Here is a 57,671-nt window from a genome sequence, read left to right as displayed (position 1 = left end):
AGGCTGCTGCCGAGCTTGCCGGCTTCTTGAGTCGATACGGCGGCCTGCACTTGAGCGGCAACGGCCATGGCCAGCGAAGCGGCCAACAGGGTTTTGACGAATTTCATGGTTACTAACTCCTGCTTATTGACTAAGCATTGGGTGAATCAAAAAGTGGTTTTCAGCGTCAGGTACAGCGCGCCACGGTCTTCTGTGGTCGCACCGCCGCCCGAGAAGGCTGAATAGCCACCGGCGTAGCACGCATAGTTTTCGTTACCGCTAAAGGCGTTCGGCGTGGAGCCGTCGCCACTTCCGGCGTTGGCAGCACCGGTGCTGTTGCCGCTGACGTTGCACTTGTCAGCCTTGCCGAAGGAGTCCACGTACTTGAGGTCGACGAAGTACTTGTTGTAAACGATGGCACCGACGCCGACGGCGTAGTTGCCGGTGTCCTTGGCACCACCACCCGATACCGGCGAGACACCGTCGAGACCGACGTTGACCGACATTGGCAGGTTCATGTCCACGCCCGGGAACACCTGGTACCAGGTCGGCGTGAAGTTGACCGCGACGCCCCAGTTGTCACGGGTCGGCGCATCGATGCCGCGGTAGCTGTCCTTGCCCTTGTAGAGCGCTTCGTTCTTGCTATCGAGCTTGAGCAGGTTGCTGTAGTACAGCTCGGTCAGCAGCACGGCCGAATCGAACACCGGGGTCTTGGGCAAGGTCATCAGGCCGTTGATTGTCCAGTGCAAGGTGTCGCCAGTGGCGCTCATGCTGTCGCCATCGTGCGGGGTGTCGTAGACCACGCCGGTGGCGGCCGTGCGTGGAGGCAACAGGCCAAGGCCTTGACCGAGCCCGAGAGGGCTGGTGGTGCTGACGATGGCCGGGATACTGGCCAACGGCATGTTGTGACGAATGTTCAGGTCGCTGCCGACGCTGACGCCGCCGATGTCCTTGGACAGGCTCAGGCCGAAAATGTCGATTTTGTCGGAGTAAGCCAGTTGATAGGTGGCGGTGTTCAGCGAGTTCAAGGTGTTGACCACGGCCGGCACCTGGCCTGCTGGGCGCGTGCCGTTAGGGTTGGCCGAGGTCAGGCCACGGGCGTCAAGCCAAGCCTGAGGCAGGATGTCCGAAGTCTGGCGGTAGTAGAGACCCAGGGTGCCATCCAGCCAGGCTGGCGACCACTTGGCCATGACGCCCCAATCGCCGTGATGGTCCGGTTCCAGGTCATTGCCGCGACGCACGTTGGTCAGTGCGTTGCAGGGTGCCAGGCCACAGCCGAGCGGACTGCCCGGGGTGATGGAGTTGGTGTTGCCCAGCAGGAACGACTGTGCGCCGAAGCCCACCAGGTCCGAACCGCCGTAGTAAGTGCCCGCCTCGGGCAGACGTGCCGCATCCCAATCCAGGAAGTACTGGGCGCCGATGGTCCACTCAGGGTTGAGGGTGAACGACATCGACACCTGGTTGCGCGGCACGAACAGTTCCTTGGCCTCGGTACCCGGCGATGCAGCCAGCTTGGCCAGGTCCAGGCCGGACTGGCCGTAGCTCATCGAGTGCACCGGGTTGAGGATGGTTTCACCCCAGAACACGTTGTGCTGGCCGGCCTTGATACTGAACATCGACTCTTCGCCCACTTCGGTGCTGTAGAACACGAAGGCATCGAGGATCTCGCCGGACGGACCGGTGTAATAGCGCTGGGCATAGTTGCTCAGGTTGGGGCTGCCGAAACCGACGTTGTCGTTGGTCACGCCCGCCAGGCGCGGGTCGTTGGCGACCAGGCCGGAGGTACCTTTATTGCCGTTGACGAACGGGTTGGAGTTGGACCCGGTGTTTTCATAGGCCTTGTCGTACCAGCTCGCGGCACTGACGCGGAAACCCATGTTTTGCTGGTAGACCACATCCATCTCGGTCAACAGGTCGACACGGTTGGTGATGTTGGTCCCGGACTTGCGGAAGTTGTAGTCGCCGTCGTTGTTATTCGGCGTGCCCAGCATCCGCTTGTCGGCGCTTTCGGTGCGTACACCGTAGTTGTACTTCACGGTGTTATCGAACCGTACGCTCCAGTCGGGGTTGCCGGTGTCGATCTCCATGGCGTACGCGGTCGGCATGGATGCCGCCACGATGGCCAGGGCCAACAGACTGCGACGCGAAGGAAGTGTGTAGCCGTGGATCTTGTTGTTATACATAGCGTTGGCTCCGCTTTTTTGTATTTGTTTTAAGCGCAGGGTTCCCCGCGTAGGCGCCTGATCAAAGCGCGCCAACGCATTGGGAGGTGAATATAGTTGTCGGGTGCCGGACCGTCGGGCCGACGCCTTTCTAGCGATCCAGGTCCAGAATGAATTCTTCTGCCTGAGGCCACGGACCGAAGCCCGACGCCGGATTGAGGTGGCCGACGGCGCCGAGGTTGACCAGCTCCGCCTCCCAGTCCCGGGCCATGCGAGTGACCGCGGCGAAGCTGGCGAGGTGATCGTCGGTACTGGCAGCGACAATGCTGCGAAAGGGTAGCGCCCCTTGGGGCATGGGGGTCCAGCCGTGGTCGCGAAGGGTTTGCGGGCTTGGGTAACCTTGGGGCCATTGAGCGGCGAGGTCTGGCGGCGCGGCCAACAGCGCACCCTTGATCGGGCGGCTGTAGCGAGCGGCCCAGTGGGCCACCATCAGTACACCGGCACTGTGGGCGACGAGGATCACCGGGCCGTCGATTTGCTCAAGCTCATGCTGGATTGCCCGGACGCGGGCAGCGCAGTCGAGTTTGTCAGTCTCAAGAGGTGGAACGCTACGTACGTTACTCAAACGGGCTTCTAGCAACGTTTGCCAATGCTCGGCAACGTGCTCGCGCAGGCCTGGTACGATCAGAACGGTTGCGGTGGTATGCAATTTGTCCACTTGAACACCTTCGGCTTCTCGGTGACTTGCTTGACTCAGTGGTCAGGCGTTTTTTGTAGTGCCGACATTAAAGAGCCGGGAGATGCCGCGCTTTTCATTTGACGACAGTGCCTTTTCTTTTGATGACAGCTTTACTAGAGCTGCCAGGTGGTCGCTACTAAGCTGTTAACGTGGCTTTGAAACCCTGTTCAATTGCTGGCGTGCTGGCTATATTCCGCCACGCTCGTTTCCATTGGATCCACTGCAGGAACGCCTCTGCATGACAAAGCTCGTTCGCGCCGCCGTCCTGACCAACTACCTGGAAGTTGCTCATTATCTGGGGTTCAATCCGCACGATTTGCTGGCCAGCGTCGGCCTGAGCAAGACCCGATTGCAAACCCCCGAACATCGAATTCCGATCGATTCGGCCGTGCGCCTGCTGGAGGACTCGTCCATTGCCAGCGGCTGCCAAAGCTTTGGCCTGAGCATGGCCGAGTCGCGTCAACTCTCGGATTTTGGTGTCGTCAGCCTGTTGTTGACTCATCAACGAACGCTGCGCGATGCCTTGCAGGTGCTGGTGCATTACCGGCACCTGATGAATGAATCGCTGGCGATCTTCATCGAAGAAGCCGGCAAGATGGTGATTATTCGCGAGGAAGTGGTCACCGACTCCCCCATGCCCTGCCGACAGGCCAATGAACTGGCCATCGGCGTGATGTTCCGACTGTGCTCCGCCCTCCTCGGTGCTCACTGGCAACCCTACAGCGTCAACTTCACCCACCAGCCGCCCGACAACCTGCAATTGCATCGTCGCCTGTTCGGCTGCAACCTGGAGTTCGGCAGCGAGTTCAACGGCATTGTCTGCCCCGATGCCAGCCTGGACATGACCAACCCCCACGCCGACCCGGCGATGGCCCGCCACGCCCAGCGCTACCTCGACTCGCTGCAAAGCCACGAAGGGCCCTCGATACTGTTCGAAGTGCGCAAGGCCATCTACCTGCTGCTGCCGATGGGGCGCGCCACCATCGAACAAATCGCCCAGACCCAGGGCATGAACGTGCGGACCCTTCAGCGACGCCTGAAGGACGACGGCTGCGCCTTCAACGACCTGATCAATGATGTGCGCCGCGACCTGGTGGTGCGGTATCTGGAGAATCCGAATTATTCGTTGGGGCGCATCGCCGACATGCTGGGATATTCAATGGCCAGTTCCTTCACCCGCTGGTTCATTTCGCAGTTCGGCATGCCGCCGGCGACCTGGCGCAGTACTCAAAAGCCCGGCACGGTTCGAGAGCGACCTGAACACTGAAGATCAAATTGTGGGAGCGAGCCTGCTCGCGAAGGCGGAGGGTCAGGCGATGTGGTTTTTGTGGGAGCGGGCTTGCTCGCGAAAGCGGTGTGTTAGGCGATTTGGTTTTTGAGGGTGTACATATCCGTTTCTGCGGTAACGGCGGCTTATGGTTTCGCCCTTACGGCGAGTCCCTTTTTCAAACGCCAAAAAGGAACCAAAAGGCTTTGCCCCAGCGTACGGCACCTCGCTGAAGCTCGGTGTTCCCTCGCTACGGTGTCCATCAGGGGGCATCGCCTACGGTTTGCTTCGCTGCACCTCCTCTCGATGTGTGCGGCTTCGCCGCACGGCGCTACGCGCCTAACCCCCTGATGAACACCTACGCTCGGCCTGCCGAAGGGGCAAAAGATCAAAAGCCAAAGCCAAAGCCAAAGCAGATCGGGGATACCTGTAGGAGCGAGCCTGCTCGCGATGAATGACAGGACACAGTTGGGTGTCAGGCTGCCACCGTTATCGTTGACGACCATCGCGAGCAAGCTCGCTCCCACAGAAAAGCAAAAGCTGGTGGGTGTACACCTGCTTTTCACCACTCATCAGGCCGAGCGTTAGCTCGCCTTCAGCTTTTGATCTTGATCCACCCGCCCCTTCGGCAGGCTGAGCGGAGGCGTTCATCCGGGGATAGGCGCGCAGCGCCGTTCGACGCAGTCGAACACATTGCATGTAGGTGCAGCGAAGCCAACCGGAGGGCAATGCCCCCGGATGAATGCTGGAGCGAAGGAACCCCGAGCCTCAGCGAGGGGCCGGACGCTGGGGCAAGACCTTTGGTTCCTTTGGGCTGGGCCGGCACTCCGGCGTTTGCCAAAGGGACTCGCCGTAAGGGCGAAACCATAAGCCGCCGTTACCGAAGAAATGGATATGTACACGGTCAGCAAAAGCCAGGTCGGCTACCAGGCCGCCTTCGCGAGCAGGCTCGCTCCCACAGGGGATGACGAGGAATAAAAAAAACGGCGACTGCTGGTACAGTCGCCGCAAAATAACCGGCGCTGTGGCACCGGTTGACAGCTGCACCACGCCTAGGAGAAGACGCAATGCAGCCCTGCCATATCAAGGGTGTGTGCTGACTTACATCCCCCAGCGCAACAACAGCAGCACCAACACCACCAGAAACACCGTCTCCCCCACCATCAACAGGATCGGCTTGATCCCCACCGCCGCCAGTTCCTTGAGCTGGGTTTTCATGCCCAAGGCACTGATGGACACCACCAGGCACCAGCGCGACAGTTCATTGACCGAACCCTGCACCACCGGGGCTATCCAGCCGGTGCTGTTGATACAAGCCAGAATCAGAAAGCCGACGGCGAACCAAGGCAACAGCGGCGGTCGTTTGCCCGTCGAGTCTGCACCTTGCATGCGGGTAATCATGGCGGCGCAAACGATCACCGGCAGCAGCATGGCCACCCGCATCAGCTTGATCACCGTGGCCGTGTCGCCCGTTTCCGTGGACATGCTGTAACCGGCGCCGACCACCTGCGCGACATCGTGGATGGTGGCGCCCAGGAAAACCCCGGCCACTTGGGGCGACAACGACAGCCAGTTGGCAATCATCGGGTACACGATCATCGCCAGGGTCGACAGCGCCGAGACGCCGATCACGGTGAACAAAGTGGCGCGTTCTTTTTGCGGATGGTTGGGCAACGCCGCTGCCAGCGCCAGCGCAGCCGAGGCACCACAAATCGCCGTGGCGCCACCGGTGAGCATGCCGAACAGACGCTGGAAGCCCAGCGCCTTGGCCGCGATCACCGAGACACTGATCGTCACCACCACCAGAATCACCACCAACGCGAAAGGTTTCCAGCCCAACGCGGCAATCTGCTCAAGGGTGATGCGCATGCCCAGCAGCGCTACACCGATACGCAATACGGTGCGCGCGGTGAATTCGATCCCCGCCTTGCAACTGCCCTCCCCGGCAAGAAAGTTCAGCGCCATGCCTAGCAGCAGCGCGAACAGCATGACCGGCGCACCGTAGTGCTCCGACAGAAAGGACGCCGCCGCCGCGACGATCAGGCTGACGATAAACCCCGGCGCCAATTCGCGCGTGCGGCTGTGGATGCGGGTCAGAGCGATGGCGCTCATGGCGCGGTCTCCTCGGTGACGATGACAATGAATGCCTGATCGCCAATGACCTCGACCGGGTAGTTGGCGACCTTGAGTTTGTTGGAATTGAGCAAATAACCGCTGGCCAGGTCGAACCGCAGTCCATGGGCACAGCACTGAATCACCCGTCCGTCGAGGCGACCGCCACACAACGAGGCACCCTGGTGCGGGCAGCTGTCGTCGATGGCGTACAGTTCACCGTCGACGTTGAACAGCGCGATGCTCTTGTCATCGAATTCGAAGAGCGCACGGCCCCCGGCCTGCGGGAGTTTTCCGGCAGGCACACGTACACGGGTGCTCATGAGGGTTGTCGCTCGCCATTGCGTTCAAGCAAGGCTTCTTGCATGACGCCAAACAGGTCTTCGGCGGGATGTGCTCCCACCACGGTCACTCGGCGGTCGAACTGAAAACACGGTACGCCACCGGTCGCGCCGGGGTCACCGACAAAAGGCTCGCCGTTGCCGAGCAGGCAATCGTCAACGAAACCTGCCTCGAAACCGCAGGATTGCGCGATGGACAACAAGGTCTCGCGGCAACCCAGATCATCACCAAGATGGAAGTACGCAGCGAACAGGCGTTCGATCAAGGCGTCACGCTGCTGGCTATTGCCCAGTACATTGACCCGCTCCAGCAGTCGATGGGCATCAGCGGTGTTGGGCATGGTGGCAATGCGGCTGAAATCGATGGTTTCGCCGACCGCCAGCGCGGCCTGTTGCACCTGGGCCTGGCGCATCCGCACGGCGTCGGCACTGCCCAGACGCTTGCGATAGAACTCGGCGAAGGGCTGGCCCTGCACCGGCAGATCGGGCAGCAACTGCACCCCGTGCCACACCGTGGTGAACTCCACCTCCGGGTACTTGCCGAGCAACAACGCCTGAGCGCGTTCCAGCTGGCGCTTGCCGATCAGGCACCAGGGGCAGATGAAATCCAGAAACACATCAATACGCAGACGACCACTCACAACTTCACCTCTAACCCTGCTTCGCTAACGGACTCAGGCACGTTCTGCCCCTTAAGCCGGGCAATATCTTTGTGGTAATGACACTTGGCATAAAAGAACACGGCCGCAGCGCCGAGGCTGACCAGCGGCACCAGTTGAAACGCGGCATGCAGGCCGATCAGGTCGGACACCTTGCCGGTGAGGAACGGCCCCGGGGCCAGTCCCAGCATGTTGTTGGCCAGGGTCAGGGTCGCAAAGGCCGTACCGTGCACCGAGTAATGGGTCAGGTTGGCAACCATGGCCCCCGCCGGTCCCGTGGTGCCGGCGGCAATCAACATGCCCAGGCAGATCAACGCCAATTGCAACGGTCCCGCCTGCAAAGCGAACGCCGCCGACAGCAGCAGGCAACTGCCCAAGCAATACGCGATGGCCAGGGCCACCTTGCGCTCCGGAATGTTGCGGCACAGGCGATCACTGAGCATGCCGCACAGGATCATGCCCGCGCCGCTGCACAGCACGATGATCGCCGCGATGCCCCCGGCCTTGTCCGTGCCCATTTCGTAGTAGCGATTCAGATAGCTCGGCATCCACACAATCACCGTGCCACCGACAAACAGTTGCAAGCCGCTGCCAATGTAAGTCGCGATCACCGACGGACTGGAAATCAGCGTCCGAAGCGGCTGTTTAACCTTGGCCTGGCCAAGGGCATTGGTCACGCGTTTCGGCGCGATGCGCGCCTCCTTGACGATAATCGGATACAGCACCGCCAACAGCAGGCCGAACAGCGCCATGCCGGCGAACGACCAGCGCCAGCCGAGCTTGGCGGCGATGGCACCGCCCAGGGCCATGCCCAGCACCGAGCCGAACATGCCACCGGCCATGAAGGCACTGGCCAGCGTTGCCCGCATATGCTTGGGAAACACCGAAATCACCACGGCGATCCCGACACTGCCGTACGCCGCTTCACCCACGCCGACCATGAACCGGGCAATGAACATCTGCTGGTAATCCTGCGCCAGCGCACAGCCCAGGGTGGCCAGGCTCCACAGCATCGCCATCAGCGCCAGGCTTTTGACCCGGCCGAAACGGTCTGCCATCAACGACAGGGGGAACGTCAGCAGGCCGACCATCAAGGCGACGATCCCGCTGAGCAAACCGAGCTGGCCGTCGCTCAGCGCCCATTCGCCCTTGAGCAATGGGAACACCGCGTTGAGTACCTGACGCGACATGTAATCGGAAATCAGCAGGCCGAACGTCAGGGCGAACACGATCCAGGCATAGCGGCGCGCCACGTTGACCGTACCTTCGTCATCGTCGGCGGCAATTGGGTGAAAGGCCATGCAGCCTCCTCGAAACTTTGTTTTTGTTGTTATCGAGCGTTATGTCATGCAACGGGGCGAGAGATCATTGATCTCCCGCCCTCGCTACCGGTCATCCGCGTTGCGGAACGCCTTTCTGCCCCGGCTTGCGGTTAGGCGCCATGCCGTTGGCCAGTAGGGTTTCTTCGATGCTGTTGTACTTCACACCGATGCGATAGATCTCACGGGCTTCTTTGCCGGTGGCGATTTCGCGACCCAGTTCGTGGGCGATGCGCACGGTTTGCTTGATCTGAGCGACCGAGCCGAAACGATCACCCTTGTGATCAATGATAGTGTCTTCGTTGCCCACACGTGGGTGCAGACCCATGGCCATGGACATGGTGTTGAACGGCATGACGTTCTTGAGCAGCGACTCGGAAGTCAGCGTGCAACCGTCCGGCGCGCGGTGGATGAAGTTGAAGAAGTTGAACGGGTTCGGACCGTCGAAACCGCCGCCGATGCCGATCCAGGTCAGGTTCAGCGGGCCCATGTACACGCCCTTGCGCACCAGACGCTCCAGAGACTCCATGGCGTGCATGCCGGTCAGCTGGAAATGCGGCTGGATGTCGTTATCCATCAGGCGCTTGAGGTGCTCGGCGACCCAGGCTGGTCCTGCCGGAACGGTCATTTCGCTGTAGGCGGCCTGATAAGCCGGGTTGGCCAGGGAAGTGCCTTCCAGGTATTCCGGATACAGCAGCTCCATGATGTTCATCTGGGTGGTGTTGATCGCCACGGTAACCTGATCCGGTTTCGGCGTCAGTTCGGCCAGCATGTGACGAGTGTCGTCGGACAGCCACTTGGCCGCTTCGCCGTCGCTTTCCGGGGCGAAGGAAATCGAACCGCCGACCTGAATGATCATGTCCGGCACCGCTTCACGCACACCGGCGATCAGCTCGTTGAACTTGGACAGGCGCTTGGAACCCTTGCCGTCCAGTTCACGCACGTGCAGGTGCAAAACAGTGGCGCCGGCTTCATAGCATTCGACCGCTTTCTGGACTTGCTCGTCCATGGTCAGCGGAATGTCTTCCGGGAAGTCTTCCGGCATCCACTCAGGACCATAAGGGGCTACGGTGATGACCACCTTATCCATGTTTTCCGGGTGCAGGGAATCGTCGAAGAATTGCATGATTTACTCCAGTTCTTATGATTGTGCGCCCAGCCGGGTCTGTTCCCGGCGGGGGGCTTTACGAGTGCGAATGCAGAGGGGTCGATCAGTAAGTCTTGTCGCCGATGATCCCGGCGCGCTCCATCTTGCGGTGGCACGCGGGGTAATCCATGACGGCGTAATGCTGGGTACTGCGGTTATCCCAGATCGCGATGCTGTTGGGCTTCCAGCGCCAGCGCACCTGATACTCAGGGATGTACGCCTGGCTGATCAGGTAGCGCAGCAACTCGCTGGCACCGGGGTTGGCGTCCTGGCCGAAGCGCACCCGCTCCGGGGTGTGGTAGTTGCTGAAGTGGGTGGTGAAGGCATTGACGAACAGCACCTTCTCGCCGGTTTCCGGGTGAGTACGCACCACCGGGTGCTCGGCATCCGGGTACATTGCCTTGAGCGCCAGGCGCTTTTCGATCGGCATGGCCGCACCGAAGCTCGCTTCGATGCTGTGTCGGGCGCGCAGGTCGGCGATCTTCAGCTTCACGTCATCGGGCAGGTTTGCGTAGGCTTCAACCATGTTCGCCCACATGGTGTCGCCACCGACCGGTGGGCACTCCACGCAGCGCAGCACACAACCCATTGGTGGTGCTTCGCGCCAGGTCGCGTCGGTGTGCCAGGCGTTTTCGTAGCGGTCCATCGGCTGGTCCGGACGCTTGTAGATTTGCACCAGCCCCGGGTGATCCGGGTCGCTGCCGGCCACCGGATGGTCCTCAAGCTCGCCAAAGCGGCGGGCGAACGCTACGTGGTCGGCGCGACTGATGTCCTGGTCGCGCAGGAACAGCACGCGATGGGTCAGCAGCTGGGCACGGATCTCGGCAAAAAGGCCGTCGTCATGAATGGCATCGGCCAGGTTCACGCCGATCAGTTCCGCGCCGATGTGGCAGGTCAATTGTTCGACTTTCACGGCTGGCTGCTCCCTTAAATGACGAAAATCGACGAGCCGGTGGTCTTGCGCGATTCAAGGTCACGATGGGCCTGAACGGCATCCTGCAACGCGTAGTGCTGATTGATCTCGATCTTGATCCGACCGCTGCCGACGTGGTCGAACAGCTCGCCGGCCAGTGCGGCTTTTTCCGCAGGATCGGCGATGTAGTCGGCCAGTGCCGGACGGGTCAGGAACAGCGAGCCTTTCATGGCCAGCATCACCGGATCGAAAGCCGGGATCGGGCCGGATGCGGTGCCCACGCAGACCATCAGGCCACGGCGCTTGAGCGAATCCAGGGAACCCATGAAGGTGTTTTTGCCGACGCTGTCGAAGACCACGTTGACGCCAACGCCATCGGTCAGCTCACGCACGCGGGAGGCCACGTCTTCATGGCTGTAATTGATCACATGGTCGCAGCCGTGTGCCTTGGCGATTTCGCCCTTGGCCTCGGTGGACACGGTGCCGATGACATTCAGCCCCAGCAATTTGGCCCATTGCGAAACGATCAGGCCGACACCACCGGCGGCGGCATGCAGCAGGATGCTGTCACCGGCCTTGAAGTCGTAAATGCGGCGCATCAGGTACGATGCCGTCAGTCCGCGCATGGTCATGGCGGCGGCCGTTTCGAAACCGATGGTTTCCGGCAGCTTGATCAGCGGCGCGGCCGGGATCAGACGTTCGGTGCTGTAGGCCCCCAGGGTGTTGAGAAAGCCGGTGTAGGTGACGCGATCACCCACTTGCACGTTGGTGACACCTTCGCCAACGGCCTGGACCACACCGGCGGCTTCAACGCCCATGCCATTGGCCAGCGGAATCGGGTAGGTACCATTACGGAAGTAAGTGTCGGCATAGTTCAGGCCGACCGCCACGTGGCGTAGGCGAACCTGACCTGGTCCGGGTTCCCCCACTTCGACGTCTTCATAGCGAAGCACATCGGGACCACCGGTTTCGTAGAAGCGGACGGCTTTGGCCATGTTTTTTTATTCTCCAGTCTCAATTATTGGCGGGCAGCATCGAATTGCGCTGATTGGACTGTAGGACGCACGCCTGAAGGTCGCTTCTCATCAGACGACAATGACTTTTCATTTCATGACACTTGCCGGCACCGGACCGCAGCAGAACCCACCCTCCCGCATCCGCAACCCCCGGTCCTTGGCCTTCGCCGCACACCCCAGCCGTCAGCCGATGTGGCAACTTTCGGGCGCTGGCTTACACTGCTTACACCCTATGCGAACGAATGTCTGTTCGACACCACGTCAATCCGGGCATCACGTAATGAACTGGGTGAAGCCAACAATGAAAACGGTCACGGCCTTTTTCACCGACATACTGGTTGCCAGCCTGTGCGTGGCAACGAGTGCCTATGCCAATGCGGCGTCGTACAAGACCAGCTTCGACTGCACCTCGGCGACGGCCACCATCGAAAAATTGATCTGCCGCGATGCGCAACTGGCGCAGATGGATCGCGAGCTGCTGCGTCTTTATCGCCTGGCGCTCACGGATGAACACTCGGTCCCGCTTCCGGACAAAGTCATGACCGACCAGAAGTTCTGGCTCGACGCGCGCAACCAATGCGCCTCCGATAAGGAGCCCAGGGCGTGCACGATCCGCAGCTATGCCGAGCGCGCCTACCAGTTGCGCAAGGGCTCGGCTATTGTCAGGACCCGGGATCCCGACAGGCTCACCGAAGGTCCCCTGAACTTTCGTTGTTCCGGATTGAATGCACCGCTGGCCGCCACGTTCTTTACTACGCAGCCGGGTGTGGTGTACCTGAAGTGGGCAAACGCTTCGGTCACCTTGACCCAGGTCTCGAGCGATACGGGCGGCCAATACACGGGCAAGGATTACCAGGGCAACTACAGCTTCTGGCAAAGCGGCAGCGATGTCCTGTTCCAGAAGCCGGGATCGGGCGCCATGAGTTGCAAGGCCGAGCCGGACGGTTGATGCTCCTCGCGCCCTGCTCCACTGCTGTCGAAAGACCGCTCAATCCGGTGGCGGCGTCCTGAACACCAGCAGCTTGCCCGTGGCGCGCTGCACCACGTTGTCTTTCTGATTGCGGGTTTCCATCAGCACGGTCACCACACCCCGATCCGGCTTGGTGGCGGATGGGTCGATGGCTTGCACCGTCGTCGTCAGCCGCAATTCATCCTCGGGATAGGTCGGTGTCGGCCAGCTCAGTTCGATGCCCAGGCCAATGATTCCATCGGCCAGCGGCACGCTGTCCACCAGCAGTTTCATGGTCAGGGCGGCAGTGTTCCAGCCACTGGCCGCCAGCCCGCCAAACAGGCTCAGGCTGGCGGCTTCGGGATCGAGATGGAAGGGTTGCGGATCGAACTGCTGAGCGAACGCCAGCATCGCATGTCGGTCGACACGCAGGGTGTCGCTTTCAAAGACCTGCCCCGCGTGCAGGTCATCAAGGTAGAGTTTTTCCCACGAATGAACGGTCATGATTCAACCCTCTCAGGCCTCGCCAATCCGTCGCTTCATGATACTGCGGGTACCGGGGTGTGGCGCGCCTTACGCCGCCGGCCGGTCCTCCACCCATTGCCAGAACAACTGATAGCCGACTGCAAGCACCACCGGGCCGATGAACAGACCAATGATGCCGCTGGTGACCATCCCGCCCAGGGCGCCGATCAGCACCACCGGCATCGGAACGTCGACACCGCGACCCAGCAGCAACGGCTTGAGTACGTTGTCCACCAGCCCGGAGATGAAGACGTACACGGCAAACACGATCGTCGCCGTGCTGGCGCCCTCGGTAGCGAACACGTAGGCAATCACCGGTAGCGTGATCAGGGTCACCGGCAATTGCATGATGCCCAGCAACAGCACCGCCAATGCCAGCAACCCGGCGCCTGGGACGCCCTTGAAGACAAAGCCCAGGCCCACCAGCAACATCTGGATGAACGCGATGCCGACCACCCCCAGTGCCACCGCGCGAATCGTTGCGGTGCACAGTGCGGCGATTTTCGGACCTCTGTCCGGGCCGCTGATGCGTGATGAGATCTGCACCGCCGAGCGGCTGCCGGCTTCACCGTAGGCCATGAAGATCCCGGCGATGATCAGCGCGAAGATAAAGGTCAGAAAGCCCATGCCGACGCCAGCCAGCTTGCCCAGCAACGTCAGGCTGACGCCTTTGATTTGCGGGATGTATTTCGCCGTCAAGCCAGGAAGGTCGGTGGCCGCCTGCAACCAGAGGGCCGACAGTTGCTTGCCGATTACCGGCCATTCGGCGACGGACTCGTTCGGCGGCGGAATGTGGAAGCCCTCGTTCTGGACGACGGTCATGGCGCTTTCGACCGAGTCGGCAATCGAAGTGCCCAACAGGTAGATCGGCACCATGAGGATCACGATGGACACCAGGATGATCAGCGTCGCGATGCGCCCCTCCTTTTGCCCCAGCGGCCCCATGAGCTTTTGCTGCAACGGGTAGAGGGTGATGGCGAGAATCAGCGACCACAACATCAGGTCACGGAAGGGACTGAAGATCTGGAAGCAGAACAACACCAGAACGGTAATTAACCCGGCGCGGATAAGCACATCAAGTAATCCGCGGGACAGGGCCTTCTCTGAGAAGGGGCTGGGTACCATTGACGTCTCCTGGTAGCTTGCTGAAAAGATGGGGAGTTGATTTGCCCAGCATAGACGCTCGTGGCTATTCAAAGGCAACAGCAAAGGAAAAAGCTGGCAGAAAATGACCAGGCCGACCTTCCCCGCCTTCGCGAGCAGGCTCGCCCTGGAAAAACTGGCGGAAGGTAGCCGGAGTCGAACCTGCCCGGGAACGGATGCCGTCCCCAACCGGGTTTGAAGCCCGGCCGCGCCACCGGGCGCGATTACCTTCCTGAACGCTTAATGATCCATGCGCTGGGCCAGCGCACTGTCCAAACGGATGTGGCGCTTGTCGCCAATGCGCCGTGTAAGGCCGAGCCGGTCGAAATACTCCAGGATCTGGATGCTGCGCTTGCGTCCCAAGCCTACTGCATCGCGAAACGCCGTCACCTGGATCACCGGGTTGGCGTCGGCCAGTTGCAAGAGCATAGCCGCCAGGCGACGAATCATCGCCTCGGTGTAAAACAGATCCCGCACCACCTGATGCAGCAGCCCCAGCCGCGCCATTTTGCGCAACAGCAGACGCACCCGGGTTTCATCATGACCCAGCTCGCGAACCCAGGGTGGGTCGAAACCGGCCGCCTCGAACAGGGGCTGCAACTGTTGCCACAGCGCGTCGTCCTCGTCACTCAGACGCACCTGATGATCAGGCAAATGCAGCCAGGGCCCGCTGGCATCGATGGCGCCGCTGGCCAGCAATTCATCGAGCAGGCTGATAAAGGTCGGACGGTCTAGGGCCGTGCCGGTGAACCGTCGCAGACGATCACGGTCCGGCCCCATTTGATCGGGTTCCAACTCATGAAACCGTGCCAGGTGTTGCAGCAGTTCGGCTTTCAAGAACTGCCAGCGACCGGCGTCGAACAGCACCGGGCCTTGCCGCGTCTCGATCAAGCGCACCTCGGCAGGTAACGCCCAGCGTGCGCGCGGATGATTGAACTGACGCTCCAGGCATTGTGGATCGAGCCCGGTGTCGCTGTTAGCCAGCAGCGCAGGCAAAAGCGCTTCGAATCGAATGTTGTTGGTCAGTGCCTGTAATTGCGTGATTCGCTCAGGACTGCGCCGGTGCCGGGTTGGCGCATACGGGTCGAGTACCCTCCCACCACCAAGGGTGCGTTGCGCGCTCGGGTCTCGCAGGATCAACGGATCGCCTTTGACCACCTGCACCGGTGCATTCAACAGGATTTGCGCCAGCATCCGTTCACCCGGCGCCAGGCTGGAGCCCTCCAGCAACGCCACCCGCCCCGTGACGTCCTGGGTGCCGACATGCACATGCACCGGTTGAAAATGCTCGAAGGCACGGGACTCACTCGCCAACAATTGCAGGTCGATGTCCACGCGTTGGGTCGGCGCATACAGCCACTCGGCCGAGAGCCACTGGCCACGGTGAAGCTGCTCCAACGCCAGGCGTTCACCGCTGAGGTTCAACGCCACGCGCTGCCCGGCGATGGCAGTTTCGGCGACCTGGTTCTGCGCGTGGAGTCCTCTCACCCGCACCGGTTTGCCATGTGGACCGAGCATCAGTGTATCCCCCACCGCCACCTGCCCCGACAGTGCGGTGCCGGTGACCACGATACCCGCGCCGGCGACGCTGAATGCCCGGTCGATCCACAGGCGAAAACCACCGTCGAGGCTGCGCTGCCGCACTTCTCGCTGAGCATCCAGCAAGGCCTGGCGCAGGGTTTCGATGCCCTCGCCGGTCACACTCGACAATGCGATCATGGGTGCATCGGCATAAGGCCCGGGCGCCAACAGGGTGCGGATCTGCTCGCGCACGGCCTGCGCCTGGGACGGTTCGACCCGGTCGCATTTACTGATGGCCACCAGAGCCCGGGGAATGCCCAGCAGTTCGACGATGGCCAGGTGTTCTCGGGTCTGCGGCATCACACCGTCATCGGCGGCGACCACCAGCAACACCAGGTCGATGCCCTGCGCCCCAGCGAGCATGTTATGGGTAAAGCGCTCATGTCCCGGTACGTCGATAAAACCGGTCTGGGTCGCCCCTGGTGTCAGTGTGGCGTAGAGATAGCCCAGGTCGATGGTCATGCCACGCTCGCGCTCTTCCCGGCGCCGGTCACCCGCCTGCCCGGTCAGAACCTCAAGCAATGCGGTCTTGCCGTGGTCGATGTGCCCCGCAGTGCCGACAATCACCCTGCCCGATCCCCTTGCTGCAATTGGTCGAGTTGCGCCAGCCACGCCGGCTCATCATCCAGTTGCCGCAAGTCGAGCCATAAGGCGTCTTCGTCAATGCGCCCGAGCACCGGTATCGGCAGTCTTCGCAACGTCTCTTCCAGCCCGTGCAGGCAGCGCCCGCGCAGACGTTTTGAGGTGTGCGGGCGAAGACAAAGAGCCGCACTCGGCAAGCGTGCCACCGGTTGGCTGCCGCTGCCGATCATGCCCAGCGCCGGCACCGCACTGACGCTCCAGGCAGCACCCAGCACCTTGGCCAATGACGGTTGCAGCCGCACCGCTTGGGCGAGGATGTCCGCCTGAGGCCGGGTCAGCAGGCGCAGGCTCGGCAGGCGTTCGGCCAAACGATCCGGGTTGCGGTACAAGCCCAGCACGGCTTCAAGCGCGGCCAGGGTCAGTTTGTCGACCCGCAGTGCGCGTTTGAGCGGATTCTTCTTGATCCGGGTGATCAGCTCCTTGCGTCCGACAATCAATCCGGCCTGCGGGCCGCCGAGCAACTTGTCGCCGCTGAAGGTGACGATGTCCGCGCCATCGAACAATGCCTGACGCACCGTGGGCTCAGCGGGCAGCCCCCAGCGAGTGAGGTCCAGCAGGCTGCCGCTGCCCAGGTCTTCAAGCAGCGGCAAGCCATGTCGATGGGCCAGTTGCGCCAACTCTGTTGTGGGCACACTGGCGGTGAAACCCTGAATGGCGTAGTTGCTGGCATGCACGCGCATCACCAGGCCACTGCGCGGGCCGATGGCGGCTTCGTAGTCACGGGCGTGGGTGCGGTTGGTGGTGCCGACTTCATGCAGCTTCACGCCGGCACGGGCCATGATGTCGGGGATGCGAAACGCGCCGCCGATTTCGATCAGTTCACCCCGGGAAATGATGCCTTCCTTGCGTGCGCCCAGGCTGTTGAGGGTGAGCAGGACCGCAGCGGCATTGTTGTTGACCACGGTCACCGCTTCGGCGCCGGTCAGCTCGCGGATCAACCCTTCGATCAGATCGTCGCGGTCGCCGCGCTTGCCGCTGTGAAGATCGAATTCCAGATTGAGCGGATAGCGCGCGGCCATTTGCACGGCCTCGATGGCTTCTTCCGGCAACAAGGCGCGGCCCAGATTGGTGTGCAACACGGTGCCGGTGAGGTTGAACACTCGGCGCACGTGGCTACGGTGCTGATTGGCCAGGCGTTCGGCTACACGGCCCGCGAGCACCTCGGGGGTGGTTTCGATGGCCCCGATCTGTCCTTGTTGAGCGCTTTCACGTACATCATCGAGCAGTTGCCGCAGGGCGGCCAACAAGGCTTCACGCCCATAGCGCTCGGCCAGTGGCTGGCACGCTGAATGGCGAAGCAGGCTGTCAATCGAAGGCAAACGCGGGGATTGGCTGGCAAGGCTTGCGGGCATTGGGCGCTCCAGAGTTGGCGGTGTCTGACCCGGCATGTCCCTGTAGGAGCGAGCATGCTCGCGATGGTCGTTAACGATAACGCGCTCTGTCTGAATGATCGCGTTGTCTGGGCTTCCATCGCGAGCATGCTCGCTCCTACAGGGGGGGCGATTGCGTCGGCGAAACTGTGGCCGTCGCGCCAGAGTGTAGACCCTGTCTTCACTCGTCTCCCGGTGCCAGCAACAGATTCGGTGCCAGCCGCTGATAACCGTCCTGGGCCAGACGCATGTCCAGCATCAGGCTGGCCAGGTCCGCCGACAGCGCTTCCGCGTGGGCGTCGTTCTCCAGATAAAGCAACTTCAGATAGGCATTGCAGCCCGGGCAGACCTCCGCCCGCAGCGGTGCCTGATTGGCGGCGTGGCGATCATCTTCAAGGCTGAGGTACTCCAGCCCTTTGCTCTGATCGCAGTACACGCATTTGACCCGCACCACGTGCCACTCGCAGGCACACAAGGAACAGACCAGATAACGCAAACCGTTGTGCTTGCCACGGTTTCGAATCACCCCGGCCATGGCCGGCGAACCGCAGGCCGGGCACTGGCTCAGACCGGGCCCTTGCGCCAGTTGCAGGTTCGGCGTGCTGAGCAGCCAATGGCTCCAGGCGGTTTGCAGCGCTGCGCCAAGGAACGGCACCAACGCCGCGGGCACTAGCGAATACTGGCCACTGACCAATGCCACCGCCCAGGCGCGACGTTGCCCGGGGCTGGCGGCGCGCAGCGTGTCCAGCGCCTCGGTGACGGCAGGCTGTTCGGGGGCGGCGTAGCGTTGCAAAAAGGCGTCAAGGTACGTCTGCCAATCATCCTCGCGGCTGAGGCTGTCGGCGGCGAACGGCGGCAGCCCGTGCTGCTGGCACAACTCGATGCGTTGGCGGTCCAGGGGGTCGCTTTGCGGTGGATCGTCCAGCACTTGCTGCTGCGCCCGGCATACTCCGGCCAGCAGGCGCAGGTAATCGGCCAACGGATGCCCTTCGGCCAATTGGTCGAGGCGCTCGGCGCGCAGGCTGAACAGGTTGTGCGGAGGCTGGTGCAGAAACGGCGGCGAGCCGGCCGCCGCTTCGATTTGTCCGGGTTCGAGAATGGTTGGCAAGTGTCAGCCCTTTTTCGTGATCGGTCGCTCGGCCGCTTTGTCGTTGGTGACTTCGCGATACCAGAGTTCATGGTGCTTCTTCGCCCACGCGCGGCTGACCCAGCCGTGCATCATGGCGCTGACCGAGCCCTTGATCCAGATGCCGGCATAGATGTGCACGATGATGCTCAGGATCAGCACGAAGCCGGCCAGCGCATGTAGCAGCATCGCCCAGCGAATGCTGGTGATGCCGAAGTACGCACTGAAATACGCGCGCCAGATCACCAGGCCACTGAACAGCAGCACCAGCATGCACAGCAGTAAAGTCCAGAACAGCAGCTTCTGCCCGGGGTTGTATTTGCCTATCGGTGGTACGCCCTCCTCTTCGTTGCGCATCACCCGGTCGATACGCCGCAGCCACAGGCGATCATTGGCGATGAAATAATTGGCGCGCCAGAAACGGAACACCAGGCCGAGGAAAAACAGGAACATCAGGACGCCCATGAACGGGTGCAGGATGCGTGTCCACGGCCCGCCGCCAAACAGGTTACTCAGCCAGAACAACGCCGGGTGAAACAACGCCAGTCCGGACAACCCGGCCATCAAGAACAGGATCGCCACCAACCAGTGATTGGTGCGCTGGTTGGCGGTGTAGCGCAGGATCTGCTTGCGGATCATGGCCGGTTCTCCCTTTTCGGGTCATAGGTGTGCACTGCCGGATCGACTTCGTGCACCGCCGGATCCGGGCCGTGCGGTAGCTCATCCTCTTCGACCACTTGCGGACCGACCCGCACGTAGTGGAAGAACCCGGCAACCACTGCCGCGCCCATGGCCAGCAGCGCCAGCGGTTTGCTCACGCCTTTCCACAGGCTCACCAGCGGGCTGATCGCCGGGTCGGCAGGCAGTCCGGCGTAGAGCTTTGGCGTGTCGGCGTGGTGCAGCACATACATCACATGGGTGCCGCCGACACCGGCCGGGTCGTACAGGCCGGCGTTATCGAAGCCGCGGCTCTTGAGGTCGACGATACGCTCGGCGGCATGCTCCTTCATGTCTTCCTTGGAGCCGAACACGATGGCGCCGGTCGGACAGGTTTTCACGCAGGCCGGCTCCAGCCCCACCGCCACCCGGTCCGAACACAGCGTGCATTTGTAGGCCTTGTGATCCTTTTGCGAAATGCGCGGAATGTTGAACGGGCAACCGGTGATGCAGTAGCCGCAGCCGATGCAGTGGTCCTGATTGAAATCGACGATGCCGTTGGCATGCTTGATAATCGCCCCGGGGCTGGGGCATGCCGCCAGGCAACCGGGCTCGGCACAGTGCATGCAGCCATCCTTGCGGATCAACCACTCCAGGTTGCCGGCGTCGGTTTCGTGCTCGGTGAAACGCATCAGGGTCCAGGTTTCAGCCGTGAGGTCTTGCGGATTGTCGTAGGTGCCGTGGTTGTGCCCGACGTCGTCGCGCAACTCGTTCCATTCCGAACAGGCGACCTGGCAGGCCTTGCAGCCGATGCATTTGGTGGTGTCGATCAGCTTGGCGACTTCCTCCAGATTGCGCACCGAAGACGGCACGGTGGTGGTGGCCGAGCGGGCAATGATGTCTTGGCTGGCCATTTAGACTTTCTCCACGTTGACCAGGAATGACTTGGATTCCGGGGTCTGGGTATTGCCATCGCCGAGGAACGGCACCAGGGTGTTGGTCAGGTAACCGTGACGCGTCAGCCCGGTAAAGCCCCAGTGCAACGGGATACCGATCTGGTGCACCACCTGATTGTTGACCTGCAACGGCCGTATCCGCTTGGTCACCACCGCCACCGCTTCAATGTGCCCGCGCTTGCTGCTGACCCGCACCCGGTCACCGGCGACGATGCCTTTCTCCTTGGCCAGCACTTCGCCGATTTCGACGAATTGCTCGGGTTGTGCGATTGCATTGAGCTTGCAGTGCTTGCTCCAGAAGTGGAAATGCTCGGTCAACCGATAGCTGGTGGCGGCATAGGGATAATCCTTGGCCACGCCAAGGGAATCCCACACCGAATCAAAGATCCGGGCCGCCGGGTTGCTGGTGGCTTTCTTGTTTTGCGGGTGCAACGGGTTGATGCCGATCGGCGTTTCGAATGGCTCGTAATGCTCGGGGAATGGTCCCTCGTTCATCTTGTCGACGGCAAAGAACCGTGCCACGCCTTCGGGGTTCATGATGAACGGATTCATTCCCGCTTCCGGCGCCACGTCGGCCTTGTAGTCCGGCACATCGGTGCCGCCCCAGGCCTTGCCGTTCCACCACACCAGGCGCTTTTTCGGATCCCACGGCTTGCCTTGCGGGTCGGCCGAGGCGCGGTTGTAGAGAATCCGCCGGTTCGCCGGCCAGGCCCAGGCCCAGCCTTGGTGCTGATGCATGCCGAACGGGTCGTTGTTGTCGCGCCGCGCCATCTGGTTACCGGTTTCGGTCCAGCTGCCGCAGAAAATCCAGCAACCGGACGCGGTGCTGCCATCGTCCTTCAGCTGACTGAACGCGGCCAGTTGCGCATTGGCCTTGATCGCCGCACCCGTGGCATCGGTGAAATCGGCGGTGGCGCTGCCGTTGATTTCCTTGGCCAGCTCCTCCGGTGAAGGCTCCTCGGGAATCTTGTACGGCCACGACAACTTGAGGATCGACTCGGCCCAGGCGCCGCCGTTGGCCTGATAGCGCTGACGCAGACGCAGGAACAACTCGCTCATGATGCGAATGTCGGTGCGCGCTTCGCCGGGGCCCTCGGCGCCCTTCCAGTGCCATTGCAACCAGCGGCTGCTGTTGACCAGCGAGCCGTCCTCTTCGGCAAAACAGGTGGTGGGCAGGCGAATCACTTCGGTCTGGATATCAGCGCTTTTCACATCGTTGTACGGTCCGACGTTACGCCAGAACTCCGAGGTCTCGGTGGACAGCGGGTCCATCACCACCAGCCACTTCAATTTGGCCAGCGCCGCTGTCACCCGGTTCTTGTCGGGCAGCGCGGCGATGGGGTTGAAGCCCTGGCACATGTAGCCGTTGACCTTGCCCTGGCCCATCAGGTCGAAGACCTTGAGGATGTCGTAGTTGGGGATGTCCAGCTTCGGCAGGTACTCGTAGGCCCAGTTGTTTTCGGCCGTGGCATTGGCGCCGTACCAGGCTTTCATCAGGCTGACGTGGAACTTGCTGTAGTTCTGCCAGTAGGACAGCTGTCCGGGACGCAGCGGTTTTTGCGTGCGTTTGACGATATAGGCGTTGTAGTCCTGTTCGGCATCACCGGGCAACGTGAGGTAGCCCGGCAATGAGTTGGACAACAGCCCCAGGTCGGTCAACCCCTGGATATTGGAGTGCCCGCGCAAGGCATTGACCCCACCGCCCGGCATGCCGACGTTGCCCAGCAACAATTGCACCATCGCCGCGCTGCGGATGATCTGCGAGCCGATCGAATGCTGGGTCCAGCCCAGGGCATAGAGAATCGTCATGGTCTTGCCCGGTTGCGAGCACGTGGCGATTTCGTCCCAGATTTTCTGCATGGCATCAACCGGCATGCCGCAAATCTGGCTTGCCAGTTCGATGGAGTAGCGGCTGTAGTGCTGCTTCATCAATTGATAGACGCAGCGAGGGTCCTGCAGGGTCGGGTCGACTTTGGCAAAACCATCCTCACCGAGTTCGTAGCCCCAGCCGGACTTGTCGGTGTAGGCACGTTTGGCCACGTCATAACCGCTAAAGATGCCGTCCTCGAAGCCATAGCCCGCTTTGACGATGAACGAGACGTCGGTGTAATTGCGCACGTATTCGTGCTGGATCTTGTCGTGGGTCAGCAGGTAATTGATCAGCCCCCCCATGAAGGCGATGTCGGTACCGGTACGAATCGGCGCGTAATAGTCGGCCACCGAGGCGGTCCGGGTGAAACGCGGATCGACCACGATCAAACGTGCCTTGTTGTGCGCCTTGGCTTCGGTCACCCATTTGAAGCCGCAAGGGTGCGCTTCTGCTGCGTTGCCGCCCATCACCAGAACCAGATTCGCATTGGCGATATCGGTCCAGGTATTGGTCATGGCACCACGGCCGTACGTCGGGGCAAGACTTGCCACCGTCGGGCCGTGTCAGACACGCGCCTGGTTATCGAACCCCAGCATGCCGAGACTGCGAATGACCTTATGGGTGATGTAACCCGCTTCGTTGGACGCCGCCGAGGCCGCGAGGAACCCCGTCGTCAGCCAACGGTTCACCGTCTGGCCCTGGGCGTTCTTCTCGATGAAGTTGGCGTCGCGGTCGGCCTTCATCAGGTCGGCGATGCGATCGAGTGCTTCATCCCATCCTATACGCGTCCACTCATCGCTGCCGGGCTTGCGTACCTGCGGGTATTGCAGGCGACCGGGGCTGTGAATGAAGTCCAAGAGGCCTGCGCCTTTGGGGCACAGGGTGCCGCGGTTGACCGGGTGGTCGGCGTCACCTTCGATGTGGATGATGCTTTGCGCGACATTCTTCGCCGTATCGCCCTGGCTGTACATGATCAACCCGCAGCCGACCGAGCAATACGGGCAGGTGTTGCGGGTTTCATGGGTGTGGGCGAGCTTGAAATGACGCACCTGTTCGGCAAAGGCAGGCGTCGGGGCCATGCCCAACGCGCCCAGGCTAGAGCCTGCAAGGCCGATACCGGCGACCTTGAAGAACTGACGACGGCTGAGGTCCATCGTGCACTCCTGATCAGGTGGTAATCCGGTGCTTTGCCGGATTTTTCTGGACAATCACGGGCGCGGCAGACGGGCTGCCGACATTTCAAACTTTAGTCAACACACTGACACTCTGTGTGAAAACCGACCGTCGGCCGTTTGTCGAAGCCTGTGGGAGCGGGCTTGCCCGCGATAGCGGTGGGTCAGCCAACATTAATTTTGACTGTGCTGCCGTCATCGCTGGCAAGCCAGCTCCCACAGTGATTGTGTTGTTTGAACTGATTGGCGCTTATCATGGCGGGCATGATTAACCCCGCCTTACGAGACCGCGCATGACTTTCGATTTTGATCAGGTGTACGACCGCCACAACACCGGCAGCACCAAATGGAGCCGCTACCCGGCCGACGTGTTGCCGATGTGGGTCGCCGACATGGATTTTGCCGCACCGCCGATGATCATCCAGGCCCTGCAAAAGCGTCTGGAGCACCCGATGGTCGGCTACAGCGTGGCCCCGGATAACCTGCGCGAAGCCATCGTGGCCGACCTGTGGAGCAAGTACGCCTGGCGCGTCGAGCCGCAGGAGCTGATCTTCCTGCCGGGGGTCGAGTCAGGCTTCAACATGGCGTTGAAGGCGCTAGTCCAGCCGCAGCAGAACGTCGTGGTACAGGTGCCCAACTATCCGCCGCTACGCCATGCGCCGGGCCATTGGGGCCTGAACAAGGTCGAGCTGGGTTTCGACGCGCAAGCGGACGGCACCTATACCACGCCGCTGGAGACCCTGAGCCAGTCGCTGCAGGGTGGCGGCGCGCTGCTGCTGAGCAATCCGCATAACCCGTTGGGCAAGGCTTTCCCACGGGCCGAACTGCAAGCCATCGCCGACATCTGTCTTGAGCACGACGCCTGGATCATCTCCGACGAGATCCATGCCGAACTGTGCTACGACGGCCGTAAACACATCCCGATGGCGACGCTGAGCCCACAGATCGCCCAGCGCACCATCACCCTGATGTCGGCCAGCAAGGCCTACAACATCGCCGGACTGAAAACCTCGTTCATGATCATTCAGGACCGGCACCTGCGCGAGCGTGTCAACCATGCCCGTTGCGGCATGGTCGACAGCGTCAACCCGCTGGGCCTTGAGGCCACCCGCGTCGCCTACAGCGAAGCCGGGCCCTGGTTGGCAGAACTGAGCGCCTATCTGCAAAGCAACCGCGATTACCTGGTCGACGCGGTGCGCACCCGCCTGCCGGGCATCACCATGAATGTGCCACAAAGCACCTATCTGGCATGGCTCGACTGCACGGCTCTGGGGCTGGACAACCCGCAGCAATTCTTTCTCGATCAGGCCAAAGTCGGGCTGAGCCCTGGCCTGGACTTCGGCGATGACTGCAAACAGTTCGTACGCCTGAACTTCGGCTGCCCACGGTCGCTGCTTGAAGAAGGAATTGCGCGGATGGAACGCAGCTTGCGTCACCTGAAGGCCTGATCCGCCATATCCCCTTGTGGGAGCGAGCCTGCTCGCGAAAGCGGTGGGTCAGCCAACACGGATGTTGAATGTGCTGGCCTCTTCGCGAGCAGGCTCGCTCCCACAGGAACAAAATGGAACCCACGGACGATTCCTACGCTCCACACCTTATGGGCCCGTACTCGGGTAACTGGAGATCGTCATGCCCGCCTCTATTGAGCCATGAGCTTCGTCGCCTGGGTCGCGGTACTGGGCGCCGTACTGCTCGCGCTGGCACTTACCTCCTCTTACCTGCGCTGGCTGCCCGTGACCACCTCGGCCGTGTGCTTGGCGTTGGGCATCGCCATTGGTCCGGCGGGCTTGGGCTGGCTCAATTTGAATCTGAACGAAGCGGCCTTCTGGATGGAACACCTTACGGAAGTCGCGGTGCTCTTTTCCCTGTTCGTTTGCGGGCTGAAATTGCGACTGCCGCTCAAGCATCGCAAATGGCGGGTGGCGTTCGGACTGGCGGGACCGGTGATGCTCCTGAGCATCATCGGGGTCTGTCTGCTGCTGCATTACGGTTTCGGGCTGGCATGGGGCCCTTCATTGCTGATCGGTGCGATTCTGGCGCCGACCGACCCGGTGCTGGCGTCACTGGTACAGGTCAACGATGCCAAGGATGATGACCCGGTACGCTTCGGGCTTTCCGGTGAGGCCGGTCTCAACGATGGCATCGCCTTCCCGTTTGTCATCCTCGGGTTACTGCTTCTGCAAGAAGGCGAAAGTGCCTCCAGTGCCTGGCTTGATGACTGGGCGCTCAATCGCCTGTTATGGGCGGTGCCTGTCGGCCTATTGATGGGTTACGGCATGGGCCGGGGTATCGGGCGCCTGACCCTGTCGATGCGCATCCGCAATGCCGACAGCACCCTCTCCCCCAACGATTACCTGACGCTTGCCCTGATTGCGCTGGCGTATGTCGCAGCCGAATCGGTTCACGGTTATGGCTTTCTCTCGGTGTTCGCCGCGGGGTTGGGCTTGCGTCGAGCCGAAGTCAAATCGACGGCACACGCCCAACCACCGGCCGAGCATCTGGTTCAGGCGGTGGTCGGTCACCAGAATGTCGAACCGGACAACGCCGTGCACGGTGATATAGAAAACCTTGAGGACAGCCAGGTCGCCGCCGGAATCATGATCGGCGACATGCTGTTCTTTGGCGGTCTGGTCGAGCGGGCCATGGAGGTTTTTCTGGTGACCCTGCTCGGCGTGGTGCTGATCGGGCACTGGGACTGGCGGGCCCTGGCGATTGCATTGGTGCTGTTCTGTGTGATTCGTCCCCTGAGTGTTGTCCTGCTGCCATGGGGCCGTTTGCTCAACGGCCGGCAACGATGGTTGATCGGCTGGTTCGGGATTCGTGGCATCGGTAGCTTTTACTATTTGTTCTACGCCATGAATCACGAGCTTCCCACAGGAGTGGCCAGCCTGTGCGCCGACCTCACGCTGTCGGTGGTAGCACTGAGCATTCTGCTGCACGGCATCAGCACCCAGCCGATGCTGGCGCGATATGAGCAACTCACTTCATTGTCGAAGCGATGACTTCAACCAGATTGATTTGCGTGAAGGGCTTGGATAATCGCGGCAGCGCCGCCGCAAAACCCTCCAGGCGGTCGGCGTATCCCGTCGCCAGGATGATTGGCAAGGCCGGCTGGAGCATGCGAATGGACTGGGCCAGTTGGGCGCCATTCATGTGTGGCATGGCCATGTCGGTGATGACCAGGTCGAAATGCTGTTCCCTTTCAAACAACTGCAATGCCTGGGCCCCGGACTCTGCAACTATCACCCGGTGTCCGAGGTCCTCCAGCAACAGGCAGGTGCTGGTGAGTACCAGGCTGTCGTCATCGACCACCAGCACGCTCAACCGCGGAACCTGCGGTGTTTCCGGCTCGGTGGCCAGCGGACCGGTAACCGCTCCCGCCTTGGCGACGGGCAGCCAAAGCTCGGCAGTCGTGCCCTTGCCTTTCTCGCTCTTGAGGACGAAGCGCCCCCCCATTTGTTCGATGAAGCCATGGACCATCGACAACCCCAGCCCCGTCCCCTTACCGACACCCTTGGTGGTGAAGAATGGGTCCATCGCCGAAGCCAGCGTGGCGTCATCCATGCCCTCCCCTGTGTCGGTGACCGTCAGGCAGACATAACGCCCTGGTGCCAGGGAAGAATGGGGCTGATCCAGGATGACCTCCGTCCGGGTGCCGAGCACGAGTTTTCCGCCGTCAGGCATTGCATCACGGGCATTGGTCGCCAGATTGAGTACCGCCAGTTCAAGTTGATTGACATCCGCCAGTACCGGTTCGGGCTCTGGCATGAAGCAGGTTTCGATTTTCACCGAAGGCCCCAGGGAGCTGCGCAGAAGACCGCTGATACCTTGCACCAGCGCCGGTATGTCAACGGATTCGGCCTTGAGTTCCTGGCGCCGGGCAAACGCCAGCATACGCTGGGTCAGGGATACACCACGCAGGGCGCCTTGGGTGGCGTTATCCAGCAAACGGGTCAGTTTCGGATCGTCTCCCAGGCGTTTGCGGACGATTTCCAGATTACCAAGGATGACAGTCAGCAAATTGTTGAAATCGTGGGCAATCCCGCCGCTGAGTTGACCGATGGCCTGCATTTTTTGCGCCTGGAACAGCGCCTCACGGGTTTGCTCAAGGGCCTGCTGTGCTTGCGCCGCCTCGGTAATGTCACGGGTAATCTTGGCGAATCCGAGCAATGTGCCAGTGTCGCCCCAGATCGGGTCCACCACCACATGGGCGAGAAACCGCGTGCCGTCCTTGCGCAGGCGCCAGCCCTTGTTTTCGAATCGCCCTTCGCGCACGGCACTGTCCAGAGTGCGTTGCGGCTCGCCGGCCTCACGGTCTTCCGGTGTGTAAAACATGGAGAAGTGCTGGCCGATGACTTCCTCGGGCCTGTAACCCTTGATGCGTTGGGCGCCCGGGTTCCAGTTGCTCACGCGCCCATCGGCGGTCAGCATGTAGATGGCGTAATCCGTGACACTCTGCACCAGCAAACGAAATTGCTGCTCGCTTTGCTTGAGGGTTTCCTCGGCCATTTTTCGATCGGTCAGGTCGCGGGTGATCTTGGCAAACCCCAGCAACGTCCCCGAAGGATCGCGTATCGGATCGATCACCACATGGCACCAGAAATGCGTGCCGTCCTTGCGCACACGCCAACCCTCGCCTTCGAAACGCCCTTCGCGAATCGCCGTGTCCAGTGCCCGTTGCGGCAACCCGGCACGACGATCCTCTTCAGTGTAAAAACGCGAGAAATGATGACCGAGGATTTCGGCTTCCTCGTAACCCTTGAAACGCCTGGCACCCGCATTCCAGCTGGAAATGATGCCGTCGGGATCGATCATGTAGATCGCATAATCGACCACCGCATCGATCAGCAGGCGAAAGCGCGTCTCTTCGCTAACGTCCACCTTGATTCGATCCTCGCTCATTGAGTTCTCGCGTCAGGAATGTTTTTCCTGAGTATGCGTCAAATTAACCATTTGGACACATCCTCCGCACAAGGGCTACCGGCTCACGTACTTGACGATATAGGCGTACAACTCGTTGTAGACGAAATCAGGGACGTTGGGCGCATGAACGGCCGCCTGGAGCAGCGCCAGATTGCACTCTTTAAGCAATTCATTGCGATCGCTCACTGCGAACACCTGATTCTCGATAATGCTGGAATAGACGTCGTACGAAAAATTGACCTTGGTTGTCGTTGTGGTGACCGTACCGTCGGCGGCTTTCGTATACGTGCTTTGGGCAACATGCGTACGCTCCTTCAATGCACCGAATCCGCGCTCGTACAGGTTGATCTGGGAGCCACTGATCGCCTTTGCCGCGGTCTGGAGTGCCACGATGATCGCTTTGGCGTGGCTCATGCTGGCATCCAGCTTCGACAGCGAGAGAAACCTTTCCATCTCCTTTGCCTGCAGGCTTTTGAGCGCTCTTTTGACGCTCGACAAGTGAGCGAACTCTTGAGTACAGCCGACGATGTGAACCTCTAACTGATAACCCATGGCTGTTGCCGTGGGTGGAAAGGACACAAGTTCGATGGAATCGAACGCTGTCTCCATGATGATGTTGTATTTACCGGTGAAGGCTTTCGCAAAGATCTTCGAGCAGACTTCGCGAACAAATGACTCCGTATGCTCATAGGCGTGCAATACGCCCAGTTTTATCATCTCGTCGTATTGGGGGTGTTTCTTTCGATATTCAGGCAGGTAAAGGCGTATGTAATTAGCATAACGCTTCGATGGCAGCAGTTGTTTTTCCAGCAGATAGGTCTTGCCTGAGGCTTCCAGCCCGGCGACAACCAGCATCTTTGGGGTTGCCTCCACGGTGATGCCGCTGAACAGCGTCGCGCTTATTTCATTGAACGCCGCCGTGACCTGATCAGGGGTGTACGTATAGTTTGGTGTTTGCGACATGTTTTGATTTCCTTATCAAACAGTTGGGTGATATTCAGCCCTTTTAATAAAGAGTGCATTCGCAAACTGTTCAATGGGTCATCTACTTCAAGTCATGTCTATGTTTCATAAAATGACGAATACCTACATCGCAGCGTGAAAAAGCGCTGGCGCAATCGACCACCAACGCGGCAGCAAATCCTTGACCTTGCTCTCGGCAAAACGATCATCAATCAGCATCACCACCCCTTCGTCCTGCTGCGTGCGAATCACCCGTCCGGCGGCCTGTACCACTTTCTGCACGCCAGGATAGAGATAGGTGTAGTCGTAGCCGGCCCCGAAAATGGCGGCCATGCGCCGTTTCATCTGTTCGTTGACCGGGTTGAATTGCGCCAGCCCCAGGGTGGCGATGAACGCACCGATCAACCGCGCACCGGGCAGGTCGATACCCTCACCGAATGCCCCGCCCAGCACCGCAAAACCGATGCCTTCGCCACCTTCAGTGAACTGATCGAGAAACTGCTGACGCTGCGCTTCGGCCATGCCACGGGACTGTGACCACAGGTTGATGCCGGGATGGCGCTCGGCCAACGACTGCATCACTTGCTGCAAATAATCGAAGCTGCTGAAAAACGCGAGGTAGTTGCCTGGGCGTTGGCTGTACTGCCCGGCGATCAACTCGACAATCGGCGCCACGGACGCCTGACGGTGGGCGAACCGCGTGGAGATCTGGTTGACGATGTGCACCTGCAACTGCCTGGGATCAAATGGCGATTCAACGTCAATGCACACGGTGTTCGCCGGCGTTCCCAGCAGATCGGCGTAGTAATGGCGCGGACTGAGTGTCGCGGAGAACAGCACGGTGCTGCGTGCAGCGCTCAGGCGTGGGCCAATGAAGCCAGCGGGCACCACATTGCGCAGGCACAGTTGCGAGCGTTGCCGTTTGCGCTGGAGGTCACGCTTGCTGATATCGAACAGAAAATGCTCATCGAAGAGTTCGGCCACCCGGCAGAATTGCAACATGTCGAAGTAAAAGCGCTGGAGTTCACTGTCCAGCCCCTGAGGGTGATCGTTGAGGTAGTCACCGATGCTGGCATTGCAGGATGACAATGCCTGGAGCAGTTTTTCCGGCGCCTTGTCGTAAGCCTGATAGGCCCCCCGTTGCGGGTCATGCAGGGCGTTCCATTCGCGATTGACCCGTTGCAAAGGCCTTTTCAACGCATCCGGGGCCGTTTTTCGTACCGCATTGAGGGTCGCTTGATCGAGGCTGGCGCTGTACATCTGGCGCCCGCGTTCCACCAGGTTGTGAGCCTCGTCCACCAGCACCGCGACGTTCCATTGGTTGGCCTGGGCCAGCCCGAACAACAAGGCGCTAAAGTCGAAGTAGTAGTTGTAATCGGCAACCACTACGTCGGTCCAACGGGCCATTTCCTGGCTCAGGTAATAAGGACATACCTCATGGTCCAGGGCGATCCGGCGCAATGCGCCTTGATCCAGCAGGTTCAATTCGCTGGCGGCCTGGCGCGCAGCTGGCAAGCGATCATAGAAGCCCCGGGCCAAAGGGCAGGATTCGCCATGACAGGCCTTGTCCGGATGCTCGCAGGCCTTGTCCCGGGCAACCATTTCCATAACACGCAAGGGCGGAGCATCGGCCCGGTCGAGGATCACCCGGGCCGCGTCCAGGGCCAGTTTTCGCCCCGGGGTTTTCGCCATGAGGAAGTACACCTTGTCCAGTTGCTGCGGTGCCAGGGCCTTGAGCATTGGGAACAGTGTGCCGACGGTCTTGCCAATTCCGGTTGGCGCCTGAGCCATCAGGCAACGACCGGTGCTGACGGCCTTGAACACCGATTCCGCCAAATGACGCTGTCCGGGTCGAAAGCCGGCATGGGGGAACGCCAATTGCCGAGCCGCCTGATCACGAGCCTCCCGATGAGCCACTTCCTGTCCGGCCCAGTGCAGGAACCGTGCGCAATGCTGTTCGAAAAATTGCTCCAACTGCGTGGCGCTGAAGGTTTCGACCAGGCAGGTTTCCTTTTCGCTGATGATGTCGAAGTACACCAGCGCAAGATTGATCTGCTCAAGCACAAGTTTTCGGCACATCAACCAGCCATAGATTTTCGCCTGGGCCCAATGCAGTTGGCGGTGATTGTCCGGTTGCTTGCTCAGGTCGCCGCGGTAGGTTTTGACTTCTTCCAGGCAGTTTTGCGCGGGGTCATAGCCATCCGCTCTGCCTTTGACTTTCAAGTTTTGGTACAGGCCTTCCAGCGCAACTTCACGCTGGTAACCCTCGCTACGCCGGGACGCCACGGTGCGATGCCCGACGATGCCCTCCAGTGCAGTCGGCGACGGTGTAAAGCGCAGGTCGAGGTCGCCGGCCTTGGCGGTGAACTCACACAGCGCACGCACCGCGATGCTGTAGCTCAAGCGTCTTGCTCCGCCCACTGCACGTAGCACACGGCAATCGGCATGTGGTGCTCGTGACAGAACTCCAGCCAGCGCAGCTGGTTATCCTGAAGACGATCACCGGGCCCTTTGACTTCGATCATGCGGTAGGTCTTTTGCTGCGGCCAAAACTGGATCAGATCCGGCATCCCCGCGCGGTTGGCCTTAATGTCGAGTAACAGTCGGTTGAACCAGTGCTTGAGGTGCTCGGCTGGCAGGCAGTCCAGCGCTTGCTCCAGCAATTCGTCGCTCAATACGTTCCAGAAGACGAAGGGAGACTGTATGCCCCATTTTTCGGCATAGCGTTCGCGGATGGTTTGCCGATAACGCCCGTCGTCAAGCTCCTCGAGGCAGTTCTGGAACATGTCAGCACGACGCTCTTGGAAATCTTCACTCAGCAGGTCCACCGGGCCACGCTGGAACGGATGGAAAAAAGCCCCCGGCAATGGCGCAAAAATCGCCGGCCAGCACAGCAGGCCGAACAGTGAATTGATCAGGGTGTTTTCGACGTAATGCACCGGCGCGGTTGCCTCCGCCAGATGCGCCTGAACGTAGAACTCCACAGGCATCAGCGGATCGGTCCTGGGTAGTTGCAAGTCCAGACGCTGCATTTCCCGCGCCGCCGCTCGTTTTGTTGGCGGCCCGCCGAGCTTGCGCCGCAGCCGGGGCAGCATGCGCAGCACTTGCTGTTGCTCGGCTGCGCTTTGAGGCGACTGTTCGGCCTCGATGGCGAGCTCCAGGGCCAGCTCGTATTCCTCACAACGTTCCAGCACCCGGATCAACCGCGCACGCGCACCGGGGTAAGCACATTGGCGGTACAAGGTCAGTGCAGTGGAGAAATCCGTCACGCGTTCGCAATGCTGGGCGATCTGGAACAACAGCTTGTCACGACGCCGTTGCAGCCAGGAATTGTCCAGCGTCAGCCCGTTGATCCGCTCGACAACCCCGGCCAGCGCCTCGCCAGCCTCGAAATCTTGCTGGCAATGGTGCAGGAACAGGCAGGCGTCGACGTCCTCGCGGCTGCGCAACCCTCGGGAATCAATGCTGAATTCGACTTTCTCGTAGGTAAAGATTCCAAGGTCAGCCAGCACAAACTCGGACCAGTCCTGGTAAAGATTGCCGAAAAACATCAAGCGCAAGCGATCGCACAGGCCCATGATGGTCAGACTGAACAAGCGCTCATCGAGCGATGGACACCAGTCCACGAAACTTCGGGTTTCGGGGAACTGCTCGCTGAGTACCGGTAGCCAATCAGCCTTTTTTCCCTTGGGCTGCTTGATGGCGCTGCCGAGGCATTGAACGATTTCTGCCTTGAGCAGTATGTCGAATAACTCCTCGACCGATAACGGCTGTTGTTCATCGACCCAACCCAGTGCCAGGAGCGGTTCGGCTGCGCGGGCGATGTCGCCGATTTCGGTGTAATGCAGTTTACTGCACCTGAAATGAAGCCCCTTGCGCATGACCATTCTGACCAGCAAAGCCCTGGATTCACGGGGCAGTTCGTTAAAGTCGCCAATGAATCGTTGCTCATCGACGCTCAGCACATCGCCATAGCGAAGCTCAAGCCAATCAAGCACTTGCATGAAGTTGTTCAGGTAATAGAACGGATCGTCGAGGGGGTTTTCAGTCACGGGAAAATGGGCCATGGCGAGCAAATACTGGTTATGCGTACAGATACCAGTAACGCCCTGTCCGCTGCAATCGGAAAAGGATAAGCGGAGGGCTGCTCCTGATTATATTTTTCGATACGTCGAACTTTCTGCCCCTGCGTGACACCAACCGCGATAGAGGGTTCGTCGAATGCGACGACTGCAGCGATTTTTTGAAGTGGTAGAGGTGGCGATGAACATCAAGACTCTGGGTTTCCCCCTGGCAGCAGCGGCTTTCATGATGCTCACCGGCTGTTCAACGCCAACGGTGGTGACCCTGCAGAACGGCACCCAGTATCTGACCAAGGACATGCCGAAAACCAAGACCAAGGACGGCTTCTTCGAATTCGAGGATATTTCCGGGGCGAAGGTCAAAGTCAGGGCCGATGAAGTGAGCACGATTCGGCGGGAAGACTGAACTACCGCGTCATCGTTCTTCGCGAGCAGGCTCGCTCCCACAGGTAATTCACCGACTTTGTGGGAGCGAGCCTGCTCGCGAAGTGGCCCTGCAAAACTCCGCCGATTTCAACTACCGGTTCGAATCTTGTTCCACACCCGCGTCCGAATACGGTCAATGTTCAGCGGCATCGCTTCCAGCGCGAACAACTTGCCCATCATTTCCGGGCTCGGGTAAACCTTGGTGTCGTTCTTGATCGCCGGGTCGATGAGGCTATCGGCTTGTTCGTTTCCATTCGCGTAATGAACGTAATTGCTGACGCTGGCCATCACGTCCGGGCGCAGCAAATAGTTCATGAACGCATAACCGGCCTTCTCGTCCGGGGCATCGGCGGGCATGGCGACCATATCGAACCAGATCGCAGCACCTTCCTTGGGAATCGAGTAACCGATGTCGACACCGTTTTTGGCTTCCCTGGCGCGGTTTTCCGCTTGCAGGATGTCACCGGAGAAGCCCACGGCTACACAGATATCGCCGTTGGCCAGGTCGCTGGTGTACTTGGATGAATGGAAATAGCTGACATACGGCCGGACTTTCAGCAGCAAGGCTTCAGCCTTTTTGTAGTCCTCCGGATTCTTACTATGATGCGCCAGTCCCAGGTAATTCAGGGCGGCGGGTAGCAGTTCCGGGCCATTGTCGAGGATGGCCACGCCGCATTTCTGCAGCTTCTGCATGTTTTCCGGTTTGAAGATCAGGTCCCAGGAATCCACGGGCGCGTTGTCGCCCAGTACCGCCTTGACTTTGGCAATGTTGTAGCCGATGCCGGTACTGCCCCACAGGTACGGGAAGCCATGCTCGTTCCCCGGATCGTTGGTCTGCAAGGCCTTGAGCAATACCGGATTGAGGTTTTTCCAGTTCGGCAGTTGGCTCTTGTCGAGGGTCTTCAGCGCCTTGCCTTCGATCTGGCGCGCCATGAAGTGATTGGATGGAAACACCACGTCATAACCGGATTTGCCGGTCATCAACTTGCCGTCGAGGGTTTCATTGCTGTCGTAGACGTCGTAGGTGAAGGCGATGCCCGTCTCTTTCTGGAAGTTCTTCGTGGTGTCCGGCGCGATGTAGTCCGACCAGTTGTAGATTTTGACGGTTTGCGCCGCCTGACTGATCGAAGCGACGAGCATCAGCGGAGCCAGGGTCAGTGTCTTTCGAAGCATGAGTCGATTCCTGTGTAGGTTTTGTTGTTGGCAGGCAATCAAAGGATCAGCGGATCAAAGAATCAGTACGTAGGTCTTGCGCACGGTTTCCTGGATGTCCCAGATACCGAGGGTGTTGGCGGGTAACATCAGTGCGTCACCGGCTTCTATTTGCAGGGTTTCACCCTCATCCGGGGTGAAGGTGCAGCGACCCGCGATGAAGTGACAGAATTCCTGGGCGACGATCTGCCGCCGCCAACGCCCGGGCGTGCATTCCCAGACGCCGGTTTCGACACCGTCGTCGCGTTCCACACTGGTGGTCGAAGCCACTGCCACGGGCGCACCCAAGGGCACGGCGACCGGGTTCGATTCTTCGAGTTTCAGGCTTGCGGTGTTCTTGAACTGGGTAATGCTCATGGGAGTACCTGTAGGGGATGAGAGCTTTTACTGCATGAAACCTTCCATAAACCCCGCAACCCCGCTGGCGAATTTGCGTCGCCAGGGAGCGGTGGCCGGGTTGGCCAGGGTCTGGTCTTCGTGGACAAAACTGCGAATGATCGCGTTGTAACCGAGCCAGCGGCACGGCTCGGGCTCCCAGGCCTTGAGTGCTTCGAGCCCACCCTGGGGGATGACCCACGGTTGCCGAACCAGCTCGGTTTCGCGCCCAAGGATCAAATCCGCCAGGGTTCGCCCGCCCAGATTGCTAGCACCGACACCCTCCCCGCCGTACCCGCCGGACAAGGCAATACCACTGGCCCGGTCGCACAGCATGTGCGGCTTGAAACGCCGGGACATGCCCAGGTTGCCACCCCAGCCGTGGGTGACCTGTACGTGTTTGAGCTGCGGGAACAGTTCGCCGAACAGATAACGGCGCAGCTCGATTTCGCTCCGGGTCAGGTCGAAGTCATCGCGCAACCGACCGGCAAATTGATAACCGCCCCGGGCGCCGAAGATCAGCCGGTCATCGGCCGTGCGCTGGCCGTAGGTGACCTGGCGGCTGCTCTCACCGAAGGCCTGGCCCTGACTGAGGCCGATTTCGTCCCACAGGGCGGCAGACAGTGGCTCGGTGGCGACGATCAGGCTTTGTACCGGTAACTGATAGCGCCCCAGCGGCGGCAGCGTAACGGCATAGCCCTCCACCGCAGGCACCACCCAGCGGCTGCGAACCGAGGCTTTTGCCGTGCGCAGGCTGCCAGACTGCCACTGAGTGACCGGGCTGTTTTCGTAAATGCTGACACCCATGCGCTCGACCGTGCGCGCCAGGCCTCGCGCCAGTTTGGCCGGGTGCAGGGTTGCCACGTGAGAGGCATAAATACCGCCAAAGGGCTTGGTGATCCGAACCTGCTGTGCAAGCTGTTCCGGGCTGAGCCAGCGGTAATCGTTTTCGTTGAGGCCCTGGCGGTAGAGCTTGTCCAGATATTGGCGAAGGCTGGCGTGCTGTTCCGGGTAACGCGCGGCACAGTACAGCGCTCCGCCTTTACGGTAATCGCAGTCAATGCCTTCACGTTCGAGGACGATTTTCACTTCATCCGGAATGCTGTGCAGCAGATCATAAGACGCGCGGCGCTGCTCGGGAGACAGGTTTGCCAGCAACCGGTCTTCACCCAACAAATTGCCCATCAACCAGCCGCCGTTACGCCCCGAAGCACCAAAACCGGCGGTTTGCGCCTCAATGATGGCGATGTTCAGCTCCGGCGCCTGACGCTTGAGGTAGTACGCGGTCCACAGCCCGGTATAACCGGCGCCGATGATCGCCACGTCGATATCCAGGTCTTGTTCCAGGGCAGCACGCGCCTGTAATGGCTCGTCGAGCTGGTCCATCCATAAACTGATTGTGCGCCACGCCGGCATGCAAGACTCCGCCATTCAAGCTTCGATGACGTTGATCCTAGTGCGTGGGTTCAGCGGCTGTCTTGCGCGCGTGCACGCAAAGAAATTTGTTTGGCGTAAGCCTTGGGTGACAAGCCTGTGTGCTGGCGGAAACAGCTGTAGAACGCTGACAGCGAATTGAAGCCGGCAGCGAACGCCAGCTCGTCGATGCGCAGCGGTGGCGTGGCGTTATCCAGCGTGGCGAGCAGGTGTTGCAGGCGGGCCTGGTTAACGTAGCGATAGAAGCTCTGGCCGAGCACCTGATTGAGCAGGTAGGACATTTGATTGCGGCTGTACCCGCAGGCCTTTGCCACTTGCTGCAGGTCGAGGTCAGGATCGAGATAGGGTTGCTGACGCTGGAAATACTGCTGCAGGTCATCGGCCATGAAGCTCAACTGGCGCGGCGACAACCCGAGTCGACTCACCGCCGGGCGCCGCTGACCTGCCTCTTTACGGATTGGCTGCTCACGCACCAGCGAGGCGTATTCGTTGACGCGCCAGATCAATCCATCCCGCACGGTGATGGCTTCGCTGGCGCGGAACGAGACCAGCCCTTCGCCGCCACGCAGGGTGATGCGGTACTGAATGAACGCCGTGTTGCCGTCCAGGCGAATGCGGTCCGAGTGCTCCAGCGCTTCATCCGGATCCCGGGGCATGCTGCTGCGCACGTATTCGCGCAGCTCGTCCAGGCCCATCACGCGGTTCTGGAAAAAGTCGTTGTACTGGATGTCGGGGTGATACAGCGCCATGACGCCGTCCAGATCACGGTGCTTCCAGCGCAGGTGATAACGCATGACCGTTTCGCCCGTGGCCTGGGTTTGCAGCGGACCATCTTCCTCGGCGTGCATAAAGGTCTCGACGAAAAAAAACGAGACTGCCGAAGTTTCTCCCCCTCTTCAAGAGGACCTCGTTTAGCCGAGCCAGGCTCGAAAGGTGACCTGAATCAAAAAAATGGCAGCAATCGCCAAACGGCCTGAAAAAAACACATTATTTTCACATGTGGCTGCTACTTTTAAAGTCTGTCACCGGTTGAGCCAATGAAGGCTCTTCCCTCCTAACATGAGCTAACGGAAGCGCTCGATGAAGAAGGCGGGCAACATATGAATAAAGGGTTTAGTAAGGTCACGTTTCCAAATGCCTGCCAGCTGATGCGCTGGCATTTTCATCCCATGGGATTCGAGGCAAGCATGGATGCCCCTGGCAGCATGATTGCCCGTTTGTTCGATCGGGCCAGTGGCGAGACCATGATCGCCATTGCCGGCATTCCCTGTGCGACCGTCATGAACGCCGCCGATGTGGAACGAATAATCGAAGCCGTGGAAGATGAGCTTGCAGCGTTCGTTCCACCGGTGGCACTCAGGAGTTATGCCTGAAGGCCGATTGATTCCAGAAAGCCCACCTCAAGGTGGGCTTTTTGTTGGCAACACAGAACCCTGTGGGATCGAGCCTGCTCGCGAAGGGGTCGTCAGATCCAACATGAATATTGACTGACACACAGCTTTCGCGAGCAGGCTCGCTCCCACAATTGACTCATGTGGTTGTCTTGGCCTGCCTATGATCGGCAAAAAACGCCTTGCCCTTGCCGATCCGGTCGGACGCCTTGGGCAGGTTGGCGGCCTGGGTGTCTTGCCCATCCACATACCAATAGCAATGGCTCACCGCTCGGGTGATGCCCACATACGCCAGGCGCAGAATCTCGTCTTTCTGTGCGTTGTCATACGGCTCGCTGTCACCCGCCTTGCCAAGACCCGCCATGCGGTACACCTGATTCTTGTAAGGAGAACTGGTCAAATGTTGGCAGTCGCCGAGCAGGAATACGGCATCGGCCTGCAAACCCTTGGCACTGTGGTAGGTCAGTTGTTTCAAGCGCCGGGCTTCACGGGGCAAGCTAGAATCAACATTAACTACAGCCTGAATATGCTCTTCTATCAATAACTTATCGCTACTTTTTCGATAAAGCATCAAGATCGAATCGCCCTTTCGGTAGTGTTCGACCAGACGCTTGGCCATGCCTTGGTCGTCGCGATCGAGCACGTTGACCGGCAGCAAATCCTTCGGCTCGCCGCTGGCTTTGGCCTTCTTTCCGGCAATGGCCGGTGCGGCGCGAACGATGTGTTCGGCGGCGTCGATGATGTACTGGTGGCTGCGGTAGTTGTCGCTGAGCATGACCTTGGTGGTGCTCGGCGAGGAGAATTCCTTGTTGAACTCCATGAAATAGCTCGGCGAACTCCCGCGCCAGCCGTAAATCGATTGCCAATCGTCCCCGACGCAGAGCAACGACGAGCGCTGGGCACCTCGCCCCACATGCATCGCCGGGCCGCGACTGCGGATTTCAGCCAGGCTGGCGCGGATCCAGGAGACGATCTGTGGCGAGACATCCTGGAATTCGTCGATCATCAAATGCGACAGCGGCCGTAGCAGTTCGTCACCCAGCAGCTTGAGGTTCTCCGGCGAATGCTCGCTGAACAGGGCGAACATCCGGTTGTAGGTCATGATCGGCGGCTTCTGGTCGAGCAAATGGTCTTCCAGCGCTCGCCAGTACAGGCTCAGGGCCTCGAAGAAGAACCGGTCCGGGTCATCCTTGGCGAAACTCATCTGGCTGACCGCATTGGGCACATCCAGGCCGAGGTTCTCGATAAAACCGGCCGCCGCGACAAAACAATCCAGCAACGGCGCGGACGCGAGTTCGCCTTTCACCTTGTAATCGAAGCCCGGTCCCGCGCTGGCATCGCCCGCTAGTGACGCCAGAACGCGCCTTGATGATTCGTAACTATCCAGCCATATCAATGGTTTACGACAGAAAGCTTGAAACAGAGTGCGTTTGACCGCCCACTCAGCGCGCACCGTGAGCTTGGCGTTCGGCCGGGTGACCTGAGGGTTTTCCCGAGGGTCGAACCCCAACACCACCCAAGCATCCAGGGACGGAATGTAGCCGTGACAATGGAAGGTCGAGCCGTTGATATCGAATGACTGGCGCTTCGGCTCAATGCCTTTGATGGGCCACGCCTTCGCACGAAACCACAAATCTTCGATCGTGTCGCAGAGTTCTTCGTCGCGCTTGGATGCCAGTTCGGTCACCGCAACGCGTTTCTGCACGTCCGGGTGATCCCGCTCCAACTCCTTGAGCTGCAGGGCATGGCGCGACAATGGTTTGATCAGCTCCCGAAAACGCTCATCCCGGGTATGCAATGCGTGATAGCACGCGTTGAGTTGCTGGCGCTGGGCGTCGTTGATGCGCAGGTCGAACGGGTTGCTGTCGTGCTCTTCATCACCCTTCGATGCGTTCAGGCTGAGGTTTTCGAAAGCTTGCAGGCGTTCGAAGCCCGGCAGGCTACGGACCATCGGCAAAATCCGCGAGTGGAAGGTGCGCACCAGGTCCCGCGCTTCCTTGAAGCTGAGTGCGCGCCCCCAGAGCGTGAAGATCTCGATCAATTTATTGATGAAGTCCTTGCGCGACTCCCGGGTGAAGGTCACCACGGTCATCGAGCTCAATTCGAACCCCAGGTAATGCGTCAGCAACACAATGCGTAACACCAGCGTCGTGGATTTGCCCGCCCCCGCGCCAGCAATCACCGAGGTTGAGGGCGTGTCGCTGAAGATCATCTTCCACTGGGCGGCGCTGGGTTGCGCATGAGGTGGCAGTAAGCGGACGACATCGGCCTTCATGCGCTTTTTCAGTTCTGCCGTCAGCGGCAGACGCCAGTCGTCGAACAAATGATCATCGATATTGGGTGGTCGATGCTCCGTCGAACGCGAGTCACGAATGAGCAACACCTGGCGACCTTCCTCCAGTCCTTCGAGCTTGCCTTCCTTATAGCCGTATTCCACCCCGGCGGTATGCCCGCTACGAAAGCCATCCGCCTGGCCGTGCAGCCAGGATGCGCGGTGTTGTGCACGCAAGCGTGTCAGGCCGTGGCCGAAGAAACGGGCGGCCAGACGCTTGAGCAGCGGCATCTCGGCCAGAGGACGAAGTTCAGGCGGAAGATCGGAGGTGTGTTGCGACACGCGGACGGACTCCAGGGTGTGAGGCTGTTGCGGACTATGGTGTCTGCATTTGCCGCTGAGTTCTAGTGAAATGCTTATGACTCATTGGCTTATGCGCTGAATTGAAGGCTGGATAAGAATATTTCGAGGTCGTTTTACATCAACTTATTCGATCGTTATGAGGCATTTTTTACGCTTTTTATCGATCGTTGCCTGTCGGATGATGCCCATCATCAACCACCGGTCTCGCTTCATGGCTCAGGCGTTCTGCCCATGACGAACCTTTTCAGGAGACGATCATGCTTGAACTCAGACCTTTCAACTCGCTCGGTGGTGCTCACCACGGCTGGTTGGATGCCCATCACCACTTTTCGTTCGCCGAGTACTATGACCCCTCGCGCATGAACTGGGGCAACTTGCGGGTGTGGAACGATGATGTGATCGCTCCCGGCACCGGTTTCCCGCAGCACCCGCACCGGGACATGGAAATCATCACCTATGTGCGTGAAGGTGCGATCAGCCACCAGGACAACCTGGGCAACAAAGGGCGTACTGAAGCCGGTGATGTTCAGGTCATGAGCGCCGGGACCGGCATCGCCCACAGTGAATACAATCTGGAAGCGACGCCGACCAAGATTTTCCAGATCTGGATCATTCCAAACGAGTCCGGCCTGGCACCGTCCTGGGGGGCCAAGCCGTTTCCCAAAGGTCAGCGCGAAGGCTTTGTGACCCTGGCCAGCGGCAAGGCCGGCGACGATCAAAGCCTGCGCATTCGTGCCGACGCGCGACTGGTAGCGGCCAACCTCAAGGCCGGCGAAAGCGCCGAGTATCACCTCGATAGCGGTCGACGTGCCTACCTGGTACCGGCCACCGGCGTCATTGAAGTCAATGGATTGCGTGCACAAGCTCGAGATGGTGTTGCAGTTGCCGAGGAGCAGGTGTTGCGCGTGACGGCGGTTGAGGACAGTGAGATCGTGTTGGTGGATCTGGCTTGATCCACTAGGCAGATAAAAAAGGGCGACCGTGATGGTCGCCCTTTTTTACATTTAGTGACTGTACGGACACCTTCGCGAGCAGGCTCGCTCCCACAGGATTGCGCAAATACCTGCTCGCGAATGGCCCTCCGTTATTTCGCAGAAATCGCGCCATCCACCAATGTCTGAGCTTCCGCCACCAATTGCTTGAGGTGGTCGTCGCTTACGAAACTTTCCGCATAGATCTTGTAGATGTCCTCGGTACCCGACGGACGCGCCGCGAACCAGCCGTTCTCGGTCATGACCTTCAGGCCGCCAATGGCCTGATCGTTGCCCGGGGCGTGGCTGAGGATGCTCTGGATCGATTCGCCCGCCAGTTCGGTCGACGTGACCTGTGCCGGCGACAGCTTGCTCAGCAGGGCTTTCTGCTGCGGATTGGCTTTGGCGTCGACCCGTACCGAGAACGGTTCGCCCAGTTCATCGGTCAGGGCACGATAAGCCTGACTTGGGTCGCGACCGGTACGGGCGGTCATTTCGGCCGCCAGCAGCGCCGGGATCAAACCGTCCTTGTCGGTGCTCCAGACGCCACCGTCCTTGCGCAGGAACGAAGCACCGGCGCTTTCTTCGCCACCAAAGCCCAGAGAACCGTCAAACAGGCCGTCGGCGAACCATTTGAAGCCTACCGGTACTTCGTACAGGCGACGGCCCAGGCGCTTGGCCACGCGATCGATCAAACCGCTACTGACCACAGTCTTGCCCACGGCGGCATCGGCGCGCCAGTGCGGACGGTTCTGGAACAGGTAATCGATGGAGACCGCCAGGTAATTGTTTGGCGCCAGCAGACCACCAGACGGCGTGACGATGCCATGACGGTCGTGGTCCGGGTCGCAGGCAAACGCCACATCGAAACGCTCTTTCAGGCCGATCAGGCCCTGCATGGCGTGAGTGGACGATGGGTCCATGCGAATCTGGCCATCCCAGTCGACCGTCATGAACCGGAAAGTCGAATCCACTTCCTTGTTCACGACATCCAGATCCAGGCGGTAATGCTCGGCAATAGCCGACCAGTAGCGCACCCCTGCTCCGCCCAGCGGATCGACACCCAGGCGCAACTTGGCGTCACGGATGGCATCGAAGTCGATGACGTTGATCAAGTCGGCGACATAGGTGTTCACATAGTCGTGACGATGGGTGGTGCTGGCCTTGAGGGCCTGTTCGTAGCTGATGCGCTTGACGCCGGCGAGCTTGTTGGCGAGCAGCTCGTTGGCCTTGGCTTCGATCCACTTGGTGATGTGGGTATCGGCCGGGCCACCGTTGGTAGGGTTGTATTTGTAGCCACCGCTTTGCGGCGGGTTGTGGGACGGCGTGATGACGATGCCGTCAGCCAGACCCGAGGTACGCCCGCGGTTGTAGCAGAGAATCGCATGGGACACGGCCGGGGTCGGCGTGTACTCGTCGCCTTCGGCGATCATCACCGTCACGCCGTTGGCCGCCAGCACTTCCAGGGCGCTGGCGCCAGCCGGCGTGGACAGCGCATGGGTGTCGATGCCGACGAACAGCGGACCATCGATGCCTTGGGACTCGCGATACAGGCAGATGGCCTGACTGATCGCCAGGACGTGCCATTCGTTGAAACTCAGGTCGAAGGAGCTGCCTCGGTGACCGGACGTGCCAAAAGCAACGCGCTGGGTCGAGATGTCGGCATCAGGCTGGCCGGTGTAATACGCCGTAACCAGTCGCGGGATGTCGACCAACAATTCTGCCGGTGCCGGTTTACCCGCAAAATGACTGAGTGTCATGCAAAACCTCTGGAATAGAGTGGTTCAGGAATTGGAACGCAGTTTACTGGCAGTTTGACCGCCGCGCGACGTTATCGATCCCGTCTCCACTCAAGCGCGATGTTATAAAACTCCGCCGGCCCCGTTCAGTCGATCGATTCCAGGCGAATTGCCTCGCCCAGCAAGCCCAGTGCGTTGGCGAGGTCATGATCACTGCCGACGCTGTGACTCAGTCGCATGTGTTGTGTGTGCAGCCCCTGGAGACTGAACAGCTCTCCCGGTGCGACCACCACTTGATGCTTGAGCAAACGCTGGAACACCTGACGCACATCGACCCGGCGCAACGAGCGCACCCAAACCGTGGCCCCCCCCACGGGTTCGACGAATTGCAAGGAATCGCTCAATCGCTCGCAGAGCAGTTGGATCATCTGCGTCTTGCTGTCCTTGAGCCGGCGCCGCAGCGATTGCAGGTGCTGGTCGATGCGTCCATTGCTGTATAAACGGGCAATGGCTTTCTGGCGGATCGGTGACAGACGGAAGGCGCGCAGCAAAAACTGTCGCTGCCATTCGGCACCCAGATGGCGTGAGAGCAAATAACCGTAGGGAGCCTCGGGACCAATGACTTTTTCAAACGTTGAAAACACCATCAGCCGCTCTGGGGCCAGCAGATCGCGAAACCGCAGGCAGTCGGGCTCAAACCCCAACTCGCCGTAACAGTCGTTTTCCAGCACCCAGCAGTCATAACGGCCCAGCAACACCGCAACCGCTTGCCTGTTGTCGTCCGACGCCTGGCTGCCCTGGGGCATGTTCGCCGCTGATGAAACCATCACCAGTCGCACCGCTTCGGTTTCCAGCAGTTCCTTGAGACGCTCATGATGCAAGTTGCCATTGGCCAGAAGGGGCCACTCGATCACTCGAACGCCCGCACTGCGAAACAGGCGCAATATCATCCAGTCGCAAGGTGACTCGACCACCACCGTAGCGTCCTTCAGACCTAATACGGCGATGAGTATTTCCAGCACCCCGCGAAGATCCGCGCCGATGTAAACGTCATCGGCGTGCCAGCAACGCACGGGCGACGTGGTGTATCGGGCCGCCAATGCCATGCGCAACTCCAGCTCGCCGCACGGTTGCGAATTCGGTTGCGGCTGGCGCGGATACTGACGCAACAGCTCTCTTTCCAGCAGTAGCAACGGACTGTCAATCGGTTGCGACAGCGCGGGTTCATCACTGCTGAGTACCAGCATTCCAGGGCGGCGAGCATTCACATAGAGGCTTTCCAGCAGGTCGTTGCCACTGTAGTGCGTGCCGATTGCGGGCGCCGGCAGCGCGTAATAGCCGGACTTGGCCACCGAGTACACCCGCCCTTCCTTCTCCAGTAACGAGTACGCGTACTGAATGGTCGAGATCGACACACTCAAGCGATCAGCCAGTTGGCGCAACGATGGCAGGCGCACATGCACATCGCCCGCGGCTTCGCCAATCAGATTGATCAGGTAACGGTAGACCGCCTGATAGGCGAAGTCGGTTTCGCGGGGCTCTTTCATGGCAAGGGACCATGGACGTGACATTGCCCGTCACGATGCAGCAACGCGGGCACTGTCAACGACCCGCGGACCATTCGCCCGCCATGGGTGTCTCGTCGGAGCCCGGTTCCACGTCCGGATCGCCGCTTGCCGAATCGACCGCCATGCTCTCGGTCACAGGTACCGGCGCCATGCGATAGAGCCTGCGAATCAGACTGACCGGCAAGCCGCTGACGTCTACCATCCACTGCATGATCTGCTCTGCTACAGGCTGGCCTTGCATGGCCCGGTGCAATTCCGGCAAAGCCACCAGCATGCCGGGATGGCACTGACGCAGGAATCGCTCGAGGTTCGCGGCCTGTTCACCGAAAGGTGCAAACAGCAGGCACACCCATTGAGCCTCGCTAAGGCCAAAACTGCGTTGCGCCTCCGCTGCCGCACGGGCGCGCAGTTCCGCCAGCGTAGCCGGATTGCCGAACGCCTCCACGGCCTGTTCGCACAAGTGCTCAGGCAGTTGCTTGCGACGCATCATCACCAAGGCCCGTTGCAGGTACTCGGCGACACCTGATTCATAGGTGCCACCCTGTACGAAGCTCGATTGCAGCCCGCGCAGGTGCGCCGATACCGGGAGGCTGACGTATTCGTTGCCACTGAGTTGCGCCGCCAACTCGTCGGCCTGGAATCCGAGAAACTCGGTGAGCAATGGCCAGCGCTCCTCCAGATTGCCTACCAGCATGTCGTGGATATCGAGAAGCGTCGCACGGCGACAGGTTTCAAACTGATCGGCCGGCCGCCACGTTTCATGGCCCCCCTCGGTGTAAAACCGCCGATAGCCTTCCCTGCCGAGTTCGTCGAGCAGCGCGAACAACCCTGTGTAGCCTGGCTCAGGATGATTCGAGGTCTCGATTCCGCCCTTGGTGGCCGCGCGCTTCAACCCCTCGATGAACAGTTTCTGCTGGCGAGGCGTGTCGCTGCTGACCATGGCATCGACACCATGATTCCAGCGAGTGATCTGTCCGTAGAACTCACCGGTGGCCAGATACCCATCGTCCCATAGCTCAAGCGGACCGTCCCAGGCCCGGCGATGGCCCAGCATCAACAGGTTCATCCGATTGGCTTCGCGTCCAGCTTGGGAAATCGGTGCCGCGTGATCGAAAGGCAACACTTCCCGGTTATCGACCATCAAAACTTCAGCCCGCGGATCGTCGTAGATAAACAACGCGTTATAGCTGCGATGAATGTTTTCCAGCGCCATCGGATGGCTGCCGTTCAGGCGCAAGGTTGCTACCCGCAGCCGGAATGTCGCCGGCGCCCGGGTGGCAATCGTCAGCTGTGCGGCGCGCAGCAACGCCAGGGTGTAGCAACTGTCCCTGGACCCCGTCTGGACTGCCAGCACCTTGAACTCACCGATGCGTTCCATGCCCCCGGCAGCGACGCCCAGGCGTTGAATCAACAATTGCAGCGCGGTGCGTTCGGCACGGGAAAAAAAACTCAGCAATCGCTGCAGCACTTGTTGGTAGACGTAGGTCATCGCTTGGTCATGGATGGTGGTCATCGTTATTTACCTGATGCTCGAAAGTTCGATATTGCGCAAACAACTGCACGCATAGCGCAGGGAGTTGCCTGGATATGATGTAAGGATGGAGTTTTATTACCGAATGCTAACACTTAAATTTTCAGGTCAACATTTGATGGATCGCAAGGGTTTCGACACCCTGAGCACACGATGCCCCCGTAAACGCCCGGCCTGAGAGGCCTGTTGCGATTGGGAGCTGCATCCTAGGAAATGTCCGACAACGTCGTACAGATGTTTAATACAAGAAATAAAGAAAAAAGTTGCCGATGATTGTTCTGCAACGACATAAAAGTGCGCTGTCTTCTGAAAGTACAACCCAGTAGCGCATCGAAAAGTATTAACCGGATACCCGCCCATGACTCATTCCTTGAGATGAAAGTAATCATTCAATTATCAGGGCTTAGTTGCGCAATAGAAGCTACAGATCGAGCGCAAAAACCAGTTCAGTTGCTGAACGGTCCCTTCGATTGATCATTGGGATGTCTGATATCGGAAAGCGCTGTACGAAAAAGAGTCCGTGGGGAAACACGGACTCTTTGAAAAGAACATCGGGGGGTAGGTCAGGCCGGTTCGACCTGCAAGGCCACCCTTTCGCGGCAAGGACATTCGCCCATGTAGCGATGCGCCTCGACAAACTCGGCAAACGGGAAGACCCGAGTCTTGAGCGGCAGCAGGACGCGGTCAGCGGTCAACTGGTTGATATCACGCAGGGCACGTTGCAGTGCGACCTGATCCTGGATAATGCCCAGTTCCGGCTTGCCGGTGAAGTTGCCGATGCAGTGCACGAAGAACTGAATGTTCTTCTGGAACGCCGCACAGGCCGGGAATGGCGTCTGGTTGCCGCCCTGAAGACCGTACAAGACCAGGCTGCCGCGCGGTGCCAGCACATCGCCGAGCAGCGACATCTGGGGTCCGCCCAGGCCATCGAATACCACGTCCACGCCGCGGTTGTCGGTGATCTTGTTGATCCGCATCAACAGGTCTTCTTCTTCGGTGACGATGACTTTCTCGGCACCCAGCGACAGCAGGTATTCACGTTCCTCCGCCGTCTTGGTAGCAGCAATCACCCGTACACCCAAGGCTTTACCCAGTTGCACGAACGATGGGCCGGCGCAGTGACTGGCGTCGGTGACCAGGGCGAACTGCCCGGGCTTGACCCGCGCCAGATCCACATAGGCGAAATAGGCGATCAACAGCGGCGTGTAATGCACGCTGGCTTCGATCGAACTGAGCACGTCCGGGTAACGGGTCAGCGACGAGCGCGGCAACACGATCTGCTCGCCGTAGACGGGATAGTCGTTCGGGCTTTCGGCCGGGAAACTGGCGACCTTGTCACCGACGGCCAGGTCATCGACACCCTCACCGATGGCGGTGACGACACCAGCCATTTCCTGGCCAAGACCCGATGGCAGACGAGCATGGGACGACGCCAGGTTCTGACGCCAGAGAATGTCATACCAGCTGATGCCAATGGCTTCGACGCGTACCTGCACTTCGCCCGGTGCAGGCAGAGCCGCCGCATGCTCTTCGCATTTGAGCACCTCGGCTGGACCAAACTTGTGAAAACGGATCGTGCGGGACATCGCAAACCTCGCCAAATGAACCTCTAATGCCATGAACTCTAGCTGGGCTTTCAACCCAACACTATCAGTGGCTATTAATAGTCGACATGCCTGTCATTGATTCGGCGGCATCGGCAACATCACCTGAAACCGTACGAAACCGAAGCTTCCTTTGTAGGAAAACTGAATTACTCGGTGCAGAGTACCAGCCTTTCCCCGTAATATTCCTGCTGGCCATTGTTCTCATATGGCCGCTCACGTCAAGTTTGCTGACTCTGCCAGGACTCCAGATGAATCGTAATGACCTGCGTCGTGTCGACCTGAACCTGTTGATCGTATTCGAAACCCTGATGCACGAACGCAGCGTGACCCGCGCGGCGGAGAAGCTGTTCCTGGGTCAGCCGGCCATCAGTGCTGCGCTTTCGCGCCTGCGCGGGTTGTTCGACGATCCGTTGTTTGTGCGCACCGGCCGCAGCATGGAGCCGTCGGCGCGGGCCGTGGAGATCTTCGCCCTACTCTCGCCGGCACTGGATTCGATTTCCACCGCGGTCAGCCGCGCGGCGGAATTCGACCCGGCCACCAGCACCGCGGTGTTTCGCATCGGCCTGTCGGACGATGTCGAGTTCGCCCTGCTGCCGATGCTGCTCAAGCGCCTGCGCGCCGAATCCCCGGGGATTGTGCTGGTGGTGCGTCGGGTCAACTACATATTGATGCCGAGCTTGCTGGCGTCGGGGGAAATCTCCATCGGCGTCAGCTACACCACCGACCTGCCGGCCAACGCCAAGCGCAAGGTGCTGCGTCGCAGCTCACCGAAACTGTTGCGCGCCGACAGTATGCCCGGCGCGTTGAGCCTGGATGACTTTTGCGCGCGGCCCCATGCGCTGGTGTCGTTCGCGGGTGACCTCAGTGGCTTTATTGATGAAGAGCTGGAAAAGCTCGGGCGCAAACGTCACGTGGTGCTCGCCGTTCCGCAGTTCAACGGGTTGAGCACCCTGCTCGCCGGCACCGATATTGTGGCCACCGTGCCAGATTACACGGCCGATGCGCTGACCGCTGCCGGTGGTGTGCGGGCGGAAGATCCGCCGCTGCCGGTACGCAGTTTCGAATTGCACATGGCGTGGCGCGGGTCCCAGGATAACGATCCGGGGGAGCGTTGGTTGCGCTCAAGGATTCAGATGTTCTTCGGGGATCCGGATAGCCTGGCATAAGGCGCGCCGAATGGCTTTGCAAGCCCTGTATCTTGGGCTCCTTAACTGCAGATTCCGTTCGGCCAGCCGAATCGTCCATTAGACACGCTCATCTGCAGCTTGAGCGGTCGTAGTGGAGGCCTCAATGCCCCAGTCGGCCGGCGAAAGCCAATCCTCTCCGAACATCTCCACGGGATGCATCGTACGGTCGGAGCCGTTGCCGCATGCCAAAGACTTGGCTGGACAATACCGGTCGCACCCCCAGCAAATTCGCTCAGGGTGACTGGGGTTGACGGGAAATTGCTTGGCCATGCCAGTCTCCAATCATTGGAGGGAGTATCGCCAACATACAGCCACGGTATAAAGCCAGCATTGATCCATATCAAAATATCGACGCCGAGCGATCCGGGCGCAAACAGCGGACCTGCTTGCGCAGGCGATGGCCCTGCGGTTTACGCCCGTTTTGTCTGTCCAGGATGGTCTGTAACTAAAAGGACCACTGGAACATGGCTTTGGCGAGGATCACGATCAGCAACATGTGCGCCAGGATACTGCGGCGAATCCAGTTGGCGCGTCTTGCGCTCAGACGTGCATGAGTCAACCAATACGCCAGCAACAAGTAGTGACCGATGATGCTCAGCGCCAACAGGATCTTCAGGCTCAGCAACGTGCCAAAACTGCTGGCAAGTGGCTGACTCAAGGCGCCCCGGTATTGCCACGACAAGCCAATACCAGCGCCATACAACAGCAGTACCACACCGTGCAGCACCTTGCGCGAGGGCACGGCGATGGCCCGATCGGCCGTCAATTGCACCGCGTCCGTCAGTTGCTGGCGAGCGCGATGCCAAATCACTACTTCAAAAAACAGGGTTCCGATGAAGGCAATGGCAGCCAGCAGGTGTGTTACCAAAAGAATGGAATACATCAACGACCACCTCCGCGAACCACCGGTTGCAGGGACATACATCGTTCACCACGTCAGGTAAAACATCCACTTGGCCAGCAACACGATAACGAGCATGTGGCAAAACAGACTGCCGTGGATGAAATGAAGATATCGAGTGTTCATGCGGTTGCTTTTGAACAAAAACATGGCAACCAGAAAATGCAGGAGCACGCTCACGGCAACCACGATTTTGAGCATCAGTAACGTGCCGAACGATGAGGCCAGCGGAGAGTCAAGGACTGGTAAATAACGCAACCAGACCATGCCGATCCCCGCTGCGAACAGCACTATTAGCACCCCCGGCATCAGCTTGCGTGCTCGTCGGCCAATGCCCTGTTCGACGAGCCGCATCGCCCTGGCAGGCAGTTGTTTGCGGATACTTTCCAGAAACAGGATTTCGAAGAACACCGTTCCGATAAAAATCAGTGCGGCAAACAGATGCAATGTCAGAAACAGCGGATAAAGCATGGGTTTCTCGCTCTCAACACAGCTGAACACGGTTCACTCACAACAAGGTAAACGTCGATCCCATCTCTCAAGATGCAGAATACAGAGTGAATGAACCCCATGCGGTTGACATCCATCAAGTAATCCGAAAATCCCCCAGGCTCCTGGCGCACGTGGACGGTTGGCAATGGTGTGCTGGCCGGCGAGCGACATACCCCGCGCCCTGCCGTTGAAGCCAGGCATGCTCTCAAAAGGAATCACTCTGTTCCATGCCTGATATTTACCACCACGGAAACATAGATTTTCCATCAATCCCATTGATCAACGCCTGATCAAAGGCGCAGGCTAGAGGGCTAATTCGGTTCTCCTATCATTCCGAATGATAGTTACCTTCGCCCCATTCGATTCGTGCGATACCCACCTGCCGAGCATCATTCGCCAATCTCAATACATTGGCGGATGCATCCATGGAACAGTCACTCAAACATTTGCGCTTCCCGTTGGCCATGCTGGCCGTAGTGGTGATCAGCGCCTGTGGCAAAGCGCCAGAAACTGCCGGTGCCCCGCCTGCCGCCAAGGTCAGCGTGGCCAAGGTGCTGGAGCAACCGGTCAACGAGTGGGATGAGTTCACCGGGCGCCTTGAAGCACCGGAAACCGTCGAGATCCGTCCACGGGTGTCCGGCCAGATCGATGAAGTGGCCTTCACTGAAGGTGCTCTGGTCAAGAAAGGCGACCTGCTGTTCCAGATCGACCCACGCCCGTTCCAGGCCGAAGTCCGCCGCCTTGAAGCGCTGGTCGTCCAGGCCCGCGCCAATGCCACCCGCAGCGAAAACGAAGCCCAGCGTGGCGAACGCCTGCGCACCAGCAATGCGATTTCCGCCGAACTGGCCGATTCGCGCACCAGTGCTGCCCAGGAAGCCCGCGCCGCCGTCGGTGCCCTTCAAGCGCAGCTCGACCTGGCGAAATTGAACCTGAGCTTCACCCGCGTCACCGCGCCCATCAGCGGCCGTGTCAGCCGTGCGGAAATCACCGCCGGCAACCTGGTGACCGCCGACACCACGCCACTGACCAGCGTCGTGTCGACCGACAAGGTCTACGCCTACTTTGATGCCGACGAGCGTGTGTTCCTCAAGTACACCCAGCTCGCCCGCCAAGGCAAACGCGGCGCCACCACGCCGGTGTACATGGGCCTGTCCAACGAAGACGGCAACCCGCACCTGGGCCAGATGAACTTCGTCGACAACGCGGTCAACCCGAAAACCGGCACCATCCGTGGTCGCGCCGTGTTCGATAACAGCGACGGCAGCTACACCCCGGGCCTGTATGCACGCCTGAAACTGGTGGGCAGCGGCACCTACAACGCCATGCTGATCAATGACGAAGCGGTCGGTACCGACTTGGGCAAGAAGTTCGTGATCGTGATGGATGGCGACAACAAGACCGCCTACCGTGCCGTCGAGCTGGGGCCGAAAATCGAAGGCCTGCGTATCGTGCGCAACGGTCTGAACAAGGACGACACCATCATCGTCAAGGGTCTGCAACGGGTTCGTCCCGGATCGCCGGTCGCCCCTGAAGTGATCCCGATGGCCAGCGAGCAAACCCTCGCGGCCCTTGCACAACAACGACAAGCGCTGGAAGCCAGCAACCTGCCACAAGTCGCGCCCGCCAAGGTCGCGCCGGGCACGGCTGTGAAACTGGCTGCCACGACCCCACGCGGTTAAGGGAAAACGACTCCGATGAATTTTTCCAAATTCTTCATTACACGGCCGATCTTTGCAGCGGTGCTGTCGCTGCTGATCCTGATCGCCGGTTCGATCTCGCTGTTCCAGTTGCCGATCAGCGAATACCCGGAAGTGGTGCCGCCGACCGTGGTGGTGCGCGCCAACTTCCCGGGTGCCAACCCCAAGGTCATCGGTGAAACCGTGGCCGCTCCCCTGGAGCAAGCCATCACCGGCGTTGAGAACATGCTGTACATGTCCTCGCAGTCCACCGCCGACGGCAAGATCACCCTGACCATCACCTTCGCGCTGGGTACTGACCTGGACAACGCCCAGGTGCAGGTGCAGAACCGCGTGACCCGCACCGAGCCGAAGCTGCCCGAGGAAGTGACGCGCATCGGTATCACCGTGGACAAGGCGTCGCCCGACCTGACCATGGTCGTGCACTTGACCTCGCCGGACAAACGCTACGACATGTTGTACCTGTCCAACTACGCGATCCTGAACATCAAGGATGAGCTGGCGCGACTGGGCGGTGTCGGTGACGTGCAACTGTTCGGCATGGGCGATTACTCGCTGCGGGTCTGGCTCGATCCGAACAAGACCGCTTCGCGCAACCTGACCGCGACCGATGTCGTGTCTGCCATCCGCGAACAGAACCGCCAGGTGGCTGCCGGCCAACTGGGCGCGCCACCGGCGCCGAATGCCCAGAGTTTCCAACTGTCGATCAACACCCAGGGCCGTCTGGTTTCCGAGGAAGAGTTCGAGAACATCATCATTCGTGCCGGCGACAACGGTGAAATCACGCGCCTGAAGGACATCGCCCGCGTCGAGCTGGGCTCCAGCCAATACGCCCTGCGCTCGTTGCTGAACAACCAGCCGGCCGTGGCCATCCCGATTTTCCAGCGCCCGGGTTCCAACGCCATCGAAATCTCCAACGAAGTTCGCGGCAAGATGGAAGAGCTGAAGAAGAGCTTCCCGCAAGGCATGGACTACAGCATCGTCTATGACCCGACGATCTTCGTGCGCGGCTCCATCGAGGCGGTGGTTCACACCCTCTTCGAAGCGTTGATCCTCGTGGTGTTGGTGGTGATCCTGTTCCTGCAGACCTGGCGTGCCTCGATCATTCCGTTGGTGGCGGTGCCGGTGTCCTTGATCGGTACCTTTGCCGTGATGCACTTGTTCGGCTTCTCGCTGAACGCCCTGTCGTTGTTCGGGCTGGTACTGGCCATTGGTATCGTGGTCGACGATGCGATCGTGGTGGTCGAGAACGTCGAGCGAAACATCGAGCTGGGTCTGGAGCCGATGGAAGCCACCAAAAAAGCCATGGGCGAAGTGACGGGCCCTATCATCGCCACCGCGCTGGTACTGTGTGCGGTATTTGTCCCGGCGGCCTTCATCTCTGGCCTGACCGGACAGTTCTACAAGCAGTTCGCCCTGACCATCGCCATTTCGACAGTGATCTCGGCCTTCAACTCGCTGACCCTGTCGCCGGCACTGGCTGCTGTGTTGCTCAAGGGCCACGATGCACCGAAAGACCGCTTCTCCAGAGTCCTGGACAAGCTCTTCGGTGGCTGGTTGTTCCGTCCATTCAACCGCTTCTTCGAAAAAGCCAGCCATGGCTATGTCGGTACCGTGCGCCGGGTCATCCGCAGCAGCGGCATCGCCCTTCTGCTATACGCAGGCCTGATGGTCCTGACCTTCTTCGGTTTCTCCAGTACGCCGACCGGATTCGTACCGGGCCAGGACAAGCAATACCTGGTGGCCTTCGCGCAACTGCCGGACGCCGCGAGCCTGGATCGCACCGAAGACGTGATCAAGCGTATGTCCGACCTGGCGCTGAAGCAGCCGGGCGTGGAAAGCGCCGTGGCCTTCCCCGGCCTGTCGATCAACGGTTTCACCAACAGCCCGAACGCCGGCATCGTGTTCGTGACCTTGAAGCCTTTCGATGAGCGTAAAGACCCGAGCATGTCCGCCGGTGCGATTGCCGGTGCCTTGAACGGCCAGTACGCGAATATCCAGGAAGCCTACATGGCGATCTTCCCTCCGCCGCCGGTACAAGGCCTCGGCACCATCGGTGGTTTCCGCCTGCAGATCGAAGACCGGGGCAACCTGGGCTACGACGAGCTGTACAAGCAGACCATGAACATCATTGCCAAGAGCCATAACGTGCCGGAACTGGCCAACCTGTTCACCAGCTACACCGTGAACGTGCCGCAGGTCGATGCCGCCATCGACCGGGAAAAAGCCAAAACCCACGGCGTGGCCGTCAGCGACATCTTCGATACCCTGCAGATCTACCTGGGTTCGCTGTATGCCAACGACTTCAACCGCTTCGGTCGTACCTATCAGGTCAACGTTCAAGCTGAACAACAGTTCCGCCTCGAATCCGACCAGATCGGCCAGTTGAAAGTACGCAACAACAAAGGCGAGATGATCCCGCTGGCGACCTTCATCAAGGTCAGCGACACCTCGGGCCCGGACCGAGTGATGCACTACAACGGCTTCATCACCGCCGAAATCAACGGTGCCGCAGCCCCCGGCTACAGCTCCGGCCAGGCCGAAAAAGCCATCGAGAAACTGCTCAAGGAAGAACTTCCAAACGGCATGACCTACGAGTGGACCGACCTGACCTACCAGCAGATCCTGTCCGGCAACACCGCGCTGTTCGTGTTCCCGCTCTGTGTATTGCTGGCGTTCCTGGTGCTTGCGGCGCAGTACGAAAGCTGGAGCCTGCCACTGGCGGTGATCCTGATCGTTCCGATGACCTTGCTGTCGGCTATTACCGGTGTGATTGCGTCCGGTGGCGACAACAACATCTTCACCCAGATCGGCTTGATCGTACTGGTAGGGCTTGCCTGTAAGAACGCGATCCTGATCGTCGAATTCGCCAAGGATAAACAGCAAGAGGGCCTGAACCCGCTGGCCGCGGTACTGGAAGCTTGCCGCCTGCGTCTGCGGCCGATCCTGATGACCTCCTTCGCGTTCATCATGGGTGTGGTGCCATTGGTGTTCTCCAGCGGTGCCGGTGCCGAAATGCGTCATGCCATGGGTGTGGCGGTGTTCTCCGGGATGCTCGGGGTGACCTTCTTCGGCCTGCTGCTGACACCGGTGTTCTACGTATTGATTCGTAACTTTGTCGAGCGCGGCGAAGCGCGCAAAGCCGCCAAGGCCTTGAAACTGGCACCGCAAGTGGAGTCGCATTAATGAGTCTTAAAGCCTTTCTGCCGAGCCTGCTGGTACTGGCGCTGAGCGCCTGTGCCGTCGGCCCGGACTACAAGACGCCAGCTACCGAGCCTGCCAACATCACCACAGCCACCGACGGTGCGGCCGGCCAGAAGAACTTCGACCGTTCGCGTTTCGAACGCGTCTGGTGGCAGCAATTCGAAGACCCGACCCTCAACCAGTTGGTGACCGAATCGCTTAAGGGCAACCGAGACTTGCGTGTCGCCTTCGCTCGCTGGAAAGCGGCCCGGGCGATCCGCGATGACGTCAGCAACGACGCCATGCCGACCATCACCAGCCGGGTCAGCAGTGACCTGGGCAAGGGCCAAATCCCCGGTGAAACCACCAACCGGGTCAACAGCGAACGCTACGACCTGGGCCTGGACATGGCGTGGGAGATCGACCTGTTTGGCCGCATCCAGCGCAATCTGGAGTCGGCCGATGCCGAGCAACAGGCGCTTGAGGCTGATCTGTACCAGCTGCAAGTGACCATGATTGCAGAACTGGTGGACGCCTACGGCCAACTGCGTGGTGCGCAGTTGAGGGAAAAAATCGCCCTGGCCAACCTGCAGAACCAACAGGAGTCGCGCAAGATCACCATCAGCCTGCGTGATGCCGGTGTGGGCGATCAGCTCGATGTGGAGCGCGCCGATGCTCGCCTGGCGTCGGTCGAAGCCAGCGTGCCGCAACTGCAGGCCGAGCAGGTCCGGCAGAAAAACCGCATCGCCACGCTGCTGGGTGAACGCCCGGACAAGTTGACCGTGGACCTGAGCCCGAAAGACCTGCCGGCGATTGCCAAGGCGCTGCCCATCGGTGACCCGGGCGAACTGCTGCAACGTCGTCCGGACATCCTCAGTGCCGAACGCAAACTGGCCTCGGCCACGGCGCGTATTGGCGTGGCCAAAGCTGACCTGTTCCCTCGTGTCAGCCTCAGCGGCTTCCTCGGTTGGACCGCCGGACGGGGTTCGCAGATCGGCTCCTCGGCGGCCAACGCCTGGGCGCTGGGCCCGAGCATCACCTGGGCCGCGTTTGACCTGGGCAGCGTAAAAGCCCGCATACGCGGCGCCGACGCCGATGCCGAAGGCGCCCTGGCGACTTACGAGCAACAAGTGTTACTGGCCCTGGAAGAATCGGAAAACGCCTTCAGCGACTACGGCAAACGCCAACAGCGGCTGATTTCGCTGATTCGCCAGAGTGAATCGAGCCGTTCGGCGGCCGATCTCGCCGAGATCCGCTACCGCGAAGGCACCGCCGATTTCCTCGTGTTGCTCGATGCCCAACGTGAGCGTCTGGCGGCGGAAGACACCCAGGCCCTGGCCGAAATTGACCTGTATCGCGGCATCGTCGCGATCTACAAGGCCCTCGGTGGCGGCTGGCAGCCGGAGACGATCGCCCGTAGGAGCGAGCATGCTCGCGAAAAACCCGAGGGCGCCGTGGGGCATCTGATTTAACGCATTATCGTTCACGACCATCGTCGGAACGCCGCCCAGAGCAAGACAGAGCTCCTTTGGTTGGCCGCAACCAACCAATTTTTTTGCCCCGCGTATCATTCGGTCGCGGGGCTTTTTTTGCATGATCCAATAGCACTGTGCCCCCCTGTGGGGGGGGGGGGGGGAGGGGGGGGGGGAGGGAGGAGCCACACGCAACCGCGCCCGCAGGCACACCCATCAGGCAAAAAGCGCGAACCC

The 57,671-nt window shown here is 60.1% G+C and carries 45 protein-coding genes and 1 tRNA gene (1 of these 46 running past the window's edge); 11 read left to right on the top strand and 35 right to left on the bottom strand.

Annotation, left to right across the window (positions count from 1 at the left end; genetic code table 11):
* The 3 genes from ACSFE6_RS11870 to ACSFE6_RS11860 form a co-directional block, all read right to left on the bottom strand.
* Window positions 1-107 carry the start of a DUF1329 domain-containing protein gene (locus ACSFE6_RS11870; protein WP_435427778.1) on the bottom strand. It extends 1,252 nt beyond the left edge of the window, so the window shows 107 of its 1,359 coding nt (coding positions 1-107); it begins with the start codon at window positions 105-107; the stop codon falls past the left edge of the window.
* 39 nt (window positions 108-146) lie between these two features.
* Window positions 147-2,162, bottom strand: coding sequence for a DUF1302 domain-containing protein (locus ACSFE6_RS11865; protein ID WP_435427777.1), 2,016 nt, complete (start codon window positions 2,160-2,162; stop codon window positions 147-149).
* A 130-nt stretch (window positions 2,163-2,292) separates the two neighbouring features.
* Entirely contained in the window at window positions 2,293-2,859 is a 567-nt protein-coding gene (locus ACSFE6_RS11860) for an RBBP9/YdeN family alpha/beta hydrolase (protein WP_435427776.1), read from the bottom strand.
* Window positions 2,860-3,118: 259 nt separating this feature from the next.
* Between ACSFE6_RS11860 and ACSFE6_RS11855 the strand changes: the two genes are divergently transcribed.
* Window positions 3,119-4,147 (top strand): AraC family transcriptional regulator, encoded by a 1,029-nt coding sequence (locus ACSFE6_RS11855; protein ID WP_435427775.1) that lies wholly within the window; start codon window positions 3,119-3,121, stop codon window positions 4,145-4,147.
* 1,101 nt (window positions 4,148-5,248) lie between these two features.
* On the opposite strand, the gene ACSFE6_RS11850 is transcribed toward ACSFE6_RS11855, so the two are convergent.
* The 7 genes from ACSFE6_RS11850 to ACSFE6_RS11820 form a co-directional block, all read right to left on the bottom strand.
* Complete coding sequence (locus tag ACSFE6_RS11850) at window positions 5,249-6,259, bottom strand: YeiH family protein (RefSeq protein ID WP_435427774.1); 1,011 nt, start codon at window positions 6,257-6,259, stop codon at window positions 5,249-5,251.
* A complete protein-coding gene (locus ACSFE6_RS11845) occupies window positions 6,256-6,582 on the bottom strand; it encodes a Rieske (2Fe-2S) protein (RefSeq protein ID WP_435427773.1) in 327 nt (108 codons plus the stop codon). Before ACSFE6_RS11845 ends, ACSFE6_RS11850 begins: the two co-directional genes overlap by 4 nt.
* A complete protein-coding gene (locus ACSFE6_RS11840) occupies window positions 6,579-7,241 on the bottom strand; it encodes a DsbA family oxidoreductase (RefSeq protein WP_435427772.1) in 663 nt (220 codons plus the stop codon). Before ACSFE6_RS11840 ends, ACSFE6_RS11845 begins: the two co-directional genes overlap by 4 nt.
* The gene (locus ACSFE6_RS11835) at window positions 7,238-8,560 is read right to left on the bottom strand and encodes an MFS transporter (protein ID WP_435427771.1); all 1,323 of its coding nucleotides are present in this window, start codon (window positions 8,558-8,560) and stop codon (window positions 7,238-7,240) included. The genes ACSFE6_RS11840 and ACSFE6_RS11835 overlap by 4 nt, the downstream gene beginning before the upstream one ends.
* 91 nt (window positions 8,561-8,651) lie before the next feature.
* Window positions 8,652-9,704, bottom strand: a complete 1,053-nt coding sequence (locus ACSFE6_RS11830; protein ID WP_435427770.1) for a 3-keto-5-aminohexanoate cleavage protein — start codon at window positions 9,702-9,704, stop codon at window positions 8,652-8,654.
* Between the two features lie 85 nt (window positions 9,705-9,789).
* Window positions 9,790-10,638: a TauD/TfdA dioxygenase family protein gene (locus ACSFE6_RS11825; RefSeq protein ID WP_435427769.1), complete on the bottom strand. Its 849-nt coding sequence runs from the start codon at window positions 10,636-10,638 to the stop codon at window positions 9,790-9,792.
* A gap of 14 nt (window positions 10,639-10,652) precedes the next feature.
* Window positions 10,653-11,633 carry a quinone oxidoreductase family protein gene (locus ACSFE6_RS11820; RefSeq protein WP_435427768.1) on the bottom strand — a complete coding sequence of 327 codons (981 nt, stop codon included), beginning with the start codon at window positions 11,631-11,633 and terminating at the stop codon, window positions 10,653-10,655.
* A 322-nt stretch (window positions 11,634-11,955) separates the two neighbouring features.
* On the opposite strand from ACSFE6_RS11820, the gene ACSFE6_RS11815 reads away from it, so the two are divergent.
* Window positions 11,956-12,603, top strand: coding sequence for an MliC family protein (locus ACSFE6_RS11815; protein WP_435427767.1), 648 nt, complete (start codon window positions 11,956-11,958; stop codon window positions 12,601-12,603).
* Between the two features lie 39 nt (window positions 12,604-12,642).
* Here the strand turns inward: ACSFE6_RS11815 and ACSFE6_RS11810 are convergent, their stop codons facing one another.
* The 9 genes from ACSFE6_RS11810 to fdnG form a co-directional block, all read right to left on the bottom strand.
* A complete protein-coding gene (locus tag ACSFE6_RS11810; protein ID WP_435427766.1) occupies window positions 12,643-13,107 on the bottom strand; it encodes a MaoC family dehydratase in 465 nt (154 codons plus the stop codon).
* Window positions 13,108-13,176: 69 nt separating this feature from the next.
* A complete protein-coding gene (locus ACSFE6_RS11805) occupies window positions 13,177-14,253 on the bottom strand; it encodes an AI-2E family transporter (RefSeq protein ID WP_435427765.1) in 1,077 nt (358 codons plus the stop codon).
* Window positions 14,254-14,408: 155 nt separating this feature from the next.
* Window positions 14,409-14,504 (bottom strand) — tRNA-Sec (locus ACSFE6_RS11800).
* A gap of 7 nt (window positions 14,505-14,511) precedes the next feature.
* Entirely contained in the window at window positions 14,512-16,419 is a 1,908-nt protein-coding gene (gene selB / locus ACSFE6_RS11795) for a selenocysteine-specific translation elongation factor (RefSeq protein ID WP_435427764.1), read from the bottom strand.
* Window positions 16,416-17,846, bottom strand: coding sequence for an L-seryl-tRNA(Sec) selenium transferase (gene selA / locus ACSFE6_RS11790; protein WP_435427763.1), 1,431 nt, complete (start codon window positions 17,844-17,846; stop codon window positions 16,416-16,418). The genes selB and selA overlap by 4 nt, the downstream gene beginning before the upstream one ends.
* Before the next feature lie 199 nt (window positions 17,847-18,045).
* Window positions 18,046-18,972, bottom strand: a complete 927-nt coding sequence (gene fdhE / locus ACSFE6_RS11785) for a formate dehydrogenase accessory protein FdhE (RefSeq protein WP_435427762.1) — start codon at window positions 18,970-18,972, stop codon at window positions 18,046-18,048.
* A 3-nt stretch (window positions 18,973-18,975) separates the two neighbouring features.
* Entirely contained in the window at window positions 18,976-19,629 is a 654-nt protein-coding gene (locus tag ACSFE6_RS11780; protein WP_435427761.1) for a formate dehydrogenase subunit gamma, read from the bottom strand.
* On the bottom strand, window positions 19,626-20,561 hold the full coding sequence (gene fdxH, locus ACSFE6_RS11775) for a formate dehydrogenase subunit beta (RefSeq protein WP_435427760.1): 936 nt from the start codon (window positions 20,559-20,561) through the stop codon (window positions 19,626-19,628). Before fdxH ends, ACSFE6_RS11780 begins: the two co-directional genes overlap by 4 nt.
* Window positions 20,562-23,627 carry a formate dehydrogenase-N subunit alpha gene (gene fdnG, locus ACSFE6_RS11770; protein WP_435427759.1) on the bottom strand — a complete coding sequence of 1,022 codons (3,066 nt, stop codon included), beginning with the start codon at window positions 23,625-23,627 and terminating at the stop codon, window positions 20,562-20,564.
* Window positions 23,628-23,938: 311 nt separating this feature from the next.
* Between fdnG and ACSFE6_RS11765 the strand changes: the two genes are divergently transcribed.
* Window positions 23,939-25,093: a MalY/PatB family protein gene (locus ACSFE6_RS11765; RefSeq protein ID WP_435427758.1), complete on the top strand. Its 1,155-nt coding sequence runs from the start codon at window positions 23,939-23,941 to the stop codon at window positions 25,091-25,093.
* Window positions 25,094-25,294: 201 nt separating this feature from the next.
* Window positions 25,295-26,647 (top strand): cation:proton antiporter, encoded by a 1,353-nt coding sequence (locus tag ACSFE6_RS11760; RefSeq protein WP_435427757.1) that lies wholly within the window; start codon window positions 25,295-25,297, stop codon window positions 26,645-26,647.
* Here the strand turns inward: ACSFE6_RS11760 and ACSFE6_RS11755 are convergent.
* The 4 genes from ACSFE6_RS11755 to ACSFE6_RS11740 all read right to left on the bottom strand — a co-directional run bounded on the left by ACSFE6_RS11755 (window position 26,625) and on the right by ACSFE6_RS11740 (window position 33,598).
* On the bottom strand, window positions 26,625-28,547 hold the full coding sequence (locus ACSFE6_RS11755; protein WP_435427756.1) for a PAS domain S-box protein: 1,923 nt from the start codon (window positions 28,545-28,547) through the stop codon (window positions 26,625-26,627). The two genes, ACSFE6_RS11760 and ACSFE6_RS11755, sit on opposite strands and share 23 nt — an antisense overlap.
* A 75-nt stretch (window positions 28,548-28,622) precedes the next feature.
* A complete protein-coding gene (locus ACSFE6_RS11750; protein ID WP_435427755.1) occupies window positions 28,623-29,531 on the bottom strand; it encodes a zeta toxin family protein in 909 nt (302 codons plus the stop codon).
* 123 nt (window positions 29,532-29,654) lie between these two features.
* Window positions 29,655-31,934, bottom strand: a complete 2,280-nt coding sequence (locus tag ACSFE6_RS11745) for an ATP-dependent DNA helicase (RefSeq protein ID WP_435427754.1) — start codon at window positions 31,932-31,934, stop codon at window positions 29,655-29,657.
* Entirely contained in the window at window positions 31,931-33,598 is a 1,668-nt protein-coding gene (locus tag ACSFE6_RS11740; protein WP_435427753.1) for a VRR-NUC domain-containing protein, read from the bottom strand. The genes ACSFE6_RS11745 and ACSFE6_RS11740 overlap by 4 nt, the downstream gene beginning before the upstream one ends.
* A gap of 196 nt (window positions 33,599-33,794) precedes the next feature.
* On the opposite strand from ACSFE6_RS11740, the gene ACSFE6_RS11735 reads away from it, so the two are divergent.
* A complete protein-coding gene (locus ACSFE6_RS11735) occupies window positions 33,795-34,019 on the top strand; it encodes a YgdI/YgdR family lipoprotein (RefSeq protein WP_435427785.1) in 225 nt (74 codons plus the stop codon).
* A gap of 107 nt (window positions 34,020-34,126) precedes the next feature.
* On the opposite strand, the gene ACSFE6_RS11730 is transcribed toward ACSFE6_RS11735, so the two are convergent.
* From ACSFE6_RS11730 to ACSFE6_RS11715, 4 genes are read right to left on the bottom strand one after another with little or no spacing between them, the layout of a single operon-like run.
* The gene (locus ACSFE6_RS11730) at window positions 34,127-35,212 is read right to left on the bottom strand and encodes a polyamine ABC transporter substrate-binding protein (RefSeq protein WP_435427752.1); all 1,086 of its coding nucleotides are present in this window, start codon (window positions 35,210-35,212) and stop codon (window positions 34,127-34,129) included.
* 54 nt (window positions 35,213-35,266) lie between these two features.
* On the bottom strand, window positions 35,267-35,608 hold the full coding sequence (locus tag ACSFE6_RS11725) for a cupin domain-containing protein (protein WP_435427751.1): 342 nt from the start codon (window positions 35,606-35,608) through the stop codon (window positions 35,267-35,269).
* A gap of 27 nt (window positions 35,609-35,635) precedes the next feature.
* Window positions 35,636-37,042: an NAD(P)/FAD-dependent oxidoreductase gene (locus tag ACSFE6_RS11720; protein ID WP_435427750.1), complete on the bottom strand. Its 1,407-nt coding sequence runs from the start codon at window positions 37,040-37,042 to the stop codon at window positions 35,636-35,638.
* Window positions 37,043-37,092: 50 nt separating this feature from the next.
* Window positions 37,093-37,908: a helix-turn-helix domain-containing protein gene (locus ACSFE6_RS11715; RefSeq protein ID WP_435427749.1), complete on the bottom strand. Its 816-nt coding sequence runs from the start codon at window positions 37,906-37,908 to the stop codon at window positions 37,093-37,095.
* A gap of 252 nt (window positions 37,909-38,160) precedes the next feature.
* Here ACSFE6_RS11715 and ACSFE6_RS11710 point away from each other — a divergent pair, with 252 nt between their 5' ends.
* Window positions 38,161-38,433, top strand: coding sequence for a DUF1652 domain-containing protein (locus tag ACSFE6_RS11710; protein ID WP_435427748.1), 273 nt, complete (start codon window positions 38,161-38,163; stop codon window positions 38,431-38,433).
* 157 nt (window positions 38,434-38,590) lie between these two features.
* On the opposite strand, the gene ACSFE6_RS11705 is transcribed toward ACSFE6_RS11710, so the two are convergent.
* Window positions 38,591-41,065: a UvrD-helicase domain-containing protein gene (locus ACSFE6_RS11705; protein WP_435427747.1), complete on the bottom strand. Its 2,475-nt coding sequence runs from the start codon at window positions 41,063-41,065 to the stop codon at window positions 38,591-38,593.
* A 278-nt stretch (window positions 41,066-41,343) separates the two neighbouring features.
* Between ACSFE6_RS11705 and ACSFE6_RS11700 the strand changes: the two genes are divergently transcribed.
* Window positions 41,344-42,039 carry a pirin family protein gene (locus tag ACSFE6_RS11700; RefSeq protein WP_435427746.1) on the top strand — a complete coding sequence of 232 codons (696 nt, stop codon included), beginning with the start codon at window positions 41,344-41,346 and terminating at the stop codon, window positions 42,037-42,039.
* 131 nt (window positions 42,040-42,170) lie between these two features.
* Here ACSFE6_RS11700 and pgm read toward each other — a convergent pair whose 3' ends face one another.
* From pgm to ACSFE6_RS11680, 4 genes are all read right to left on the bottom strand, one after another.
* A complete protein-coding gene (gene pgm / locus ACSFE6_RS11695) occupies window positions 42,171-43,817 on the bottom strand; it encodes a phosphoglucomutase (alpha-D-glucose-1,6-bisphosphate-dependent) (protein WP_435427745.1) in 1,647 nt (548 codons plus the stop codon).
* 125 nt (window positions 43,818-43,942) lie between these two features.
* Entirely contained in the window at window positions 43,943-45,343 is a 1,401-nt protein-coding gene (locus ACSFE6_RS11690; RefSeq protein ID WP_435427744.1) for a PLP-dependent aminotransferase family protein, read from the bottom strand.
* Between the two features lie 55 nt (window positions 45,344-45,398).
* Window positions 45,399-46,877, bottom strand: a complete 1,479-nt coding sequence (locus tag ACSFE6_RS11685; protein WP_435427743.1) for a hypothetical protein — start codon at window positions 46,875-46,877, stop codon at window positions 45,399-45,401.
* A gap of 581 nt (window positions 46,878-47,458) precedes the next feature.
* On the bottom strand, window positions 47,459-48,481 hold the full coding sequence (locus ACSFE6_RS11680; protein WP_435427742.1) for a zinc-dependent alcohol dehydrogenase family protein: 1,023 nt from the start codon (window positions 48,479-48,481) through the stop codon (window positions 47,459-47,461).
* 269 nt (window positions 48,482-48,750) lie between these two features.
* Here ACSFE6_RS11680 and ACSFE6_RS11675 point away from each other — a divergent pair, with 269 nt between their 5' ends.
* Entirely contained in the window at window positions 48,751-49,668 is a 918-nt protein-coding gene (locus ACSFE6_RS11675; protein WP_435427741.1) for a LysR family transcriptional regulator, read from the top strand.
* A 78-nt stretch (window positions 49,669-49,746) separates the two neighbouring features.
* Here the strand turns inward: ACSFE6_RS11675 and ACSFE6_RS11670 are convergent, their stop codons facing one another.
* From ACSFE6_RS11670 to ACSFE6_RS11660, 3 genes are all read right to left on the bottom strand, one after another.
* Complete coding sequence (locus ACSFE6_RS11670) at window positions 49,747-49,959, bottom strand: DUF3079 domain-containing protein (RefSeq protein WP_435427740.1); 213 nt, start codon at window positions 49,957-49,959, stop codon at window positions 49,747-49,749.
* 175 nt (window positions 49,960-50,134) lie between these two features.
* Entirely contained in the window at window positions 50,135-50,572 is a 438-nt protein-coding gene (locus tag ACSFE6_RS11665; protein ID WP_435427739.1) for a hypothetical protein, read from the bottom strand.
* 45 nt (window positions 50,573-50,617) lie between these two features.
* Window positions 50,618-51,061: a CopD family copper resistance protein gene (locus ACSFE6_RS11660; protein WP_435427738.1), complete on the bottom strand. Its 444-nt coding sequence runs from the start codon at window positions 51,059-51,061 to the stop codon at window positions 50,618-50,620.
* A 446-nt stretch (window positions 51,062-51,507) separates the two neighbouring features.
* On the opposite strand from ACSFE6_RS11660, the gene mexE reads away from it, so the two are divergent.
* From mexE to ACSFE6_RS11645, 3 genes are read left to right on the top strand one after another with little or no spacing between them, the layout of a single operon-like run.
* On the top strand, window positions 51,508-52,761 hold the full coding sequence (mexE, locus tag ACSFE6_RS11655; protein ID WP_435427737.1) for a multidrug efflux RND transporter periplasmic adaptor subunit MexE: 1,254 nt from the start codon (window positions 51,508-51,510) through the stop codon (window positions 52,759-52,761).
* A 15-nt stretch (window positions 52,762-52,776) separates the two neighbouring features.
* Window positions 52,777-55,965: an efflux RND transporter permease subunit gene (locus ACSFE6_RS11650; RefSeq protein ID WP_435427736.1), complete on the top strand. Its 3,189-nt coding sequence runs from the start codon at window positions 52,777-52,779 to the stop codon at window positions 55,963-55,965.
* Window positions 55,965-57,434: an efflux transporter outer membrane subunit gene (locus tag ACSFE6_RS11645; protein ID WP_435427735.1), complete on the top strand. Its 1,470-nt coding sequence runs from the start codon at window positions 55,965-55,967 to the stop codon at window positions 57,432-57,434. The genes ACSFE6_RS11650 and ACSFE6_RS11645 overlap by 1 nt, the downstream gene beginning before the upstream one ends.
* Window positions 57,435-57,671 lie beyond the last annotated feature (237 nt).

It is taken from the genome of Pseudomonas baetica, from assembly GCF_051216495.1.
Taxonomy (GTDB): domain Bacteria; phylum Pseudomonadota; class Gammaproteobacteria; order Pseudomonadales; family Pseudomonadaceae; genus Aquipseudomonas; species Aquipseudomonas baetica_B.
This window is presented reverse-complemented; position numbering and strand designations above follow the sequence as displayed.

Coding starts and splice junctions, on each gene's coding strand:
- ACSFE6_RS11845 (WP_435427773.1), bottom strand. CDS start 6,582: ATGAGCACCCGTGTACGTGTGCCTGCCGGAAAACTCCCGCAGGCCGGG.
- selA (WP_435427763.1), bottom strand. CDS start 17,846: ATGCCCGCAAGCCTTGCCAGCCAATCCCCGCGTTTGCCTTCGATTGAC.
- ACSFE6_RS11665 (WP_435427739.1), bottom strand. CDS start 50,572: ATGTATTCCATTCTTTTGGTAACACACCTGCTGGCTGCCATTGCCTTC.
- ACSFE6_RS11710 (WP_435427748.1), top strand. CDS start 38,161: ATGAATAAAGGGTTTAGTAAGGTCACGTTTCCAAATGCCTGCCAGCTG.
- ACSFE6_RS11820 (WP_435427768.1), bottom strand. CDS start 11,633: ATGGCCAAAGCCGTCCGCTTCTACGAAACCGGTGGTCCCGATGTGCTT.
- ACSFE6_RS11740 (WP_435427753.1), bottom strand. CDS start 33,598: ATGGCCCATTTTCCCGTGACTGAAAACCCCCTCGACGATCCGTTCTAT.
- fdxH (WP_435427760.1), bottom strand. CDS start 20,561: ATGGCCAGCCAAGACATCATTGCCCGCTCGGCCACCACCACCGTGCCG.
- pgm (WP_435427745.1), bottom strand. CDS start 43,817: ATGACACTCAGTCATTTTGCGGGTAAACCGGCACCGGCAGAATTGTTG.
- ACSFE6_RS11850 (WP_435427774.1), bottom strand. CDS start 6,259: ATGAGCGCCATCGCTCTGACCCGCATCCACAGCCGCACGCGCGAATTG.
- ACSFE6_RS11760 (WP_435427757.1), top strand. CDS start 25,295: ATGAGCTTCGTCGCCTGGGTCGCGGTACTGGGCGCCGTACTGCTCGCG.
- ACSFE6_RS11810 (WP_435427766.1), bottom strand. CDS start 13,107: ATGACCGTTCATTCGTGGGAAAAACTCTACCTTGATGACCTGCACGCG.
- ACSFE6_RS11685 (WP_435427743.1), bottom strand. CDS start 46,877: ATGACCACCATCCATGACCAAGCGATGACCTACGTCTACCAACAAGTG.
- ACSFE6_RS11720 (WP_435427750.1), bottom strand. CDS start 37,042: ATGCCGGCGTGGCGCACAATCAGTTTATGGATGGACCAGCTCGACGAG.
- ACSFE6_RS11690 (WP_435427744.1), bottom strand. CDS start 45,343: ATGAAAGAGCCCCGCGAAACCGACTTCGCCTATCAGGCGGTCTACCGT.
- ACSFE6_RS11780 (WP_435427761.1), bottom strand. CDS start 19,629: ATGATCCGCAAGCAGATCCTGCGCTACACCGCCAACCAGCGCACCAAT.
- ACSFE6_RS11835 (WP_435427771.1), bottom strand. CDS start 8,560: ATGGCCTTTCACCCAATTGCCGCCGACGATGACGAAGGTACGGTCAAC.
- ACSFE6_RS11805 (WP_435427765.1), bottom strand. CDS start 14,253: ATGGTACCCAGCCCCTTCTCAGAGAAGGCCCTGTCCCGCGGATTACTT.
- ACSFE6_RS11645 (WP_435427735.1), top strand. CDS start 55,965: ATGAGTCTTAAAGCCTTTCTGCCGAGCCTGCTGGTACTGGCGCTGAGC.
- ACSFE6_RS11735 (WP_435427785.1), top strand. CDS start 33,795: ATGAACATCAAGACTCTGGGTTTCCCCCTGGCAGCAGCGGCTTTCATG.
- ACSFE6_RS11855 (WP_435427775.1), top strand. CDS start 3,119: ATGACAAAGCTCGTTCGCGCCGCCGTCCTGACCAACTACCTGGAAGTT.
- ACSFE6_RS11700 (WP_435427746.1), top strand. CDS start 41,344: ATGCTTGAACTCAGACCTTTCAACTCGCTCGGTGGTGCTCACCACGGC.
- ACSFE6_RS11680 (WP_435427742.1), bottom strand. CDS start 48,481: ATGTCCCGCACGATCCGTTTTCACAAGTTTGGTCCAGCCGAGGTGCTC.
- ACSFE6_RS11670 (WP_435427740.1), bottom strand. CDS start 49,959: ATGGCCAAGCAATTTCCCGTCAACCCCAGTCACCCTGAGCGAATTTGC.
- ACSFE6_RS11725 (WP_435427751.1), bottom strand. CDS start 35,608: ATGAGCATTACCCAGTTCAAGAACACCGCAAGCCTGAAACTCGAAGAA.
- mexE (WP_435427737.1), top strand. CDS start 51,508: ATGGAACAGTCACTCAAACATTTGCGCTTCCCGTTGGCCATGCTGGCC.
- ACSFE6_RS11755 (WP_435427756.1), bottom strand. CDS start 28,547: ATGAGCGAGGATCGAATCAAGGTGGACGTTAGCGAAGAGACGCGCTTT.
- ACSFE6_RS11815 (WP_435427767.1), top strand. CDS start 11,956: ATGAAAACGGTCACGGCCTTTTTCACCGACATACTGGTTGCCAGCCTG.
- ACSFE6_RS11765 (WP_435427758.1), top strand. CDS start 23,939: ATGACTTTCGATTTTGATCAGGTGTACGACCGCCACAACACCGGCAGC.
- ACSFE6_RS11730 (WP_435427752.1), bottom strand. CDS start 35,212: ATGCTTCGAAAGACACTGACCCTGGCTCCGCTGATGCTCGTCGCTTCG.
- ACSFE6_RS11750 (WP_435427755.1), bottom strand. CDS start 29,531: ATGTCGCAAACACCAAACTATACGTACACCCCTGATCAGGTCACGGCG.
- ACSFE6_RS11660 (WP_435427738.1), bottom strand. CDS start 51,061: ATGCTTTATCCGCTGTTTCTGACATTGCATCTGTTTGCCGCACTGATT.
- ACSFE6_RS11650 (WP_435427736.1), top strand. CDS start 52,777: ATGAATTTTTCCAAATTCTTCATTACACGGCCGATCTTTGCAGCGGTG.
- ACSFE6_RS11865 (WP_435427777.1), bottom strand. CDS start 2,162: ATGTATAACAACAAGATCCACGGCTACACACTTCCTTCGCGTCGCAGT.
- ACSFE6_RS11675 (WP_435427741.1), top strand. CDS start 48,751: ATGAATCGTAATGACCTGCGTCGTGTCGACCTGAACCTGTTGATCGTA.
- ACSFE6_RS11715 (WP_435427749.1), bottom strand. CDS start 37,908: ATGCACGCCGAGGAAGATGGTCCGCTGCAAACCCAGGCCACGGGCGAA.
- ACSFE6_RS11830 (WP_435427770.1), bottom strand. CDS start 9,704: ATGCAATTCTTCGACGATTCCCTGCACCCGGAAAACATGGATAAGGTG.